Source organism: Aliivibrio sp. S4MY1 (genome assembly GCF_028765545.1).
Lineage (GTDB): Bacteria > Pseudomonadota > Gammaproteobacteria > Enterobacterales > Vibrionaceae > Aliivibrio.
Window position 1 is genome coordinate 1 of record NZ_JARACP010000018.1, and the last position, 57,671, is coordinate 57,671.

General features: G+C 39.0%; 46 protein-coding genes and 7 tRNA genes (1 of these 53 running past the window's edge). 17 read left to right on the forward strand and 36 right to left on the reverse strand.

The features are described from left to right. Nucleotides 1-356: 356 nt before the first annotated feature. The 3 genes from clpB to rluD all read right to left on the reverse strand — a co-directional run bounded on the left by clpB (nt 357) and on the right by rluD (nt 4,744). Nucleotides 357-2,942 (reverse strand): ATP-dependent chaperone ClpB, encoded by a 2,586-nt coding sequence (gene clpB, locus PVK71_RS16865; protein ID WP_130046819.1) that lies wholly within the window; start codon nt 2,940-2,942, stop codon nt 357-359. 95 nt (nt 2,943-3,037) lie between these two features. After that, nucleotides 3,038-3,769, reverse strand: coding sequence for a peptidoglycan editing factor PgeF (gene pgeF / locus PVK71_RS16870; RefSeq protein ID WP_274420808.1), 732 nt, complete (start codon nt 3,767-3,769; stop codon nt 3,038-3,040). Then, nucleotides 3,770-4,744, reverse strand: coding sequence for a 23S rRNA pseudouridine(1911/1915/1917) synthase RluD (gene rluD, locus PVK71_RS16875; RefSeq protein ID WP_130046820.1), 975 nt, complete (start codon nt 4,742-4,744; stop codon nt 3,770-3,772). 162 nt (nt 4,745-4,906) lie between these two features. Here rluD and bamD point away from each other — a divergent pair, with 162 nt between their 5' ends. The 4 genes from bamD to yjjX all read left to right on the forward strand — a co-directional run bounded on the left by bamD (nt 4,907) and on the right by yjjX (nt 8,197). Beyond that, the gene (gene bamD / locus PVK71_RS16880) at nt 4,907-5,632 is read left to right on the forward strand and encodes an outer membrane protein assembly factor BamD (protein ID WP_130044239.1); all 726 of its coding nucleotides are present in this window, start codon (nt 4,907-4,909) and stop codon (nt 5,630-5,632) included. Nucleotides 5,633-5,996: 364 nt separating this feature from the next. After that, nucleotides 5,997-6,359, forward strand: a complete 363-nt coding sequence (gene hpf, locus PVK71_RS16885; RefSeq protein WP_130044240.1) for a ribosome hibernation-promoting factor, HPF/YfiA family — start codon at nt 5,997-5,999, stop codon at nt 6,357-6,359. Between the two features lie 120 nt (nt 6,360-6,479). Next, nucleotides 6,480-7,655 (forward strand): prephenate dehydratase, encoded by a 1,176-nt coding sequence (gene pheA / locus PVK71_RS16890; RefSeq protein ID WP_130044241.1) that lies wholly within the window; start codon nt 6,480-6,482, stop codon nt 7,653-7,655. A gap of 14 nt (nt 7,656-7,669) precedes the next feature. Then, nucleotides 7,670-8,197 carry an inosine/xanthosine triphosphatase gene (yjjX, locus tag PVK71_RS16895; RefSeq protein ID WP_274420805.1) on the forward strand — a complete coding sequence of 176 codons (528 nt, stop codon included), beginning with the start codon at nt 7,670-7,672 and terminating at the stop codon, nt 8,195-8,197. Here the strand turns inward: yjjX and trpR are convergent. Both trpR and sltY read right to left on the reverse strand, forming a co-directional pair. Next, on the reverse strand, nt 8,151-8,468 hold the full coding sequence (trpR, locus tag PVK71_RS16900) for a trp operon repressor (RefSeq protein WP_130046822.1): 318 nt from the start codon (nt 8,466-8,468) through the stop codon (nt 8,151-8,153). The two genes, yjjX and trpR, sit on opposite strands and share 47 nt — an antisense overlap. Nucleotides 8,469-8,536: 68 nt before the next feature. Continuing rightward, nucleotides 8,537-10,486 (reverse strand): murein transglycosylase, encoded by a 1,950-nt coding sequence (gene sltY / locus PVK71_RS16905; protein ID WP_274420803.1) that lies wholly within the window; start codon nt 10,484-10,486, stop codon nt 8,537-8,539. Between the two features lie 166 nt (nt 10,487-10,652). Between sltY and ettA the strand changes: the two genes are divergently transcribed. The 3 genes from ettA (at nt 10,653) to PVK71_RS16920 (ending at nt 13,834) form a co-directional block, all read left to right on the forward strand. Next, on the forward strand, nt 10,653-12,320 hold the full coding sequence (gene ettA / locus PVK71_RS16910; RefSeq protein ID WP_274420802.1) for an energy-dependent translational throttle protein EttA: 1,668 nt from the start codon (nt 10,653-10,655) through the stop codon (nt 12,318-12,320). A gap of 118 nt (nt 12,321-12,438) precedes the next feature. Beyond that, the gene (locus PVK71_RS16915) at nt 12,439-12,801 is read left to right on the forward strand and encodes a PilZ domain-containing protein (protein WP_130044245.1); all 363 of its coding nucleotides are present in this window, start codon (nt 12,439-12,441) and stop codon (nt 12,799-12,801) included. Nucleotides 12,802-12,820: 19 nt separating this feature from the next. Then, nucleotides 12,821-13,834 carry a M23 family metallopeptidase gene (locus PVK71_RS16920; RefSeq protein ID WP_274420801.1) on the forward strand — a complete coding sequence of 338 codons (1,014 nt, stop codon included), beginning with the start codon at nt 12,821-12,823 and terminating at the stop codon, nt 13,832-13,834. 57 nt (nt 13,835-13,891) lie between these two features. On the opposite strand, the gene tyrA is transcribed toward PVK71_RS16920, so the two are convergent. The 7 genes from tyrA to ffh form a co-directional block, all read right to left on the reverse strand. Further along, nucleotides 13,892-15,025, reverse strand: a complete 1,134-nt coding sequence (gene tyrA, locus PVK71_RS16925) for a bifunctional chorismate mutase/prephenate dehydrogenase (RefSeq protein WP_274420800.1) — start codon at nt 15,023-15,025, stop codon at nt 13,892-13,894. A 6-nt stretch (nt 15,026-15,031) separates the two neighbouring features. After that, nucleotides 15,032-16,105, reverse strand: a complete 1,074-nt coding sequence (locus PVK71_RS16930) for a 3-deoxy-7-phosphoheptulonate synthase (protein WP_274420799.1) — start codon at nt 16,103-16,105, stop codon at nt 15,032-15,034. Between the two features lie 213 nt (nt 16,106-16,318). After that, entirely contained in the window at nt 16,319-16,672 is a 354-nt protein-coding gene (gene rplS / locus PVK71_RS16935; protein ID WP_130044249.1) for a 50S ribosomal protein L19, read from the reverse strand. Between the two features lie 41 nt (nt 16,673-16,713). Then, complete coding sequence (trmD, locus tag PVK71_RS16940) at nt 16,714-17,463, reverse strand: tRNA (guanosine(37)-N1)-methyltransferase TrmD (protein WP_130044250.1); 750 nt, start codon at nt 17,461-17,463, stop codon at nt 16,714-16,716. Between the two features lie 22 nt (nt 17,464-17,485). Next, nucleotides 17,486-18,013, reverse strand: coding sequence for a ribosome maturation factor RimM (gene rimM, locus PVK71_RS16945; RefSeq protein WP_130044251.1), 528 nt, complete (start codon nt 18,011-18,013; stop codon nt 17,486-17,488). A 27-nt stretch (nt 18,014-18,040) separates the two neighbouring features. Then, nucleotides 18,041-18,289, reverse strand: coding sequence for a 30S ribosomal protein S16 (gene rpsP / locus PVK71_RS16950; protein ID WP_130044252.1), 249 nt, complete (start codon nt 18,287-18,289; stop codon nt 18,041-18,043). A 255-nt stretch (nt 18,290-18,544) separates the two neighbouring features. Then, on the reverse strand, nt 18,545-19,918 hold the full coding sequence (ffh, locus tag PVK71_RS16955; RefSeq protein WP_130044253.1) for a signal recognition particle protein: 1,374 nt from the start codon (nt 19,916-19,918) through the stop codon (nt 18,545-18,547). A gap of 151 nt (nt 19,919-20,069) precedes the next feature. On the opposite strand from ffh, the gene PVK71_RS16960 reads away from it, so the two are divergent. Together PVK71_RS16960 and PVK71_RS16965 are read left to right on the forward strand one after the other, a co-directional pair. Beyond that, the gene (locus PVK71_RS16960) at nt 20,070-20,864 is read left to right on the forward strand and encodes a cytochrome C assembly family protein (protein ID WP_130044254.1); all 795 of its coding nucleotides are present in this window, start codon (nt 20,070-20,072) and stop codon (nt 20,862-20,864) included. A gap of 101 nt (nt 20,865-20,965) precedes the next feature. Further along, nucleotides 20,966-22,237 carry an HlyC/CorC family transporter gene (locus tag PVK71_RS16965; RefSeq protein WP_274420798.1) on the forward strand — a complete coding sequence of 424 codons (1,272 nt, stop codon included), beginning with the start codon at nt 20,966-20,968 and terminating at the stop codon, nt 22,235-22,237. Between the two features lie 63 nt (nt 22,238-22,300). Here the strand turns inward: PVK71_RS16965 and luxS are convergent, their stop codons facing one another. The 20 genes from luxS to PVK71_RS17065 form a co-directional block, all read right to left on the reverse strand. Beyond that, nucleotides 22,301-22,819: an S-ribosylhomocysteine lyase gene (gene luxS / locus PVK71_RS16970; RefSeq protein ID WP_274420797.1), complete on the reverse strand. Its 519-nt coding sequence runs from the start codon at nt 22,817-22,819 to the stop codon at nt 22,301-22,303. Between the two features lie 31 nt (nt 22,820-22,850). Further along, a complete protein-coding gene (locus tag PVK71_RS16975) occupies nt 22,851-23,450 on the reverse strand; it encodes a transglycosylase SLT domain-containing protein (protein ID WP_274420796.1) in 600 nt (199 codons plus the stop codon). A 65-nt stretch (nt 23,451-23,515) separates the two neighbouring features. Next, a complete protein-coding gene (gene gshA / locus PVK71_RS16980; RefSeq protein WP_274420795.1) occupies nt 23,516-25,081 on the reverse strand; it encodes a glutamate--cysteine ligase in 1,566 nt (521 codons plus the stop codon). Nucleotides 25,082-25,218: 137 nt separating this feature from the next. Continuing rightward, on the reverse strand, nt 25,219-28,071 hold the full coding sequence (locus tag PVK71_RS16985) for a M16 family metallopeptidase (protein ID WP_274420794.1): 2,853 nt from the start codon (nt 28,069-28,071) through the stop codon (nt 25,219-25,221). Nucleotides 28,072-28,079: 8 nt separating this feature from the next. Next, on the reverse strand, nt 28,080-28,511 hold the full coding sequence (locus tag PVK71_RS16990) for a YqaA family protein (RefSeq protein ID WP_274420793.1): 432 nt from the start codon (nt 28,509-28,511) through the stop codon (nt 28,080-28,082). A gap of 96 nt (nt 28,512-28,607) precedes the next feature. Next, complete coding sequence (locus tag PVK71_RS16995; RefSeq protein ID WP_274420792.1) at nt 28,608-29,738, reverse strand: sodium ion-translocating decarboxylase subunit beta; 1,131 nt, start codon at nt 29,736-29,738, stop codon at nt 28,608-28,610. A gap of 12 nt (nt 29,739-29,750) precedes the next feature. Then, nucleotides 29,751-31,538: a sodium-extruding oxaloacetate decarboxylase subunit alpha gene (gene oadA, locus PVK71_RS17000; RefSeq protein WP_274420791.1), complete on the reverse strand. Its 1,788-nt coding sequence runs from the start codon at nt 31,536-31,538 to the stop codon at nt 29,751-29,753. A 37-nt stretch (nt 31,539-31,575) separates the two neighbouring features. Next, nucleotides 31,576-31,827, reverse strand: coding sequence for an oxaloacetate decarboxylase subunit gamma (locus PVK71_RS17005; protein WP_130044270.1), 252 nt, complete (start codon nt 31,825-31,827; stop codon nt 31,576-31,578). A gap of 306 nt (nt 31,828-32,133) precedes the next feature. Further along, nucleotides 32,134-32,210, reverse strand: a tRNA-Arg gene (locus PVK71_RS17010). Nucleotides 32,211-32,275: 65 nt separating this feature from the next. Continuing rightward, nucleotides 32,276-32,352 (reverse strand) — tRNA-Arg (locus PVK71_RS17015). A 66-nt stretch (nt 32,353-32,418) separates the two neighbouring features. Further along, nucleotides 32,419-32,495 (reverse strand) — tRNA-Arg (locus tag PVK71_RS17020). A gap of 66 nt (nt 32,496-32,561) precedes the next feature. Next, nucleotides 32,562-32,638: transfer RNA gene (locus tag PVK71_RS17025), tRNA-Arg, on the reverse strand. A 53-nt stretch (nt 32,639-32,691) separates the two neighbouring features. Continuing rightward, nucleotides 32,692-32,784: transfer RNA gene (locus PVK71_RS17030), tRNA-Ser, on the reverse strand. A 67-nt stretch (nt 32,785-32,851) separates the two neighbouring features. Next, nucleotides 32,852-32,928: transfer RNA gene (locus tag PVK71_RS17035), tRNA-Arg, on the reverse strand. A 53-nt stretch (nt 32,929-32,981) separates the two neighbouring features. Continuing rightward, nucleotides 32,982-33,074, reverse strand: a tRNA-Ser gene (locus tag PVK71_RS17040). Between the two features lie 214 nt (nt 33,075-33,288). Further along, nucleotides 33,289-33,486: a carbon storage regulator CsrA gene (gene csrA, locus PVK71_RS17045; RefSeq protein ID WP_005417777.1), complete on the reverse strand. Its 198-nt coding sequence runs from the start codon at nt 33,484-33,486 to the stop codon at nt 33,289-33,291. An 81-nt stretch (nt 33,487-33,567) separates the two neighbouring features. Further along, nucleotides 33,568-34,737 (reverse strand): aspartate kinase, encoded by a 1,170-nt coding sequence (locus PVK71_RS17050; RefSeq protein ID WP_274420789.1) that lies wholly within the window; start codon nt 34,735-34,737, stop codon nt 33,568-33,570. A 12-nt stretch (nt 34,738-34,749) separates the two neighbouring features. Then, nucleotides 34,750-37,329 (reverse strand): alanine--tRNA ligase, encoded by a 2,580-nt coding sequence (alaS, locus tag PVK71_RS17055; protein WP_274420788.1) that lies wholly within the window; start codon nt 37,327-37,329, stop codon nt 34,750-34,752. A gap of 245 nt (nt 37,330-37,574) precedes the next feature. After that, nucleotides 37,575-38,624, reverse strand: a complete 1,050-nt coding sequence (gene recA, locus PVK71_RS17060; protein WP_274420787.1) for a recombinase RecA — start codon at nt 38,622-38,624, stop codon at nt 37,575-37,577. Between the two features lie 142 nt (nt 38,625-38,766). Next, nucleotides 38,767-39,264: a CinA family protein gene (locus tag PVK71_RS17065; protein ID WP_274420786.1), complete on the reverse strand. Its 498-nt coding sequence runs from the start codon at nt 39,262-39,264 to the stop codon at nt 38,767-38,769. Between the two features lie 140 nt (nt 39,265-39,404). Between PVK71_RS17065 and mutS the strand changes: the two genes are divergently transcribed. The 5 genes from mutS (at nt 39,405) to PVK71_RS17090 (ending at nt 47,130) form a co-directional block, all read left to right on the forward strand. Continuing rightward, the gene (mutS, locus tag PVK71_RS17070; protein WP_274420790.1) at nt 39,405-41,939 is read left to right on the forward strand and encodes a DNA mismatch repair protein MutS; all 2,535 of its coding nucleotides are present in this window, start codon (nt 39,405-39,407) and stop codon (nt 41,937-41,939) included. Between the two features lie 207 nt (nt 41,940-42,146). Beyond that, entirely contained in the window at nt 42,147-43,823 is a 1,677-nt protein-coding gene (locus tag PVK71_RS17075; RefSeq protein ID WP_274420784.1) for an AMP-binding protein, read from the forward strand. Between the two features lie 424 nt (nt 43,824-44,247). Next, nucleotides 44,248-45,489, forward strand: a complete 1,242-nt coding sequence (gene codB / locus PVK71_RS17080) for a cytosine permease (protein ID WP_274420782.1) — start codon at nt 44,248-44,250, stop codon at nt 45,487-45,489. A 10-nt stretch (nt 45,490-45,499) separates the two neighbouring features. Next, on the forward strand, nt 45,500-46,777 hold the full coding sequence (locus tag PVK71_RS17085; protein ID WP_274420781.1) for a cytosine deaminase: 1,278 nt from the start codon (nt 45,500-45,502) through the stop codon (nt 46,775-46,777). A 113-nt stretch (nt 46,778-46,890) separates the two neighbouring features. Then, complete coding sequence (locus PVK71_RS17090; RefSeq protein WP_045101298.1) at nt 46,891-47,130, forward strand: VF530 family DNA-binding protein; 240 nt, start codon at nt 46,891-46,893, stop codon at nt 47,128-47,130. A 304-nt stretch (nt 47,131-47,434) separates the two neighbouring features. Here PVK71_RS17090 and fusA read toward each other — a convergent pair whose 3' ends face one another. Both fusA and radA read right to left on the reverse strand, forming a co-directional pair. Beyond that, entirely contained in the window at nt 47,435-49,519 is a 2,085-nt protein-coding gene (gene fusA, locus PVK71_RS17095; RefSeq protein WP_274420779.1) for an elongation factor G, read from the reverse strand. A 194-nt stretch (nt 49,520-49,713) separates the two neighbouring features. After that, entirely contained in the window at nt 49,714-51,099 is a 1,386-nt protein-coding gene (radA, locus tag PVK71_RS17100) for a DNA repair protein RadA (protein ID WP_274420776.1), read from the reverse strand. 117 nt (nt 51,100-51,216) lie between these two features. Between radA and PVK71_RS17105 the strand changes: the two genes are divergently transcribed. From PVK71_RS17105 to PVK71_RS17115, 3 genes are all read left to right on the forward strand, one after another. Continuing rightward, nucleotides 51,217-53,562, forward strand: a complete 2,346-nt coding sequence (locus PVK71_RS17105; protein ID WP_274420774.1) for a PilZ domain-containing protein — start codon at nt 51,217-51,219, stop codon at nt 53,560-53,562. Nucleotides 53,563-53,675: 113 nt separating this feature from the next. Further along, a complete protein-coding gene (locus PVK71_RS17110) occupies nt 53,676-54,356 on the forward strand; it encodes a response regulator transcription factor (protein ID WP_274420773.1) in 681 nt (226 codons plus the stop codon). A gap of 2 nt (nt 54,357-54,358) precedes the next feature. Then, the gene (locus PVK71_RS17115; RefSeq protein ID WP_274420772.1) at nt 54,359-55,702 is read left to right on the forward strand and encodes an ATP-binding protein; all 1,344 of its coding nucleotides are present in this window, start codon (nt 54,359-54,361) and stop codon (nt 55,700-55,702) included. A 45-nt stretch (nt 55,703-55,747) separates the two neighbouring features. Here the strand turns inward: PVK71_RS17115 and PVK71_RS17120 are convergent, their stop codons facing one another. Both PVK71_RS17120 and PVK71_RS17125 read right to left on the reverse strand, forming a co-directional pair. Next, nucleotides 55,748-56,410 (reverse strand): OmpA family protein, encoded by a 663-nt coding sequence (locus PVK71_RS17120; protein ID WP_274420771.1) that lies wholly within the window; start codon nt 56,408-56,410, stop codon nt 55,748-55,750. A 15-nt stretch (nt 56,411-56,425) separates the two neighbouring features. Beyond that, on the reverse strand, nt 56,426-57,671 hold the 3' portion of the coding sequence (locus PVK71_RS17125; protein WP_274420770.1) for a TadE/TadG family type IV pilus assembly protein. The gene runs 134 nt beyond the window's last position; 1,246 of the gene's 1,380 nt are visible here — the last part of the coding sequence; its start codon lies beyond the right edge, outside the window; its stop codon occupies nt 56,426-56,428.

The following is a 57,671-nucleotide window of genomic DNA, read 5'->3' on the forward strand; positions in this document are numbered from 1 at the left end:
ATTTTGTTTATTATCACTTCGAAAAGTGAAAACAAACTAGTGATTATCAACTCACAAGTGCCCACACAGATTAATAGGTTTCAAATTTTTAAAGAGCAAACTTCAAACTTCAAGCCTTTCGACTTTCTCTTGAAGCGGACGGTTATAATAGTGATTTAAAATAATGTGTCAAGCACAAAATTAAACTAAATAACTAAGCTAACCTCACTAACTACTTATTGTTGATTTAACTCAACAACTCCGTGTCAGTGAGGCGGCATTATAGAGAGTCTTTCATTTCATGCAACTATTTTCGATAAAAAACATTAAAAACACGTTCAAGTGGTCACTTTTAATTCAGACTGCTTATTTACGCATCAAAAGTCGTCATTTTGAGTCGTAATCAATTGTCCATTCTTTACTTTAAGTTTAATCACTTCGCCTGTTCTTAGTTTTCCACTCAGTATATCCTGAGCTAGAGGGTTCTCTATATAAGTTTGAATTGCTCTTTTTAATGGCCTTGCTCCATAAACAGGATCAAATCCAGCTTCTGCAATTAAATTCAATGCATCGCTTGAAATCTCTAATTGGTAATCTTTTTCATTTAATCGTTTTTCCAAACGTTGTAGTTGTATAGAGGCAATATTCTTAATATGTTCTTGGCCTAACGGATGGAAAACAACGGTTTCATCAACTCGATTTAAAAACTCAGGTCTAAAGTGCTGGCCAACAACTTCCATTACCAACGCTTTAATTCCCTCATAATCTAGCTCTCCAAAATGTTGCTGGATTTTATCTGAGCCTAAATTAGAGGTCATAATGATCACGGTATTTTTAAAATCTACCGTTCGACCTTGACCATCAGTGAGTCGACCATCATCCAAGACTTGCAAAAGTATATTGAATACATCTGGATGTGCCTTCTCTACTTCATCAAGTAATAAGACCGAGTAAGGTTTACGTCTAACCGCTTCAGTTAAATACCCACCCTCTTCATATCCAACATATCCTGGAGGAGCGCCAACTAATCGAGCGACTGAATGTTTTTCCATAAACTCCGACATATCAATACGGACCATCGCATCTTCACTATCGAACATAAAGTTAGCTAATGATTTACAAAGTTCAGTTTTACCTACACCCGTTGGACCTAAAAATAAAAATGACCCTATTGGGCGGTTAGGATCAGAAAGCCCAGCTCGGCTGCGTCGAATGGCATTGGATACCGCTTCAACCGCTTCTCCTTGTCCTATAACTCGCTTATGTAGTTCACCTTCCATCTTTAATAGCTTATCTCTTTCCCCTTCAAGCATTTTATTAACAGGTATGCCCGTTTGACGAGAAAGAACCTCTGCGATTTCACTGTCTGTTACTTTATTCTTTAATAAGCTCATCTCTTGCATTTCAGCTTGAGCGGCTAGATCCAATTGCTTTTCTAACTCTGGAATACGCCCATATTGCAATTCAGACATACGATTCAAATCGCCCGCACGTCGAGCTATGTCCATATTGCTTCTTGCTGTATCTAACTCTGTTTTTATATGCTGAGTTCCAGAAAGTGCTGCTTTTTCTGCTTTCCAAACTTCTTCTAGTTCAGAGTAATCTCGCTCTTTCTCTCTTAATTCAAGATTTAATGAGTCTAAACGTTTTAAGCTAGCATCATCACTCTCTTTAACTAAGGCTTGTTGCTCTATTTTTAGTTGGATAATTTTACGATCAAGTTTATCTAGTGATTCAGGCTTAGAATCGATTTCCATTCGAATACTCGATGCAGCTTCATCGATCAAATCAATAGCCTTATCCGGTAATTGTCTGTCAGATATATAGCGATGAGACAATGTCGCTGCTGCCACAATTGCAGGATCGGTAATTTCAACGTGATGATGAATTTCATAACGCTCTTTCAATCCACGTAGGATAGCGATGGTATCTTCTACTGTAGGCTCATCCACTAATACCTTTTGGAATCTTCGCTCTAATGCTGGATCCTTCTCTATATATTGACGATATTCATCAAGAGTTGTTGCACCTACACAATGCAGATCACCACGAGCTAAAGCTGGTTTAAGCATATTTCCAGCATCCATTGAGCCTTCACCTTTACCAGCACCAACCATGGTATGAACTTCATCAATAAAGAGAATGATATTACCTTCTTCTTTTGCAAGCTCATTTAAAACCGCTTTTAATCGCTCTTCAAATTCACCGCGAAATTTAGCACCAGCGACTAGCGCGCCAATATCTAAAGACAATACTCTTTTATGCTTTAGCCCTTCAGGCACTTCACCATTAATAATGCGTTGGGCTAAACCTTCAACAATGGCTGTTTTACCAACACCTGGTTGACCAATAATGACAGGGTTGTTTTTAGTTCGTCTTTGAAGAACCTGAATTGTTCTACGTATTTCATCATCACGCCCAATAACAGGATCAAGCTTACCTTGCTCTGCTCGCTCAGTAAGGTCTACAGTAAATTTCTCTAATGCTTGGCGTTTTTCTTCTGCATTTTGATCATTAACTTTCTCACCACCACGGATCTCATCAATAGATTTTGAGATCTTCGCTTCAGTAAGCCCAAGTTCTTTAAATAAATTACCTAGTGGTCCTTTATCTTCAATAGCTGCAAGCATGAATATTTCAGATGAAATATAAGCATCTTTTCGTTGTTGAGCGATTTTGTCACACAGATTAAAAATAACACCCATGTTTGATGACAATTGTACGTCACCACCAATGCCTGTGACTTTTGGGGCTTTGTCTAGAATTTCAGATAGCTTAGAACGAAGTTGGGTTACATCAATATTAAGTAATGTCAGTAGTGGCCTAATTGTGCTGCCATCTTGATTTAAAAGAGCAACCATTAGATGAGTTGGCTCGATATATTGATGATCTTGACCCAATGCTAATGACTGAGCATCTGAAATGGCGATTTGAAATTTACTGGTAAATCGATCTAAACGCATAACCCTCTCCTAGAGAAGAAAAGTAAGTAACTATTACTTCTTAAATGGGGTTTAGTGCTGGAGAAATCAACTAATGGAAGAGGAAATAAAAAGGATTATTCAAACCAAATTAAGGTTGCTTGACGACCAGTTTTTCCCTCTTTTCGATAAGAGAAAAATTGTTCAGTATTTGAATAAGTGCAAAGGTTCGAGTAATGAACCTCTTTAACCCCAGCATTGTATAAACGCTGCGTAGCTAGTAATGCTAAATTCGCTAGCCATTTTTCTGAATGTTGGCTCGGTTTAAATGCCTTTAACGCTTCAGGATCTTTTTCACAAAATAAAGCTCTTACTTCCTCACCGACTTCAAATGCTTCAGGGCCAATGGCTGGTCCACACCATGCAACAAGTTCAGTAGAAGAAAAATGATTTACTGTATTTTCTAAAATACCATCAAGAAGGCCGCGCCATCCGGCATGAGCTGCCGCTACTTCTGTTCCTTCTTTATTGCAAATTACAACAGGCAAACAATCTGCTGTCATGACACAACATACTTGATTCGCTGTATTTGTATATGCCGCATCAACAGAAGGAGGGCTCACTGAATCTGAATTAGGAAGAGTAATGACTTTTGTCGAATGAATTTGATTTAACCACGTTGGTGCAGTCGGTAACTGCGCCAACGTAATCAGTTTTTCACGATTGAGCACAACATCATTGTGATTGTCACCAACATGGTCACCTAAATTTAAACTCGAAAATGGGGCTTTAGATACACCATTCAAACGAGTCGTACTAACTACGTTAATATTTTTAGGAGCAGACCATTTTGGTAACAATAACGACATTTAATACTCGTCCTCATGCAATAAACGCTCATCATCACGTAATGCTTGAGATAGAGCGATCATGTCATCAGGGATTGGCGCATGAAACTCCATAACCTCACCGGTCACTGGATGCTCAAAACGCAGCATTGCCGCATGAAGTGCTTGACGATCAAATCCACGGATCATGTCAATTAACTCCTGTGACGCACCTTTAGGGATACGAGCACGACCACCATAAGCAGTATCACCGACTAGTGGATGCTGTAGATAAGACATGTGCACACGAATTTGGTGAGTACGACCTGTTTCAAGACGTAAACGTAAACGAGTATGAATTCGGAAATGCTCAGCAACACGGTAATGTGTTACAGCATCTTTACCTAATTCATGAACTGCCATTAACGTACGCTTTTGAGGGTGACGTCCGATTGGTTTTTCAATCATACCGCCTGCCGTCATACGACCTAATACTACCGCCTCGTATTCACGAGTGATCTTACGTTTTTGTAGCGCACGAACCAAACGCGTTTGAGCTGGAACTGTTTTCGCAACAACCATTAATCCAGTCGTATCTTTATCTAAACGGTGAACAATACCTGCACGAGGTACCTCAGCAATGTTTGGATAATGGAATAATAACGCATTTAATACTGTACCATCTGGTGTACCAGCACCTGGATGAACCACAAAATCGCGAGGTTTATTGATAACTAATAAATCATCATCTTCATAAACAATATCAAGCGGAATGTCTTGAGCTAACCAACGCTCTTCATCTTCTAATTCTGCTTTAACTGTGATCTCTTCACCGCCCATCATTTTTAAACGAGCTTTAGTGATCACTTCACCATTAACGGTTATTTTACCCGCTAGTAGCCATTCTTTAATGCGTGAACGAGAAAAATCAGAAAACAACTCTGCTGCAGCTTGATCTAAACGCTGGCCTAATTGACTTTCTTTTACTGTACTTGTTAACTCTATTTGTTGTGCCATATCGAACTTTTTTTAAATTAGTGGTACTAATTACCAAACAAATACATCATATTTGGTATCATCAACACTGTAAGTGAAATAAACTATCGACCATTGTATCTGTTAACGACGCATTTCGTAATGGATAACTTCAGTTTTTTTAGTCAAGGATCATTTTCAAGCATGAAACGCTTAACACTTTCTTCATTATTAGCCGTCTCTTTACTGGTTGGTTGCTCAAGCAGTGATGATGTTATCCCTGATATCCCACCATCAGAATTATACGCTCAAGCCCAAGAGTCTCTACAAGCGGGTAATTGGACAAGCGCAACAGAACGTCTTGAAGCACTCGACTCTCGCTACCCTTTTGGTGCTTACTCCGAACAAGTTCAGCTCGACCTTATCTATGTATATTATAAAAATGATGATCTTGCATTAGGTTTAGCAACCATAGAACGCTTTAATCGTCTAAACCCAACGCACCCTAAAGCTGATTGGGTTTTATATATGCGCGGTCTAACGCATATGGCTCAAGACCGTAGCTTTATGCATGATTTATTTAGAGTCGATCGTTCAGATCGAGATCCAGAACCTGCTCGTGCGGCATTTAAAGATTTTAAACGCTTATTAGAACGCTACCCTGATAGTCTATATGCAGAAGATGCTCAGACTCGCATGTTTGCCTTGAAAAATCGCTTAGCTGATTATGAATTAGCAACCGCTGATTTTTATCTTCGCCGTGAGGCATGGATTTCAGCCATTAATCGTAGCCAAGAATTGCAACGAACCTACCCTGATACTGAAGCTGCGAGAAAGTCATTAACCATTATGTTAGCGGCTTATAAGGAATTAAAATTAGAAGATGCTATTGCTCGTACAGAAGAGCTTATTGCCTTGAATCCTCAGTAACTTATCAATTAGAAAACAAAAAACCGAACCTTAAAAGAAGGCTCGGTTTTTTTATGTCTGATATTTAACAAAGGATATGATCAAGTTCAAAAAACGGATGAGATTAAAAAATAACCATTAGAAACAAAAGGTTGAACTTAATCCCTAAAAACGAATGTTTTCAGCAATCAACCCTTTCAATCTACCTACTTTGGTCAATTCATCAAGTTTTTTTTCAATATAATTTCTCAGGCCTTGTTTGAGATCACATCAACATATCTAATTGGAAACACTATTAAGAATGGTGATCTAGATCACTTTATTTTTCACTCTGGATCCGTAATCTGAGTACATGCCAAACGGGGCAAGAGAGAGGAAAATCAATATGAAAGTAGAAATCACTGGTAACAACATCGACATCACTCCAGGCATCCGTGAACGTATTGAAGGGAAGTTTAAAAAACTAGAAGACAAAAGAAACCTAGACATTATTGGACGTCACGCTAGCGTTACAAAACGCGCAAATGGTAAACATAAGGTAGAAGCACAGGCGACTATCGCTGGTGGCAAAGTTGCCGCATCAGCCGAACAAGAAGATCTATTTGGTGCAATTAGAGAGATGTACCAAAAACTAGAACGCCAACTAGATAAGCTACAGCATAAAGGCGAAGCTCGTCGAGCAACACACGCTCAAGCTCCTGTAATTGAAGAGCCAGAAGTTGACTTAGAAGAGGAATACGAACAGTAATTAAATCGTCAACTCAAACGTTTTCTGAAACAGCGCTCATTTGAGCGCTGTTTTTTCTTGACGCAAACTTATCGATTCCTTATTGTGAATTAACTCTTAATTTACTAGGTTTGCATATTCATGACTGATACCCGTTATTCTCTGGATGAGATCCGTTTACGCCTTAATGAGCTTGATAATGAGCTATTAACTCTTTTTTCTGAGCGCCGTAAACTCAGTCTTGAAGTCGCTAAAAGTAAAGTTCAAACCTCAAAGCCTGTTCGTGATCCAAAGCGTGAACAACAATTATTGGTTAAGCTAATAGAGAATGGTAAGGCATTCGATCTTGATGCTTATTATATTACTCAGCTGTTTCACACCATTATTGAAGACTCCGTTCTACTTCAACAAGAGTACTTTCAAAATCTAGCAAACCCTGAATTAAGCAGAAAACCAATTGCACGAGTTGCCTACCTTGGCTCTAAAGGCTCTTACTCAAACTTAGCAAGTCGTCGTTACTTCAGTAAAAAGAACATTGAGCTTGCTGAATTAGGCTGTGAGAATTTTAGAGAAGTAATAAAAACAGTCGAATCAGGACATGCTGATTACGGCGTATTACCAATTGAAAACACAAGCTCAGGTTCAATAAACCAAGTTTATGATTTACTGCAACATACTAGCTTATATATTGTTGGTGAACTGACTCAACAGATAGATCATTGCTTATTAACCACCACAGAAACTTCTCTTGAATCGATTAAAACACTTTACTCTCATCCACAACCGCACGAACAATGCAGTGAGTTTTTAAATCGTTTAGATAATGTAGAGCTTATTTCATGCGCAAGTACTGCTGATGCAATGATTACAGTGAAAGAGTTAAATTCACCTGAAGTGGCTGCTATAGGTAACTCTGATAGTGGTAAACTTTATGGCCTTCAATCCTTAATCACCAACATATCAAACCAAACAGAAAATCAAACACGCTTTATTGTCGTAGCAAGAAAGCCAGTTGATGTGTCAGAACAGATCCCAGCAAAAACCACGCTTATTATGTCAACCTCTCAAGATGCAGGTTCGTTAGTAGAGTCTCTATTAGTTCTTCGTAAATATGGAATTAATATGACAAAATTAGAATCTCGCCCAATTATGGGAAATCCTTGGGAAGAGATGTTCTATATTGATTTACAAGCACACTTAAAATCAGATGCAATGAGTGCTGCTATCGAAGAACTGACCTCTATCACCCAATATCTAAAAGTTCTTGGTTGCTACCCTATTGAAAATGTAACGCCAACAACAATCCCTTTAACTTAATAATGAGGCATTGTATGGATGTTATTATTAGTTCATTAAATCCAGCAAAGATTAGTGCAGTAGAAGCAGCGTTCAATCAAGCGTTTCCAGATACTGTATTTAACTTTATTGGTGTATCCGTTGATAGTGGCGTACCAGATCAGCCGATGAGTTGCATAGATACGAAGCAAGGCGCTATAAATAGAGTTAATAATGCAAAAATACAACATCCTAATGCTGAGTATTATGTAGGCTTAGAAGCTGGTATAGAGGGAAATTCAACTTTTGCTTGGATGATTATTGATAATACTAAGCAAGTGGGAGAGTCTCGTTCATCAAGCTTACCTCTTCCTCCTGCTGTAATTACAGCAGTAAATCAAGGAAAGGAGCTTGGTGATGTAATGGATGAACAATTTAATACTGATAATATTAAACAAAAAGGAGGGGCTATTGGTCTATTAACCAATAACCTACTAACAAGAAGTTCAGTCTATCAACAAGCGCTGATTCTTGCTCTTATTCCTTTTCTTCATCCTGAGCGCTTTTTTGAAGTAACGTCATAAGCCATTCTTTTTCATCTTGAGTATGGCTTTTTAATTCATTTGAGCCTCGAGTGATCGTTGCTACTCCCACCCCTAATAACTGGCTAATTTGTCTTTGGCTTAACTCCCCTTGTAGCAACTCATGACATATATTCACTCGGGCAATTAATGCTTCACGTTCATCAGGCGTCATCAACATGGTTAATAAAGATTGATGCTTATCTTGCTCTGCAGCATTAGCTATCAATGTCATCACCTGTGACCAATCTGAATATTTTGCTGAACCTGACATAAATTCCTCATTACACTAATAAAAAAGGGGACACTTAGGCCCCCTACTTTATGATCATTCAGAAATAATTAATACTCTAAATTCAGTTCTTTCTCTGATAAGAAACTGCCTTTTTCGCCTAACAAACTGCGATAGTAGGTTTCAAACATCAAAATATTTTGTACATAACCACGGGTTTCTTTAAATGGAATCGCTTCTATAAAAGCATAAGCGTCTAATTTTTCATCCGATACCGCTCTCCATCGTTTCACTCGATGAGGCCCGGCGTTATAACCAGCTAATGCAAAAATACGGTTACCATCATAATCATCTAACAATCCTTTCAGGTAATTTGAACCTATATGAATGTTTACATCGACATCATTAAGGCTATCTACCCCTTCATATTTGTCATAATCAATCTTCTTCGCCGTATACTTTGCCGTTGCTGGCATAATTTGCATTAAACCACGTGCACCAACTGGAGACTGTGCTTCTGCATATAAACCGCTTTCTTGTCTAGAAAGAGACATTAACGTAATTTTGTCTAATCCAAGTTCTTTACTGTAATGCCCAAACCACCACTGATGCGCAATAGGGAAACGTAAACTTAAATATCCCCACATTCTGCCTTTAATGGTCGCAAGTACCGTGAAGTGATGCCAACGATGCTGAGCCGCATAACTCGCAAGCTCTTTCACTTCATTTTTAGATGCTCTATTAAGTAAATATTCCCACTCGCTTTTCGCTGTTGGGATCTCATCAATAGCTATCAGTTCTTTAATACGTGCAAGTTCAACCTTATATTTATCCTTTACTGGTTTAATATTTTTAGGTGCTACGTCCATCGGATACTGAATTGGCTCTCCTAAAATATTAGCAGCAGCGACACTATAAAAATTACGTTGTCCCAATAGCTTTCTTAATCGTTCATCAGCTTTAGTCTGCTCACCGTTTTCGCTGTCGATGCGAGCTATCCAGAATTGCCAACGTAATGACGCTTTACTTTCAGGACTTAAGTAACCAATCCATTTATCAACGTCATTCCAATCAGCGGCTCGAATAGCTACACGGATCCTACGTTCAATAAACGAATCTTCAGGATGGTTTTCAAGTTGGGCATCTCGCCATTGTGCTAATTCATCTGAATTTGTCGACATAATACTACTGACAATTCGATGTGTAATCTTCACTTGTTCGTCTTTAGAATATTTCTGCTTTTTTGCAATTTTAGGTAACATATCAATCGCTTTTTCTGGATTAATACGTCCTTCTCTTTCCATCGCGATCAGCGTTAATTTTTTAGTAAAATCAGACAGTTTATTCTTATTAGAAAAAGACAGTAATAAATCAGGATCATTAAATAACGTAACGATTTCTTTAGCTTGTGCTTTAGATTCATCTGACTTCAACATTTTTTCTAGGTATGGAAATAGCGTGTTATTACGAGCCTTATACACAAGAAGCATACGTTCAATGATCAAGTCATCCGTTAACTTTCCCGTATCAGACCACGCTTTAAATAAATCATCACACTCATAGGTAACAGAATTACCCGTAAGCCATAACTGTTCAGCTCCCTTCCAAGCTAGCGCTTTATCACCAATCTCATTTTTAGCTTGATAGTAATAACACTTCAAATTAGTGCTGCTTGGCTCTTGAGGAAAAAAATCCAAAAATTCAGACCAACGCTCATTCAAACCTAATACAACTAAATACTGATATGACAATGAATTTCCAATAGGAAGCGTTTGATTATTATGTATAAACAATCGAATATCATCAGGCGTCTTTGAGCTAAGATCCATTCGCAACTGACGATAATCTAAATATGGTGCAAGTGGGTAATCCTTTAAATTGGCTCTCACTACCTCATATTGATCAAATTTTTTATCCTTTAGCAACTCCTTTGCTTCTTGATATTCAATGCGTGATTCATCTATTGATAATGCTTCTACGGAGTGTACACTCAGCCCAATGCACAACGCAGCCATCATTCCTAACTTATGTTGTGTATATTTAATTGATTTTTTAAGCACCTAACCTTCCAACCTTTTTTACAGACGTACTGATATGAGCGTAAATAAGCGTCTCATTTCTTCCTTTCACTACTTATATTACCCTAGTAACTGCTAGAATGAGTGTTAAACTATGTATCATAAATAGTAAAATGATATTTCCGTTAACCTACTCTAATAAGTGATTATGGCTGAATACGTATATACAATGTCACGAGTGAGCAAAATTGTTCCTCCTAAAAGACAAATCCTGAAAGACATTTCTCTTAGCTTCTTCCCTGGTGCAAAAATTGGTGTTCTTGGCCTAAATGGTTCAGGTAAATCAACATTACTTCGCATCATGGCAGGTTTAGATACCGATATTGATGGTGAAGCGCGTCCACAAGCTGGATTGAATGTCGGCTACCTACCACAAGAGCCTGTACTTGATGAATCAAAAACAGTACGTGAAATCGTAGAAGAAGCGGTTTCTGATGTTGCAGGTGCACTAACTCGTTTAGATGCTGTTTATGCGGCTTACGCTGAAGAAGGTGCTGATTTTGATGCACTAGCGAAAGAGCAAGGTGAACTTGAAGCACTTATTCAAGCAAAAGATGGTCATAACCTTGAGAATGCATTAGAGCGTGCCGCGGATGCATTACGTCTTCCTGAATGGGATGCAAAAATTGAATTCCTATCAGGTGGTGAGCGTCGTCGTGTTGCTATCTGTCGTCTTCTTTTAGAAAAACCAGATATGTTGCTTCTTGATGAACCTACCAACCACCTTGATGCTGAATCTGTTGCTTGGCTTGAGCATTTCCTTGTTGATTATTCAGGAACCGTTGTAGCGATTACCCACGACCGTTATTTCCTTAATAATGCAGCAGGTTGGATCCTTGAACTTGACCGTGGTGAAGGCATCCCATGGGAAGGTAACTATACTTCTTGGCTTGAGCAAAAAGACGACCGTCTAAAACAAGAAGCATCAAAAGAGAACGCTCGTCAAAAAACGATTGAGAAAGAACTTGAATGGGTTCGTCAAAACCCTAAAGGTCGCCAAGCGAAATCTAAAGCGCGTATGGCTCGTTTTGAAGAACTACAAAATACAGATCACCAAAAACGTAATGAAACAAACGAACTGTTCATTCCGCCAGGTGAGCGTTTAGGTGACAAAGTTCTTGAAGTGAACAACCTAACTAAATCGTTTGGTGATCGTGTTCTGATTGATGATTTATCATTCAGTATGCCAAAAGGGGCTATCGTAGGTATTATCGGTGCCAATGGTGCAGGTAAATCAACACTGTTCAAAATGTTAAGTGGTGCTGAAACACCTGACTCAGGCACAATTGAGTTAGGTGAAACGGTTAAACTCGCATCTGTTGACCAGTTCCGTGATTCTATGGACGACACTAAAACGGTTTTCCAAGAGATCTCTGAAGGCGCTGATATCATCAAGATCAATAACTTTGAAATCCCAGCGCGTGCATACTGCTCTCGTTTTAACTTCAAAGGCAATGATCAACAAAAAATCATTGGCGATCTGTCTGGTGGTGAACGCAACCGTGTTCACTTAGCGAAGCTGCTTAAAACAGGCGGTAACGTATTACTACTCGATGAACCTACCAATGACTTGGATGTTGAAACACTACGAGCACTAGAAGAAGCTCTACTTGAGTTCCCTGGTTGTGCAATGGTTATCTCGCATGACCGTTGGTTCCTAGACCGTATTGCAACTCACATTCTAGATTATCGTGATGAAGGTCAAGTGAACTTCTTCGAAGGTAACTATACTGAGTACAGTGATTGGATTAAGAAAACATTAGGCGCGCAAGCGGCTGAACCTCATCGTATTAAATACAAGCGTATGACTAAATAAGTAATAACGATTATTTGATACTTATCATAAGGGCCGCATTAAAGCGGCCTTTTTATTAGACTTACAGAAAACCAGATATCATACTTAGGGATTAAACTTATAATATAAGGATCATATTATGATTGAACGACGTAAATTCTCACGTGTCGTGTACCAAGCAAACATCACTCTTCAACAAGATGATAAACAATGGAAAGGGACTTTAGTTGATTTATCCTTGCATGGATTACTTATCAATTTAGCAAATAGCGAAGAGATAAAAGAAAAAAACGAGATTAACGTACAATTCACACTAAATGAGAGTGATATTAATATTAGTGCTGAATGCAAACTAATAAATAAAACAGATAACACGCTAAGACTCTGTATAAGCCACATAGATATTGATAGTATTAGCCACCTTAAACGTCTAGTAGAACTCAATGTTGGAAATAGTGATTTATTATTACGCCAACTCTCTGAGTTAACCACCTTAACCTAAAGCAAATAAGTTTATTCCTATGCCTGATAAAATTCGAATTTCCGTTTCACATAATAAAGGAACGCGTTTTTTCGCTATTTCCCAAAAACGGAAAAAACTTGTTATTTTATCTTTGCTACTTGGGGTAGGTTCATTCTCTCTGAGTGGTTTTGGTCTTCACTATTTTTACCAAAAACAGCTAACTTCTGAATTGGCTATCGCTCAACTTCAAGTACAGAACAATGAACTTAATCAGTTAATTATTGAAAATAACAATAACAATCACGAATTAAATCAACAACTTGAAGCTAAAGAAAATGAGTTCTTAGTGATTAGTCAAAGAGTTGAGGATGTAGAATCCGTTCTTGGTCTTCAAGAGCAGTCAGAAGACGAAAATTTATTAGCCGAAAAAACATTAGAACAACGTTTAGATGTCGCAGCCATTGACTCTGCGGTTCGTGCCACGATGTTCCGTTTAATCCCCAATGACACACCACTTGATTTTATTCGTAACTCTTCTAGTTTTGGAAAAAGAACAAATCCAATATCAGGTAAAAGACAACGTCATTTAGGGTTAGATCTAACTTGCAAGCGCGGCACGGAAATTTATGCCCCTGCCGATGGTGTCGTTGAACTGGCTCGAGCAAGTAAAAAAGGCTACGGTAATTTATTAAAAGTTCAGCATTCTTTTGGCTTCATGACCATGTATGCTCATTTACAAAAATTTAAAGTTCGTTCAGGTCAGTTTGTTAAGAAAGGAGAATTGATTGCAACTTGTGGCAATTCAGGCAACTCAACCGGCCCTCACCTACATTATGAAGTACGCTTCCTTGGACGAGTTCTCAATCCACAATCATTTATTGATTGGACACCTGAAAAATTTGAAAGTCTATTTGAAAAAGAGCGCAGCGTTAAGTGGACACCGCTGGTTGAAATTATTAACAACGTTGTGAAATTACAACTAAAACTTACTCAAAAACCCACAATTGAGCAAGTTGAAGCAATTAACACCGTAAAAACAGAGTTACAAACAGTAAAACAGTTAACTCAATAAAATATTAATAGCATCAAATAAAAAAGGTGAGCAAGTGCTCACCTTTTTTATGGTTAATTAACTTCGTTCTCTATGAATAGAGTCATTCGCCTGTCTTAGTAAGCCTTTACTTTCAATTAAAAACTGCTCAGCATAATCACCAAACCAATGCTCAACTTCTTTAAAATTATCAATAAAGCCTTCACGATTATGATTTTCTAATAATGAGATTGCATCACCAAAACGCTGATGGAATCGTTTTATCATATCAATATTGTCTTCTGATGAAAGGATAATATCCGCGTATAAATTAGGATCTTGAGCAAACAAGCGGCCTACCATTAATAGCTCTAAACGATAGATTGGTGAACTTAAATTAAGTAGCTGTTCAATGTCTGGATTTTCTTTAGCAAGATGCTGCCCATAAGCAAAAGAAGTAAAGTGACGCAAAGCTTGAATTAACGTCATACCATGATCATGCTCAGAGGCTGAGATATCACGAACAATCGCTCCCCAAATTTCAAACTGCTGTTTAAGCCAGCTGTAATCTTCTTTATTACGCCCATCGCACATTACAATAACTTGTTTGGCTAAACTAGGGACATCAGGTCCAAACATTGGATGTAAACCAACAACAGGGCCTTTATGAATCTCCATCATTGCTTGCAGTGGTTTTTTCTTTACTGATGTCAAATCACATAAAATACAGTCTTCAGCCAATCCAGAGAGCTTATGGATAACATCAACGGTTAAGTTAATTGGAACAGTAACAACGACCATTCCTGCATCCTTTAAAATTAGCTCGGAGTTATCCCAATCTTTACTACCAAGAATACGAACCTCGTAACCAGACAAAGCAAACATTTTGGCAAATAAACCACCAAGTTGACCATGACCACCAACGATAACAATAGGTCTTAATTCTGGTCTTAAACATTTGAAACCTGAGTCATTTTCACTGCTATAAGATTCACGCATTGTGCGGCGTAAGATATCTTCAATTAAGGATGGCGGAACCCCTTTATTTTCAGCTTCTTGTCGTCTTGAAGCTAACATAGCTGCTTCTCGACTTGGATCGTAAATAGGCAATCCATGGGCACTTTTTACTTCACCGACCTGTTCAACCAAGTGCAGTCGCTGAGATAAAAGATCCAACATTTGTTTATCTACCGCATCAATTTGATCGCGTAAATGACTCAGTTCTACCGCCATCGCATTCTATCCTTTTAAACGCTCTTCCAACATTGGAGTTAAATCTTTGTGAGTATGGCGTAATAGTGCCTCAGTTGAATCCCAATTGATACAAGCATCGGTGATAGACACCCCATATTTCATCTCTGATAATGGAATATCTGAAGGTTGATTTCCTTCGTTTAAGTGGCTTTCAATCATTAAACCAATGATTGATTTATTGCCTTCTCGAATTTGATGGATCACATCTTCAGCAACCAATGGCTGACGACGATAATCCTTACGTGAATTTGCATGACTGCAGTCAATCATTAGTGCCGCATCAAGATTTGACTTAGCTAACTCTTCTTCACACTCTGTCACCGATACCGAGTCATAATTCGTTTGTTTACCACCGCGAAGAATCACATGGCCATTAGGATTACCTTGGGTTGTTAATAATGCAACTTGACCTTCACTATTAATCCCCATAAAACGATGACTAGAAGCCGCTGCCTGCATGGCATTAATTGATGTAGATAAACTACCATCCGTGCCATTTTTGAAACCAACAGGAACTGACAAACCACTTGCCATCTCACGGTGTGTCTGAGATTCAGTAGTACGAGCACCAATCGCAGCCCAACTAAATGTATCACCAATATATTGTGGACTAATTGGGTCAAGCGCTTCTGTTGCTAATGGAATTTCCATTTCAGCCAAATCAACCAGAAGCTGTCTTGCAGAATGTAAGCCATAATCAATATCAAAAGAACCATCTAAATGAGGATCATTAATCAAACCTTTCCAACCAACGGTTGTTCGTGGCTTTTCAAAGTAAACTCGCATAACAATATAAAGCTGATCTTTAAGATCTTCCGCGATCACCTTTAAACGTTTTGCATATTCTTTCGCGGCATCGATATCATGAATAGAGCAAGGACCACATACGATTAATAAACGGTGATCTTTTTTATGAATAATATTAGAAATGGTCTGACGAGACTGTTGAATAAATTGGCGAGCATTATCGCTTAATGGAATTTTATTTTTTAGTTCTTGTGGTGTGATAAGTACTTGCTCATCACTAATATTAATATTGCTTAATTCACTTTTTTTCATACTCTACACCTGTAAACTTTTATTTCCATTAATAGTCTTTTTAGACAAGTAGAAATAATTTAACATTTATAGAATAAAAATCAATTAGTGTAATAAAATAAATACAAAAAAACCATGATGTAAAGTATTGATTACACCCTAATGTAGGTATAAAAAAAGGTGCGCTGATAACAGCACACCTTCATAGCACATTTGAGAACGTTCTCGTGTGCGTTACTTTTTAGCCAGCTTCTCTTTGATACGAGCTGATTTACCAGAACGCTCACGTAGGTAGTACAACTTGGCACGACGTACTGCACCGCGACGTTTAACTTCGATGCTGTTTACAACTGGAGAGTGTGTTTGGAACGTACGCTCAACACCTTCACCGTTAGAAATCTTACGTACAGTGAACGCAGAGTGTAGACCACGGTTACGAATAGCGATTACAACGCCTTCGAATGCCTGTAGACGCTCACGGTCACCTTCTTTAACTTTAACCTGAACTACTACAGTGTCACCTGGAGAGAATTTAGGTAGGTCTTGTTTTAGTTGCTCATCTTCAAGAGCTTTAATGATGTTGCTCATTTTTGTATATCCTAGAATAAACTGATACTAAATTTACTTAATTACTTACTGTTCTGGCGTTCTTCACGAACAAACTCAGCCAGTAATAATTCCTGTTCGTCAGTCAGAGCTAGATTTCCCAGGAGCTCTGGTCTTCTTAGCCAAGTACGGCCTAACGATTGTTTCATTCGCCAACGAGCGATATCTTTATGGTTTCCAGATTTAAGTACACTAGGTACTTCCTTACCATCCAAAACCTCAGGTCTTGTATAGTGTGGACAATCTAACAAACCGTCTGCAAAAGAATCTTCTTCAGCGGACGCGAAATCACCTAATACACCCGGAACAAACCGAGATACAGAATCAATCAGCGTCATAGCAGGGAGTTCCCCACCTGTAAGCACAAAATCCCCAATTGACCATTCTTCGTCAACTTCAGATTGTATTATGCGCTCATCTACTCCTTCGTATCGGCCACAAATCAGAATTAAATTCTCATTTGTTGCCAACTCCTCAACGCCTGCTTGATTCAGCGTTCTGCCTTGAGGTGAAAGGTAAATCACTTTCGTTTTGCCTGGTGCTGCTTGTCTGGCTGCGGTAATGGCATCGCGCAAAGGCTGTACCATCATTAACATACCAGGGCCACCACCATAAGGTCGGTCATCAACAGTGCGATGTTTATCATGAGTGAAATCTCTAGGATTCCATGTCTCAATAGATAAAAGACCTTTTTTAATTGCTTGGCTAGTTACCCCAAAATCGGTAACCGAACGGAACATTTCAGGAAATAGGCTAATAACGCCAACCCACATGTGCCCTCGCTTTACCTAGGGATTAGAACCCAGGATCCCAGTCAACTTCGATCCGTTGAGCTTCACGATCAATTAATTTGATCACTTGCTCATCAATAAAAGGAATCAATCGTTCCTTTTTACCAAAAGCATCTTTCAGGTTTGCTTTGACTACAAGAACATCGTTTGATCCGGTTTCAAAAATGTCGTCAACAACACCAAGACCGTAGCCTTGCGTTGTAACCACTTCCATACCAAACAATTCACGCCAGTAGAACTCATCTTCTGACAGCTCAGGTAGTACATCTGCTTTAACTGCAATTTCTAGGTTAGTATAAGTTTGAGCTTCTTCTCGAACCTCTAACCCTTCCAGTTTGCACACCAAACCTTTATGACGTTTCCAGCTTTCGACTGAAAACTCGACCCACTCACCTTTAACTTGGATAAGCCAAGGCTTGTAATCGAAAATGCTTTCAGGTTGATCTGTAAAGGAAACTACTTTCAACCATCCACGAATACCATAGGAAGCACCAAACTTACCTATAACAATAACTTCGTCTTGCTTACTCATAAATTCTTTACCTTTAACCAACTAATATTAAGCCGCTTTTTTAGCGTCTTTAACTAGCTTAGCTACACGATCAGAAAGACCAGCGCCTTGCTCAACCCAGTGACCAACACGATCAAGATCTAGGCGTAGACCTTCTTCTTGACCTTGTGCTGTAGGGTTAAAGAAACCTACTTTCTCAATGTAACGACCAGTTGATTTAAAACGGCTGTCCGCTACTACGATTTGATAAAATGGACGCTTCTTAGCGCCGTGACGTGCCAAACGAATGGTAACCATATCGTCCTCTTTTGCTTTGTATAAAAATTAAATTGGCCCAAAAAGATGAATTTTTGAGCCCTCGTGCCAAATTAAAGCCCCGGAATTTTACTCTTATAGAGTTTCAATGCAAGGGATTTAGTTACTTTTTCACCAATTATTTTTGTAATTGATGAAAAAATTGGGAAAAAAAAGTGCGCTAGGTTATGTTTTTCACTAAATTAGCTTGTCGCACTTAATTATATAACTTTTAGGATATCATCAGTTTAATGAGCGTTAGCGACCAAGGCCACCCATCCCGCCCATTCCACCCATCATTCCTTGCATATTACGCATCATGCCTTTCATTCCACCCTTCTGCATTTTTTTCATCATTTTCTGCATTTGAGTAAATTGTTTTAGCATACGGTTCACATCTTGCACTTGAACACCAGAACCTGCTGCAATACGCTTTTTACGTGATCCTTTGATGATTTCTGGACGTTCACGTTCTTTCATTGTCATGGAATTAATAATCGCTTCCATTTGATTGAACATCTTGTCATCAACTTTATCTTTTACATCACTTGGTAGCTGAGACATGCCTGGGAGCTTATTCATCATTCCCATCATGCCGCCCATGTTTTTCATTTGACCAAGCTGTTCGCGGAAATCTTCTAAATCAAAGCCTTTTTTCTCTTTGAATTTTTTAGCTAATTTCTCTGCTTTCTCTTTATCAACGTTCTTTTCAAGATCTTCAATTAAAGAAAGAACATCGCCCATTCCCAAAATTCGAGAAGCAATTCGTTCTGGGTGGAACGCTTCAAGTGCATCGGTTTTTTCACCTACACCTAAAAACTTAACTGGCTTACCTGTGATATGACGAACAGATAAAGCGGCACCACCACGAGCATCACCATCTATTTTAGTTAAAATAACACCGGTTAATGGTAAAGCATCACCAAAGGCTTTAGCGGTATTCGCCGCATCTTGACCTGTCATTGCATCAACAACAAACAGGGTTTCAATCGGATTCACATGAGAATGAAGCTGTTTGATTTCATCCATCATTTCAGTATCAACAGCTAAACGACCGGCTGTATCCACGATAACAACATCAAAAAACTTCAATTTTGCATGCCCAATTGCAGCATCGACGATATCAATTGGCTTTTGATCTGCACTTGATGGGAAGAAGTCAACATCAACCTCTCCTGCTAACATTTCTAGCTGTTTGATCGCCGCTGGACGGTAAACATCGGCAGAAACAACAAGTACTTTTTTCTTATCACGCTCTTTTAATAATTTAGCAAGTTTACCTGTACTGGTTGTTTTACCTGCACCTTGTAAACCCGCCATTAAAATAACCGCTGGCGGCTGACATGCTAAATTTAAGGCTTCATTTGATGCCCCCATCACGGCTTCAAGTTCAGATTGAACAATCTTTATGAACTCTTGTCCTGGTGTTAAACTTTTTGAAACCTCAACACCAACCGCGCCTTCTTTTACACGCTTAATAAAATCACGAACTACAGGTAAAGCTACGTCGGCCTCTAATAGAGCCATGCGCACTTCACGCAGTGTTTCTTTTATATTGTCTTCTGTTAATCGACCTTTACCACTGATATTTTTCAGGGTTTTGGATAGTCTATCCGTTAAATTATCAAACATATTCCTGCGCCTACTTTGCGACCATTTCTCGATTATACCTAAATCTGAGACGTTATAATGAAAATTTTTTATCCTAACTGAATCACACCTACCGAGATTGCCCTCTAAAGGGTATAATCAAAATGTTGATAAACTAAATGATCAGTGAATTATGGATACGATTACAGCAATCAGTGCTGCACTTTTTTACTTTCTTGCTTTAGGGTTTGTGATCCCAGGCCTAGCTGGCCAAAATAAGATCCAAACAAATGTAGTACTGATTTGTGCTTCACTTGCTTTACTTCTGCACGCCTGGCAATTAAAAGAATTGATCCTAAATAGCTTTGGGCAAAATTTAAGTATTCTTAATGTGGCTTCTCTTATTAGCTTTATTATATCGCTAGTAATGAGTGTTTCTATGCTCAAGTTTAGAGTGTGGTTTATTTTGCCCGTCGTTTATAGTTTCTCTGCAATTAACTTAATCGCAGCGACTTTTTTACCAGGGGCTTTTATTACTCACTTAGAGTCTCATCCAAGTTTATTAATTCATATTTCTTTAGCACTGTTTGCCTATTCAACGTTAATGATCGCAACACTTTATGCCTTACAACTTGCTTGGCTCGATCATAAACTAAAAAGTAAAAAGTCATTAATGTTAAATCCAAACCTTCCACCATTAATGATGGTTGAACGTCAGCTTTTCAAGATTATTTTAGTGGGTTTATTACTACTGACACTTACATTAATGACAGGCTTCACATTTATTCAAGATATGTTCGCTCAAGGTAAGGCTCATAAAGCAATCCTTTCCTTCATTGCTTGGGTTATTTATGCTGTATTAACTTGGGGTCATTATCAACGAGGTTGGCGTGGTCAAAAAGTATTATGGTTCAGTTTATCTGGGGCATTTTTACTGACTCTGGCTTACTTTGGCAGTCGTTTTGTTCAAGAGGTTGTTTTAACTTAAATTGTAGTAATCGCTCACTTTTGGCATTCAAACTTGACAGACTGATTACCAGATTAGATAAATAACCTTTAGTTACCCTTTAAAATCGAGGATCAAGACACTTGGACGACATATCAACCGGCGCCCTATTTACTTTATTAGCTATACTTATTGTTATCTCTGGTTACTTCTCAAGCTCTGAAACGGGCATGATGTCGTTAAACCGCTATCGTCTAAAGCACCTATCCAATCAAGGCCACAAGGGTGCAAAGCGCGTTGAAAAGTTACTGAGTCGTCCTGACCGCCTTATTGGCTTAATTCTTATCGGTAATAACCTTGTTAATATCCTCGCTTCTGCAATCGCTACAATTCTTGGTATGCGCCTTTATGGTGATTATGGTGTGGCTATTGCCACTGGTGTGCTAACTCTTATCATCCTTGTTTTTGCTGAAGTCACACCTAAAACCCTTGCGGCAATGTATCCTGAGCGAGTCTCTTACAGCAGCAGTATCGTATTAAATGTTTTAATGAAGATACTTTCTCCTCTCGTTATTTTAGTTAATATTATCACCAATGGTTTTCTTAAACTGTTAGGCCTTGGGGCTGACCATAATGATAAAGACAATCTGAGTTCAGAGGAGCTTAGAACTGTTGTGCATGAAGCTGGAGGGTTAATCCCGCGTCGTCACCAAGATATGTTAATTTCCATTCTGGATTTAGAGCACGTAACCGTAAATGATATTATGGTGCCGCGCAGTGAGATTACGGGGATTGATATTAATGATGATTGGAAATCTATCTCACGTCAATTGGCTCATTCTCCTCATGGCCGTATTGTCCTATACCGTGATCAAATCGACGAAGTCGTTGGCATGTTACGCTTACGAGAATCTTATCGATTAATGCTTGAGAAAAATGAATTTACCAAGGAAACCTTATTGCGAGCAGCTGATGAGATATATTTCATCCCAGAAGCAACGCCATTAAATACACAATTATTAAAATTCCAACGCAATAAAGAACGTATCGGCTTAATTGTTGATGAATATGGTGATATCCAAGGCCTAATCACATTAGAAGATATTTTGGAAGAGATCGTGGGTGAGTTCACTACCTCAATGGCACCAAGCCTAGCTGAAGAAATTACACCTCAGCCCGATGGTAGCTTTATGATAGAAGGCAGCGCCAATATCAGAGATATTAATAAAGGGTTAAAGTGGGATTTACCTACCGATGGACCAAGAACGTTAAATGGCTTAATTCTTGAACACCTAGAAGAAATACCTGAAGCTGAAATTAATCTTGAAATTGACCAACACAATATGGAAATCGTAGCAGTAGAAGAAAATAAAATTAATTTAGTGAAAGTATTTCCAAGCCCTGAAGACAAATAATACATAAAAAAAAGCCCGTATTAGATAACACTAATGCGGGCTTTTTAGTTGTTAATTTTAAAATTAATCAACCGATAACTCTTTCAACATTGAATCTGGTAATGCTAATTCATCGTTTTTATTTACTCGAATACCTGATGCTAAAATAGTGCTCGCAATCACTTTTGCTTCTTCTAATGAATGCATAGTGTAAGTACCACATTGGTATTCATTAAGTTCTGGTATCTTATTTTGTGCTTCTACTTTTAAAACATCTTCCATTGATGCAATCCACGCATTAGCAACGGTTTGCTCTGCTGGCGTACCAATCAAGCTCATGTAAAAACCAGTACGACACCCCATTGGCGAAATATCTATAATTTCAACCTCTGAACCATTTAGATGATTACGCATAAAGCCTGCGTATAAATGCTCTAAAGTATGAATGCCTTTTTCAGATAATATATCTTTGTTTGGTGCTGTAAAGCGTAAATCAAACACAGTAATCGTATCACCTTTTGGGGTTTGCATTGTTTTTGCAACACGAACCGCTGGTGCTTCCATACGAGTATGATCTACAGTAAAACTATCTAATAGTGGCATATTCTAATCCTTTAATTTATGAAATGATGGCTTACCACCACCAACTACTTTGTCGTTCAAGTTCGGCTTTACATTGTTTTAATTGCCAGCCATACGTTTTTGCTTGAGATTCGACCTTACGAGCTATCTTAATCAATTGTGGTTTTCTTTGATAGCTTTTACGCTTATAACCACCACGACCTTCATGATAAGCAAGATATTGGTTATACGGGTCCCACTTTGAGATCCCTAATTGTTTTTGCGTACCATCAGTATACCAACCTATAAACATGATGGCGTCATCAAAACTACTGCGAGATCCTCCACCGGTTGCTTCTTCATACTCTCCCCATACTGGGTCTTGAGCTTGTGCATAACCATAAGCTGAACTTGGACGACTCCATGGGATAAACCCTAGTAATTGAGTTCTTGGTGGCCTTACCGTTGCTCTGAAGCTACTTTCTTGTTTCATAATAGCCATGGCTACATTTATTGGGGTTCCATATTCTTCAGTCATGTCTTTGGCATCATCATACCAACCACTTTTCTCTCGAAAAATATCACATAAGTTGTCTTGTTTTGTTGGGGGAGTTGTCGCACATCCCGTTAATACTGAAAAAGTAACAGCAACAATGACTAATTTGTAATTCATAAATTCACTCAAAAAAAAGCACCGCTATTCATAGAATAACAGTGCTATAAGTTTCTTATTAATAATTACTTTAAATAACTAAAGTAATTACTTAAATATTCAGAAAAAGAGAGCGTATCTTTCGCTTCAATATCTTTCTGTGCTTGAATAGAACGCTCAACCTCAGCATCTAACTCTTCTTTAGTATAATAGCCATATTGATGATTAAGATGAGTTTCGCGGTGTTGAACCGCAAGGTCACACCCTATTTTACCAATACCACCACCTTTTTTAGTCTCTGCAAGTAAACGACCTGAGATGGTTAACTCTGGATCTTCAATCATTGCTATTAAACGTTGGTGAGTTTGTTGGTATTCATCATCTCCATTTGCAGCGTCCATTTTTTTAGCGATAACCAGTAAATCATCAAATACTCGCTCAGCCCATGCTTTTTGAGTTAATCGTTCACCTTGGCAACCAATCTTCAGTTCTAAGCCTGGTTTACGACCTTTTTCAATGATCTTATTCCAATTATCTTTCCAACATGCCATTTCACTGTCATTCATTGGGGCTGAATCAGTCAACACTGCCCATGTTAAAAATAAGTCTAAGAAACGGACTTGGTCTTTATCAACCCCTACAGAGCTGAATGGGTTTACATCTAATGAGCGAACTTCTATGTATTCTACGCCATCTCTTTCTAGTGCTTCTGATGGCCTTTCGCCATTTTTAGCAACACGCTTAGGGCGGATTGGGGCATACAGCTCATTTTCGATTTGCAGTACATTTGCATTTAATTGAACGTGCTTATCACCTTCTTTTAAACCAATTTTTGCAAATTCTTCTGATGGTGTCCGTATTGCTTTATTTAAACCATCAACGTACTCACTGACGCTGTTTAAACTGATTTTCAAATCACTTTGTGAATCATTGGTATAACCAAGATCACTTAATCGTAAAGACGTTGCATAAGGAAGATAAAGCGTATTCCCTAATGTTTCAAACTCCATTGCCGTTTCACGGCCTTGAATAAATGAACTACACAGTGCTGGAGACGCACCAAAGAAATACGGAATTAACCAGCCAAAACGATAATAGTTACGGATCAAACCAAAGTAAGCATCTGATACTGACTCTTTTCTTTCATTTTCAGATTGCTTACCAAACAATTCATCCCAAAACTCTGTTGAAAATGAAAAGTTAAAATGCACGCCCGAGATCACCTGCATCACACTACCATATCGGCGTTTTAGTCCTTCACGGTATGTCGTTTTAAGCTGCCCTACATTTGATGAGCCATACTGCGCAAGCGTAATATCGTCGTCATGAGTAACAAAACATGGCATAGATAGTGGCCAAAGCTTTTCTTCACCCATATGTGAAACCGTATAATGGTGCACATCTTCAAGTTGTTGGATTACCGTATCTACGTCATTCGATACAGGTGTAATAAACTCTAGTAAAGACTCTGCAAAATCAGTGGTTATGTATTTATGCGTTAATGCTGAACCGACACCTACAGGATGTGGCTTCGACGAAAGTGAAGCGCCTAAAGTAAATCGTAGGGTCTCTCTTTCAATTCCTCGACCCGCTTTCTTAAAGGCCTTAGGATTGGAAGCGACTTTCTGTAATCGGTTGATAAATTCGGTCAAAATACAATCTCGCTATTGAGGTAAGTTCAACATCATAATGTTGATTTATATCCTGAGATACTAACAAATTTTAATGAGACTTGGATACGAAAAAAAACGGCGATATTTTTTATATATTGCCGTCTTTCTAACAATCATTACTTATTAGGTGTTAGTAACTCTATTGGTAAACCTAATGTTTTCAGTTTTGGCATTAATGACTTTTCATCACCAACCACAATAATTTGATATTCCGTTGGATCAAACCATTTTGTAGCTAATGCATTCAGTTCATTACGCCCTAATGTCGCTATTAACTCATTCTGTTCATCAATGAAATCTTCATCCAAAGAATAGGTGAGAATTTTACCAAGTAAATTTGCTTTTTGACTTGGGGTTTCATACTTCAGTGCATCTTGTTGGCCAACAGCTAAGCGCATAAAGTTCAACTCATCCATTGTCATGCCATCCGTTTCAAATTTTTTCATTTCAGTAATGAATTCTTTGATCGATTCTAGCGTTACATCAGCTCGAACTTGGGCATAAAAAATCGACATTCCAATTTCTTTATTTCCCATTAAATAGCCACCAGCACCGTAGGTATACCCTTTATCTTCACGAAGGTTCTGATTAATTCGACTGTTAAAATTACCACCTAAGTTAAAGTTTGCTAATTGTGTCTGATATAACTCCCCTGTCGCATCATATGGCATACCTTGGCGGACAAAGCGAATCACACTTTGAGGCGCGTTCGGTTTATCGATAACATAAATCTTTTGTTTGCCTAATTTAGGTAATTTTTGTGGCGCTAATAGTTGAGGCGCCTTACCTTGCCAATTTGCTAAAAAAGAAAGTTTTGATACAAGATCTGATTTAGTTATATCACCAACAGAAACGACTTGAGTCCCAACTGGGGTGTAATTATTTTTATAGAACTGTTTTACATCTTCAATGGTTAAACCCTTAACTGAGTCTAGCGTGCCATCTGGAGAGCGTTCAAAAATAGTCCCGCCAAACAAGATTTCGCGAGTCGCCTGAGAAGCTAACCATGATGGTTTTTGATGATCGTAAACAAGCCCTTCCATTGCTTGCTTTTTCAATCGCTCAAAATCAGCCTCTTTGAAGGCTGGAGCAAATAACATGTCATTTACTATGGCTAATGTTTGATCAATATTTTTAGTCAGTGATGCTATTGAAATGGTTGTCGTATAACTGCCAGTATTAAAAGAGACTGAGCTGCCTAATTTATCCAATTCTTTTTGAATATCTTCAGCGGAACGCTCGATGGTTCCTTCTTCCATCATGGCAGCGGTTAACTCAGCTAACCCTTCCTTGCCTCTTACCACATAGCGATTTCCAGCAGGTATTGCTATCTGTAATTGAATCGTTGGTGTCTCAATAGCTTCAGTGCCTAATATTTCAATATCGTTCTGTAATTTCGCACGATAAATATCCGGTGTTTTTGCCGTCACAGCTTTTGATGGTTGAGGCATAATAGTGCGATCAAAATCATCTACTGCTTTACGTACTTCTAAATCATCCTCACCAATTTTTTGATACTCAGGTAGCTCTCTTTTTGGCGTAATAAAGTTTGGTTCTTTAACTTGAAGTTGTGTTTTTCCTTTTGGTACAACACTTAACGTCACCTTATATTTATCAGCAATATAATTATCAAAGGCTTGGGATACTTTCTCTGGCGTTACTGCTTTTAGTTCCGTTAACTGTTTTTCAAGTTGGTTAGGTTGACCATAGAATGTCTCATTTGAAGCAAGTTGAGATACTTTTCCTGATACCGATTGCAATCCAAATATCGCTCCAGCTTCGGCACTGCCTTGAACTTCAGCAAGATCTTCTTTTGATACGCCCTCTTTATCAAATTTTTCAAGCACATCCATCACTTCAGTATAAGCTGTGGCTAAACTGTTATTGTCACCAGAGTCTGTCATCGCGTACACATACAGGGTACATGATAACTCTGCACAATCATGAAAAGCGCCAGCATCAACGACTTTACCTGTCTTCACTAACTCTTGATAAAGTAAGCTTGTTTTACCATTACCAAGTAAAGTCGCTAACATATCCAAGCTGGCTTCTGTAGCTTCACCACGATACGTCGTTGGCCAACCAATCATAACCATTGGTTGCTGAATGCGATCTTCTAGTGTGATGTAACGGTTTTCTGTTAGCGTTACTGGTTGTTTAGGGGCATTTTGAACTTCAGGACCACGAGGGATTGAACCAAAGTATTTACTTACCCATTCTAATGTTTGCTTGCTATCTAAATCACCACCGATAGTAATAACGGCATTGTTAGGGCCATACCAACGTAAAAAGAATGCCTTTAAGTCGTTAACATCAACACGATCTAAATCTTCAACATAGCCAATTGTCTGCCATGAATAAGGATGGCCTTGTGGAAATAAAGCTTCTCCCATACGTTCATAAATCAGTCCGTATGGACGGTTATCATAGTTCTGTCCACGTTCATTTTTCACCGTACTACGTTGGATCTCAAATTTCTTTTGAGAAACAGCGTCAATCAAGAATCCCATACGATCTGATTCTAGCCAGAGCATTTTTTCTAATTGATTAGCAGGCACGGTTTCAAAGTAATTAGTTCTGTCACGATTCGTGGTGCCATTCAGCGTACCACCCGCTTCTGTGATAATTTTAAAGTGTTGTTGATCACCAATATTTTCAGAGCCTTGGAACATCATGTGCTCAAAGAAGTGTGCAAATCCTGATTTACCGATCTCTTCTCGTGCTGAGCCTACATGATAAGTCACATCAACATGTACGAGAGGATCTGAATGATCAGGGCTAAGAATGACAGTTAGCCCGTTTTCTAATGTGTATTTCTGATAAGGAATTACTGTAGTGCCTTCTTTTGGTAGCACTTGCTCAACCAAAGTAACACCTTCTGGTAGGTCTGATGTTTTTGGGGCTTCAAACTCAGAGTTACTGCATCCTGAGAGTGCTAAAATAATCGAGAGGCCTAATAATTTTTTCATCTTAAATCCTATAATATTCCATTTACTGCAAACGATAGAAGAACGTATCGAGCAGCCTTGCCAATCCCTATTAAAATCACACATGGCCAGAACTTCATTCTTAACCATCCGGCAGCTAAACAAAGGGGATCACCAATAACAGGTAACCAACTGAACAATAACGTCCAATAGCCGTATTTTTTTATCCATTGAATGGCTTTATGACCATTTTTTTGTGAAGAAGTTTTATCAGGGAGTAACAAACCAAGCCAATAATTTGTTATGCCTCCGAGCGTATTTCCCAATGTTGCTATAGCAATAACTGTCCACATAGAAAAACTGTCTAATTTTAATGTTGCAATTAAACTCGCCTCAGAGGCTCCTGGTAATAATGTGGCACTTAAAAATCCAGAGCTAAATAATACCCATAATGCAGAATCCGCATTAAACCAATCGAACATGGTGAAGAAATCCCGATAACCCAGTAAATATAGTTAATAAGCATAAAATAAAAAAGGGTGCTACTGCACCCTTTTATTGTTAAGTTTTACTCAATATTAACCAACAAGTGCTAATAAGATACCAGCAGCAACCGCAGAGCCGAGTACACCAGCAACATTAGGTCCCATTGCATGCATTAATAAGAAGTTTTGAGGGTTTGCCTCCAGTCCTACTTTATTCACAACACGAGCAGCCATTGGTACTGCAGATACCCCAGCAGCACCAATTAATGGGTTAATATCTTCTTTCGAATATTTGTTTAAGATCTTAGCCATAATTAAACCACCAGCAGTGCCTACACTAAAGGCAACCGCGCCTAGCAGTAGAATGCCTAAGGTTTCAACATTCAAAAATGTTTCAGCTTCTAGTTTTGATCCAACTCCTAGCCCTAAGAAAATAGTCACGACATTGATCAATTCATTTTGAGCAGTATTCGATAAACGATCAACCACACCTGATTCTTTCATCAAATTACCTAAACAGAACATGCCAACTAACGGCGTTGCTGATGGTAAAAATAGAATCGTCATCAATAAAACTGCAAGAGGGAAAATGATCTTCTCCGCCTTACCAACATGACGCAGTTGAGCCATCTTAATTTGACGCTCTTCTGGTGTTGTTAGTGCCTTCATGATCGGCGGCTGAATGATTGGAACTAATGCCATATAGCTGTATGCAGCAACAGCAACAGCACCCAATAAATCAGGAGATAATTTACTTGCTAAGAAGATAGCTGTTGGGCCATCAGCACCACCAATAATAGCAATTGATGAAGCATCAGCTAATGTAAACTCCATGCCCGGCACAAAGTTAAGTAAGATTGCACCAAATAACGTAGCAAAAATACCCACTTGCGCCGCCGCACCAAGCCATAACGTTTTGGGATTCGCTATTAACGCTCCAAAATCGGTCATTGCCCCTACCCCCATAAAGATCAAGAGTGGGAAGATTCCGGTTTCAATCCCAACGTAATAGACGTAGTAAAGTAAACCACCTGGCTCTGTAAAGCCTGCGTTTGGGATGTTTGCCAATATTGCACCAAAACCAATTGGTAGCAGTAGTAATGGCTCAAATCCTTTTTTAATCGCTAAGAATAAAAGACCGCAACCCACTAAAATCATAATAAGTTGTTCAAACTTAAAATTAGCGATTGAGGTTTCATTCCATAATATTAATAAACCATCCATGTTTAACTTACCTTACGCTAGAGAAAGCAACGGTGTGCCAACAGCTACCGCATCGCCTTCCTTAGTTAAAATATCCTGCACTGTACCATTACGTGACGCTTTGATCTCAGTTTCCATTTTCATGGCTTCAAGAATGAGTAAAACCTCACCTTCCGCAACTTCTGTTCCAGGCTGAACGAGCACTTTAAAAATATTTCCAGCTAATGGGGCATCTACTGATTCAGCATCCACTGCTGACAACTGAGGTGATTGAACTGGAATTGGTTGAGCGGATACCGGAGCTACCGAAGAAATAACACCTTGAGGGCCAACTTCAACATTGTAAATTTGACCATCAACTTTAACGCTATATGCTTCAACTTTACCTTTTGCCGGCGTTACTTTCACTCCCTCTTCCATTCCTTCTTTTTCTGAACCTGGAGCTGGTTCAAAAGCATCTGGATTGTTGCGGTTATTTAAGAATTTAAGCCCAACTTGAGGGAATAAAGCATAAGTAAGAACATCATCAACTTGTTGCTCTGCAAGTTCGATATTCTCTTCTTTTGCTTTCGCTAGCAATTCATCTGTTAGTATATGAAGTTCCGATTTCAATAGATCCGCTGGGCGACAAGTAATAGCTTCAGCACCGTCTAATACACGAGCTTGCAGTTCAGCATCGACAGCAGCAGGAGCTGAGCCATATTCACCTTTAAGAACCCCTGCTGTTTCTTTTGTAATGCTCTTATAGCGCTCACCCGTAAGCACATTTATCACGGCTTGAGTGCCTACAATTTGTGATGTTGGTGTCACTAAAGGAATGTAGCCAAGATCTTTACGCACTTTCGGGATCTCTAATAAAACTTCATCCATCTTATCAGCAGCACCCTGCTCTTTAAGTTGGCTTTCCATATTCGTTAGCATTCCACCAGGCACTTGTGCAATAAGGATACGAGAATCGACTCCTTTTAGTTGCCCTTCAAACTTGGCGTACTTTTTACGTACTTCTCGGAAGTAAGAAGCTATCGGTTCTAGTTGATCGAGTTTTAAATTCGTATCTCGCTCAGTGCCTTCTAACATAGCCACAACCGTTTCCGTTGGTGTATGCCCGTAAGTCTGGCTCATTGACGAAATTGCCGTATCGAGGATATCAATACCCGCTTCAACGGCTTTTACTGCTGTTGCTGCTGACAAACCGGTTGTTGCATGGCTATGTAATGCCAATGGCACATCACATGACGCTTTAATTCGTGTAATTAATTCTTCTGCTTCATAAGGTTTAAGTAAACCAGACATGTCTTTAATACAAAGAGAATGACACCCAAGATCTTCAAGACGTTTTGCAAGATCGACCCAAGTATCTGAATTATGTACAGGGCTGGTCGTGTAAGAAAGTGTGCCTTGTGCATGAGCACCGACATCAATTGTCGCTTTAACGGCTGTTTGAAAGTTTCTCACATCATTCATTGCATCAAAAATACGGAATACATCCATACCATTACTATGAGCCCGCTCAACAAACTTTTCTACCACATCATCGGCATAGTGGCGATAACCCAATAGGTTTTGACCACGTAATAGCATTTGCATTGGCGTATTTGGCATTGCTGCTTTTAATAAGCGTAAACGCTCCCACGGATCTTCACCTAAGTAACGAATACAAGCATCAAATGTTGCTCCACCCCAGGTTTCTAATGACCAATAGCCAATTTTATCGAGCTGCTCAGCAATAGGCAGCATATCTTCAACACGCATACGCGTTGCGAAGAGTGATTGATGGGCGTCACGAAGTACCACATCAGTGATAGAAAGTGGTTTAGACATACTTACAAACTCCTTGTAATAATTTTCCTAAAACAGATTATTTATGCTTTTGACGGTGTAACTTAACCGCAGCAGAAATTGCAGCAATCACTTGAGGCTGCACTGTTGTTTGATCGGGATCTGAATTTTTCTGGACAGCGAGTACCTGTTTAGGCGCTAGCTCCACAGGCAACAGCTTAGACATGAGTTGAACTAGATAAACTAGAATAGTAAGGAATATAAATACAACCCCCATGCCTGTAAGCATTAAGGTTGCCGCTTCCAATAGTAGACTTCCAATGTCTGTCATCTTTTATTCCTTTTTGATGATAGTGACAATGTTAAATGTGCTCTTTTATTCTAAAAAGAGTAAGTGATTATCTCGACCTCAACGAAATTGTCAAATCAGAAACAATCTAAATAAGTTCCAAAAAGAATAAAATGACAAGATATATCCATACACTGCCACCATTTCCCAAAACTTAAACTGATTACAATCAAATTACCTAACAATAACCTTTAAATCAATATATTTAATAAAGCCATCAATTGCTTAACTTGATTTCCTTCAGACATAAAAAAACCCGATCATTAAGATCGGGTTCTTTTAAAAGAATGGTGCGCCAGGGAGGATTCGAACCTCCGACCGCCTGGTTCGTAGCCAGGTACTCTATCCAGCTGAGCTACTAGCGCACAGTAATTCTAATTGTCTTTGTAACTAAATATTGTAACCAATAAACAGTTACAAAAAGAAATAATGGTGCGCCAGGGAGGATTCGAACCTCCGACCGCCTGGTTCGTAGCCAGGTACTCTATCCAGCTGAGCTACTAGCGCACAGTTAATTCTGATTGTCTTTGCAACTAAATACCGTAACCGATAAACAGTTACAAAAAGAAATAATGGTGCGCCAGGGAGGATTCGAACCTCCGACCGCCTGGTTCGTAGCCAGGTACTCTATCCAGCTGAGCTACTAGCGCACAGTTAATTCTGATTGTTTTTGCAACTAAATATCGTAATCGATAGACAGTTACAAAAAGAAATAATGGTGCGCCAGGGAGGATTCGAACCTCCGACCGCCTGGTTCGTAGCCAGGTACTCTATCCAGCTGAGCTACTAGCGCACAATAATTCTTTTTTATTCTTGCTGACCATAAAGATCAACATGAATCAATAATGGCGGTGAAGGAGGGATTCGAACCCTCGATGCGGCTATAAACCGCATACTCCCTTAGCAGGGGAGCGCCTTCAGCCTCTCGGCCACCTCACCGTGTAAATTTGCTTATAGTTACCTACTAAATAACTATATTATTGATAATCACTTACCAATGAAAGAATGGTGCGCCAGGGAGGATTCGAACCTCCGACCGCCTGGTTCGTAGCCAGGTACTCTATCCAGCTGAGCTACTAGCGCACAATAATTCTTTTTTATTCTTGCTGACCATAAAGATCAACATGAATCAATAATGGCGGTGAAGGAGGGATTCGAACCCTCGATGCGGCTATAAACCGCATACTCCCTTAGCAGGGGAGCGCCTTCAGCCTCTCGGCCACCTCACCGTCTTGAGGAGGCACATATTACGGCTTACCAAAAATATGTCAATGACTTTCTTAGTAAAAAATAACGTTTTTTGTTTAACAGCCTATGAAACGACCAAAGTGAACAAAAATAAAACGTTATCCCTAGTTTGTGCCTTTTGTTTTGTTTGTTTTTACTCATCAATGCTAAATAAAAACAAACAAGGTCAACACTGTTGACCCTATTCATACGAAATTAAAAGTTACCTTGCGATGCTGCAGGTGTACCTTTTTCCGCTTGAATGCGCATATAAATTTCTTCACGGTGTACAGATACTTCTTTAGGTGCATTAACACCAATACGTACTTGGTTACCTTTAACGCCTAGTACAGTAACTGTTACTTCGTCACCAATCATAAGAGTTTCACCTACACGGCGAGTCAAAATTAGCATTCGAATGCTCCTTGAGTTATCTCAGTTTTATAATAAATGTATGTTTTGTCCGTTATCGCTTATTTTCATAAACGTCTTTGCTCAAGAAACAGCGATCATAAGGTTATTATCTTGTGATTGCTCTGTAATAACAAACGTTTTATGTAAAATATCGGCCGCTCGTTCTAAATCAGCTTGATTCACGATAACCGAAAAACTTTTAGGCTCTATACTATGCTGATAAATATCAACACAATTAACCATTAGTTGATTGCAAGCAGAGTCTGCCATCCCTTCAACCTTATCTCCGACTAACGTCAGAATTGATAAGCTACTAATATTGCGTATTTTTGTACCAAATGCCAGTTTCAATTGTAAAAAAGCTGCTTTTGGCACAACAATTTGAAAACAATCACATCTTTCAATTAAAACCCTGTACTGTTTACGTAATTCAGTCAACTCTTCTTCTAAAAAGCCATTACACTCAATTAGGAGTAAATCCTGCTTAAGCGCTAAACCGATTACCCCTTTACCCTCTACTGGTTGTTCACAAATCAGAGTCCCTTCACCATCGTCAAATGATGATAATACACGTAAGGTAACCGATGAATTCCAGGCGTGAGCGACAGAATGTTCTTGTAATACTTTGGCTCCAGACTTTGCTAATAAATGCATATCTGAAAAAGAGATTTCTTTTAAACGACGTGTATTAGGTACAAATCGAGGATCTGAAGAATACACACCATCAACATCAGTAAATATTTGGCACTCATCTGCATTTAATGCAGCAGCTAAAGCAACCGCCGTGGTATCTGAGCCGCCTCTTCCTAATGTCGTAATGTTGCCATTCTTATCTCGCCCCTGAAAACCAGCAACAATAACAATATAACCTTTATCTACCCACTGAGTTATTAAATCGGTTTCAATATGCTCAATAGTTGCATCATTAAATCTATTGTTAGTGTAGATTCCAGCCTGATCAGCCGTTAAAGAAATAGCTTTAATGCCCTTTTGATTTAAAGATAGGGCTAATAACGCGATAGAAACTTGCTCGCCAGCAGAAAGCAACATATCTAATTCACGTGGTTCTGGAACCTCGCTCATTTGATTTGCCAAATTCATTAAACGATTGGTTTCACCCGCCATAGCAGAAACAGCAACAACAACATCATGTCCTTGCTGCTGGGTTGAAATGATGCGTTCAGAAACAGATTGGATCCGCTCAACGGATCCAACTGATGTACCACCATACTTTTGCACGATTAATGCCACCGATACGACCTATTACAGACGCTCAGTTAGCCAAGCTTCAACAGAAGCTAGTGCTGCAGGTAATGCATTCGCATCAGTACCGCCAGCTTGAGCCATATCAGGACGACCGCCGCCTTTACCACCAACTTGTTGTGCAACCATATTCACTAATTCGCCCGCTTTCACTTGGCCAATAAGATCTTTAGTTACGCCAGCAATTAAACCTACTTTACCGTCATTCACATTACCTAACATGATAACGCAGCTGCCGATTTGATTTTTAAGCTCATCTACCATGCCACGAAGCGCTTTACTCTCTACACCATCTAGTTGAGCAATAAGTACTTTTGTTCCTGCAATATCTTGAACTTGATTGATCAGACTTGCACCTTCTTGAGACGCTAGCTTATCTTTAAGCTGTTGGATCTCTTTCTCAAGTTGTTTTGCTTTTGATGCAGCTTCATTCAGCTTTTTATCTGCTGATTTTTGTTGTGCTTCAATCGCATCTAATGCTGCTTCACCAGTAACTGCTTCAATACGGCGGATACCAGCGGCAATGCCACTTTCTGACGTAATTTTAAATAAACCAATATCACCAGTGCTTGATGCGTGAATACCACCACACAATTCAGTTGAGAACTCACCCATAGAAAGAACACGAACTTCATCGTCGTATTTCTCACCAAATAAAGCCATTGCGCCTTTTTCTTTAGCAGCATCAATGTCCATTAGGTTTGTTTCAATCTCATGGTTTAAACGTACTTGTTGGTTAACAATACGCTCAACTTTACGTAATTCTTCAGCTTTTACGCCTTCAAGATTAGAGAAGTCAAAACGTAAACCTTCCGCTTTAACTAATGAGCCTTTTTGAGTTACGTGCTCACCAAGTACTTCACGAAGGGCTGCGTGTAATAAGTGGGTTGCTGAGTGATTTAAAGTAATAGCAGTACGACGCTCTTCATCAACTTGAGCCATTGCACTATCAGCCGTTGATAATACACCTTCAACTAACTTACCGTGATGACCAATCGCGTTACCTACCTTTTGAGTGTCAGTAACAACAAACTTACCTGCTTCAACAGTAATAATACCCGCATCACCAGATTGACCGCCTGACTCAGCATAGAATGGCGTAACATCTAAAATTAGAATCGCGTCATCACCAGCAGAAAGAGTTTCAACGGCTTCACCTTCACGGAAAATTTCTAATACTGTTGCTTTAGCTTCAGTAGAGTCATAACCGTGGAATACTGTTTCAGATTCAACCTTAATGATTGCGTTATAATCAGTTCCAAATTGGCCAGCTTCACGAGCACGTTGACGTTGTTCTTCCATCGCTTTTTCAAAACCATCTTCATCGATAGTTAATTCACGCTCACGAGCAACGTCATTAGTTAAATCAGCAGGAAAACCGTAAGTATCATAAAGTTTAAATACAGTTTCACCGTCAAGAACTGTGCCTTCAAGGTTATCTAATGCTTCGTTTAGAATTACCATTCCACGCTCTAACGTGCGACCGAAGTTTTCTTCTTCAATCTTAAGAACTTTTTCAACTAGCGCTTGCTGTTTTTTTAGTTCCTCTCCAGCGGTTCCCATGATCTCAGCCAATGGACCAACTAATTTATAGAAGTAAGAACCTTTAGCTCCTAACTTGTTACCGTGACGTACCGCACGACGAATAATACGACGCAATACGTAACCACGACCTTCGTTTGATGGCATAACACCATCAACAATTAAGTAAGAACAAGAACGGATGTGATCAGCAACAACACGTAAAGATTGGTTTGAAAGATCATCGTAACCAATCACTTTTGCTGTTTCTTTAATAAGTGTTTGGAAGATATCGATTTCGTAGTTTGAGTGAACGCCTTGCATGATTGCAGCAATGCGCTCAATCCCCATACCTGTATCTACTGATGGCTTAGGAAGCAGTTCCATTGTACCGTCTGCTTGACGGTTGAATTGCATAAATACGTTGTTCCAAATTTCAATGAAACGGTCGCCATCTTCTTCAGGAGAACCTGGACGGCCACCCCAAATGTGCTCACCGTGATCGTAGAAAATCTCAGTACAAGGACCACAAGGACCAGTATCACCCATCTGCCAGAAGTTATCTGATGCGTAAGGTGCACCTTTATTGTCACCTATGCGTACGATACGATCTGCTGGAATACCCATTTCTTTATTCCAGATTTCGAAAGCTTCGTCATCAGTTTCATAAATAGTGACTAATAAACGGTCAGCTGGCAGTTCTAGACGCTCTGTTAGAAATTCCCAAGCATACTTGATTGCATCTTGCTTGAAGTAATCACCAAAGCTGAAGTTACCTAGCATTTCAAAGAAAGTATGGTGACGAGCAGTAAAGCCTACGTTTTCTAAATCGTTATGCTTACCACCAGCACGAACACAACGTTGAGCCGTTGTTGCACGAGTATAGTTACGTTTTTCTGAACCTAGGAAACAATCCTTAAATTGGTTCATACCTGCGTTGGTAAATAAAAGAGTTGGGTCATTTGCTGGAACTAGAGAAGAACTCTCAACAATTTGGTGTCCTTTGCTTTCAAAAAAAGCAAGAAACGCACGGCGGATCTCGTCAGTGCTCATATACATGTAGGTATTCCTGATTGAATCGTAGGTTAACTCACTCTTGTACTCAGTTAAGACAAGCAGTGTTTTTTAGACAGAATTTCGAACATTGTATACGCAAATGCAAGCGAAATATAGATAAGTAAAGTGATCAAATGAGGAATAAGGAGGGTTTTAGAATATCACTGATAGATTCTCAATAAATAGAAACAAAAAAGCCAAACACTGTGGTTTGGCTTTTGTCTGCATTTACTTTCAAAGAAAGCGATTTAGAACTCTTCGTTTTCTTCTACTTCAGAAGTCACATCTGGTGTTTCTGGCTGATCTTCTGCTGGAGTTAGTAGCAGCTCACGTAATTTAGCGTCTAGCTCCGAAGCAATGGCTACGTTATCACGCATAAACTTAGAAGCGTTTGCTTTACCTTGACCAATCTTGTCGCCGTTATAGCTGTACCAAGCACCCGCCTTATCAACTAATTTATGCTTAACACCTAAATCAATTAATTCACCTTCGCGGTTAAACCCTTTTCCGTATAAGATTTGAGTTTCAGCTTGCTTAAATGGTGCTGCAATTTTATTTTTAACAACTTTAATGCGTGTTTCGTTACCAATCACTTCGTCGCCATCTTTTACTGCGCCTGTACGACGAATATCAAGACGAACTGATGCATAAAACTTAAGTGCATTACCACCTGTTGTGGTCTCTGGGTTACCAAACATCACACCAATTTTCATACGAATTTGGTTGATGAAGATACACATACAATTTGATTGCTTTAGGTTACCTGTTAACTTACGCATCGCTTGAGAAAGCATACGAGCCTGGAGGCCCATGTGGCTATCACCCATCTCACCTTCAATTTCAGCTTTCGGTGTTAATGCAGCAACGGAGTCAATAACCATTACATCAACAGCACCAGAGCGCGCTAACGCATCACAGATCTCTAGAGCTTGCTCACCCGTATCAGGTTGAGAAACTAATAATTCATCAATGTTTACGCCAAGTTTTTTAGCATAAACAGGATCTAGAGCATGCTCAGCATCGATAAAGGCACATGTTTTACCTTCACGCTGCGCTGCAGCAATTAATTCAAGAGTTAATGTTGTTTTACCTGAACTCTCAGGACCGAAAATCTCAACGATTCGCCCCATTGGTAAACCACCAGCACCAAGTGCAATATCAAGAGATAAAGAACCAGTAGACACAGTCTCAACATCCATAGTGCGGTTATCGCCCAACTTCATGATTGAACCTTTACCAAATTGTTTTTCAATTTGACCTAATGCGGCGGCCAGTGCTTTTTTCTTGTTATCGTCCATCTTGATTCTCCAGTTACTCTAGATCACGTAATCAGTTAATAACCAGTAGTATACTGTCTATTCATACAGTGTCTATAGGCTTGTATCATTTTTTCTTTAACTTTCGATATAATTTCGACTAAATAACACTTAACCATATGAATTAGTTAAGTTCTAACAAGCGATTCTTTAATGTGATAAATGCATATTTGATCGCACTTTTTCTAATATCACAGCGATCACCAGTAAAATATACAGTAGTTTCATAATGCCAGTCATGTTTATCAGCAAAGCCAAAACAAACGGTCCCTACTGGTTTTTCATCACTCCCTCCACCAGGGCCAGCAATACCACTAATTGAAACCGTAATATCAGCGTTACTGTGTGCCAAAGTACCTTTAGCCATCTCTTTTACTACGGACTCACTCACAGCCCCAAAACGCTGCAATGTCTCTAAACTAACGCCAAGTGATTCGTTTTTTGATTCATTACTGTAAGTAACGAAACCACGCTCAAACCAAGCGGAACTTCCTGCATTTTCTGTCGCGCAGAAAGCCACACCGCCACCAGTACAAGACTCTGCACATGCCATAGTCTTACCTTGTTGCATTAATAACTCACCCACTTTTTGGGCAAGTTGCGTATTTTTCACCATATCCATTAGATTCTTTCCATCTTGATTCGAATTTTATCCATTCTATCTTTGATTGCTGCTTTGATTCACGTATTCTTAGCAACAAATATTTTCAACACTCATTAGGTCTCGTTGTGGCAACAAAATCAACTGAAAAACACACCCCAATGATGCAACAGTACTTGCGTTTAAAATCTGAAAACCCGGATATTTTACTGTTCTATCGTATGGGAGATTTTTATGAGCTTTTCTATGATGATGCGAAACGAGCCTCTCAACTGCTTGAGATCTCTTTAACCAAGCGAGGCTCTTCTGCAGGCGAACCTATCCCAATGGCAGGCCTTCCTTACCATGCTGTTGAGGGCTATTTAGCCAAATTAGTTCAGCAAGGTGAATCGGTTGCAATTTGTGAGCAAGTGGGTGACCCAGCGACGAGTAAAGGTCCTGTTGAGCGTAAAGTTGTTCGTATCATTACCCCTGGTACCGTAACTGATGAAGCGCTTCTTCCTGAACGTTTTGATAACTTAATTGCTGCTATTTATCATCATAAAGGCCATTTTGGTTACGCTACATTAGACATCACCTCTGGTCGTTTTAAACTATCAGAGCCAAATACTGAAGAAGCGATGCTTGCCGAGCTGCAACGTACAGCCCCAACTGAGCTGTTATTCAGTGAAGATTTTGAACCAGTTCATTTATTAGAAAAAAGAAATGGTAATCGTCGTCGCCCTGTATGGGAATTTGAGCTTGATACAGCAAAACAACAGTTGAACCAACAATTTGGTACTCGTGACTTGGTTGGCTTTGGTGTTGAAAAAGCAGAATTTGGTTTATGTGCTGCTGGCTGTCTTATTCAATATGTAAAAGACACTCAACGTACTACTCTGCCTCATATTCGATCCATCGTAATGGATCATCAAGATGACTCAGTGATCCTAGATGCCGCGACACGCCGAAATCTTGAAATTACCCAAAATTTAGCTGGTGGATTCAACCATACGTTATCAGAAGTACTTGACCACACAGCAACCGCAATGGGTAGCCGTCTTTTAAAACGCTGGTTACATCAACCCGTTAGAACACATGATGTATTAAACCAACGTCTTGACGCTATTGGGGAATTAAAAGATGAAGGGTTATTTAACGAACTGTCTCCACAGTTAAGAAACATTGGTGATGTAGAACGTATTCTCGCTCGACTTGCATTACGCTCAGCTCGGCCACGAGATCTTGCTCGCTTACGTAATGCACTGCAACAGTTACCAGAGTTAGCTCAAACCGCACAAGAATTTAAGCAGGCTCATTTACAAAACTTAGCCCAGCTAGCACAACCAATCGATTCTATTTGTGAGCTTTTAGAGCGTGCAATAAAAGACAATCCTCCAGTGATCATTCGTGATGGTGGTGTTTTAGCTGATGGTTATAACGAAGAGCTAGATCAATGGCGAGATCTGGCCAATGGTGCAACTCAATATTTAGATAAGTTAGAACAAGAAGAACGTGAACGTCACGACATTGATACATTAAAGGTCGGTTATAACAACGTACATGGCTTTTATATTCAAATCAGTAAAGGGCAAAGTCATAAAGCACCTGCACATTATGTTCGCCGTCAAACATTGAAAAATGCTGAACGCTATATCATTCCTGAATTAAAAGAGCATGAAGATAAAGTCCTAAGTTCAAAATCTAAAGCACTAGCAATTGAGAAAAAGTTATGGGAAGAACTATTTGATCAACTTCTTCCGCACTTAGAGCAACTTCAATTAATGGCTAATGCAATTTCAGAGTTAGATGTACTAAGTAACTTGGCAGAACGCGCGGACACCTTAAATTATTGTCGCCCTACGCTATCTTCAAGTATTGGTATGGAAATAAAAGGAGGTCGTCATCCTGTTGTTGAGCAAGTAATGACAGCCCCATTTATTGCTAACCCAATAAATTTAAATAATGATCGTAAGATGTTGATCATTACCGGGCCTAACATGGGTGGTAAATCGACCTATATGCGTCAAACAGCACTCATTGCATTAATGGCTCATGTTGGCTGTTATGTCCCTGCTGATTCAGCAAAAATAGGCCTGCTCGATCGTATCTTTACACGTATTGGTGCCTCGGACGACCTAGCGTCTGGACGCTCAACTTTCATGGTTGAGATGACAGAAACTGCGAATATCCTTCATAATGCCACCAAGTATAGTCTGGTACTTATGGATGAGATTGGTCGTGGCACAAGTACTTATGATGGTTTATCGCTAGCGTGGGCAAGCGCAGAATGGCTAGCAACAAAGATTAACGCCATGACTTTATTTGCCACGCATTATTTTGAGTTAACTGAATTACCTAATTTATTTAATGGCTTAGCAAATGTACACCTTGATGCTGTAGAGCATGGCGATGAAATTGCCTTTATGCACGCAGTTCAAGATGGTGCCGCAAATAAATCTTATGGTCTTGCTGTCGCTTCTTTAGCGGGCGTTCCAAAAACCGTTATAAAGAAAGCAAAACTAAAACTTCAGCAACTTGAAAGCGGTAAAAATACGTCAGTATTACCACCAAGCGCGCAAGTAAAAGAAGAACATCAACTCTCTTTGATCCCAGAAGCGAGTGAAGTTGAAGAAGCGCTATCTAATGTAAATCCGGATGACTTAACACCACGCCAAGCACTAGAAGAGCTATACCGCTTAAAAGCCCTTCTGTAACCAAGAAACAGTACTAAAATCCAAAGCCTGCTTATGAACTATGATAAGCGGGCTTTTTTATATTATTTTTAAATCCTCTCAACTAGTGCAAATACTCACTTATAAAGTTCTCATTATTTTGATTAAAATTTGACTGGATCATTAAAAGGATATTTACTTAACATAAAATTAACAACAAATAATAACGATAAACCGCAGGATGCCGCTATGAGCCAACCAGTATTAGATCACAATACAAACCCGCAACTCCCTCACCAGGCAATGCTTGAATGGGCAGAAAAAAAGCCTGATGACGTTTTCCTTCGTCAAATTAAAAATAGGCAATTTGTGGATTACACCTTTTCTGAAGTGGTTGATAAAGCACTCCGTCTAGTGACATCCTTGCAAGAGTTAGGAATTAAACCAAAAGACAGGGTTGCCTTAATTTCAAAAAATTGCGCTGAATGGTTTATTACTGATCTCGCTTTAATGTTCGGTGATTTTGTCAGTGTTCCTATTTTCCCAACAGCTGGCCTTGAAACAATTGAACACTGTTTAACTCACAGCGAAAGTAAAGTCCTTATCGTAGGAAAACTTGATGATGTTAACGCCACTCAAAAAGCGATGGAAAATCTTCCGGAGATAAGCACCATTGCTTTTAATTATGACTCTGCCGCAAAATGCCAATATCAATTTGATGACCTTATTCAACAATGCCAACCATCCGAGTTTAGGCCCGAGCATAATGACAACACCCTAATGTCTATTGTTTATACCTCTGGAACATCCGGATTACCAAAAGGGGCAATGCTCACCTTTGGTGGATTTAGTCATTCATCAAAACACCTTATTAATCATATCGGTATACAAGCAGGCGACCGTCTATTTTCTTACCTGCCTCTTGCTCACATTACTGAACGTGTATACATCCTAGGTTCTGCATTTTTTGGTGGTATCCAAACCGCTTTTCCAGAGTCACTCGATACCTTCATTGATGATGTAAAAATGCATCGCCCTACTCTATTTATCTCAGTACCAAGGTTATGGACCGTATTCCAACAACGAATTCAAGATAAGCTACCGCAGAAGAAGCTAAACATTTTACTGAAGATCCCTTTTGTTAACGGGTTAATTAAACGCAAACTGGCAGATGGTTTAGGGTTAGACCAAGCTCGTGTACTAGGGTGTGGCTCTGCACCAGTCTCCGCAGGATTATTAAAATGGTATGAAAGTATTGGATTAAACATCACTGAAGCATGGGGAATGACTGAAACCTTTGCCTATAGCACACTGAATTATCCTTATCGCTCCGATAAAGTCGGCAGCGTTGGATCTGCAGGCCCAGGCGTTGAACTCAAAATTGCTAACGATGAAGAAATATTAGTAAGAGGCGATGGGCTTTTTGTTGGTTACTATAAAAATGATGAAGCAACAGCAGAAACGTTTAATCAAGAAGGTTGGCTACATACCGGAGATATTGGCTCTATTGATGCTGAAGGTTATTTAACTATCCAAGGTCGTAAAAAGGATACCTTTAAAACTGCAAAAGGAAAGTTTGTTGCTCCTGTACCTATTGAGAAACGCATTTTCGATCTTAGCAATTTAGAAATGATGTGTCTTATTGGTTCAGGCCTACCAGGACCAATCTTACTCGCGATTCCACACGCTTACCCTAATTTTGATCAAGCACGTTATGAGCGAACAGCCCTTAGAAATTTAGAGACAATTAACAGTGGATTAGAGTCTCATGAAAAACTAAAAGGGATATTAATGATTAAAGAACCGTGGTCAATTGAGAATGGTATTTTAACCCCAACATTAAAAATAAAACGCCATATTTTAGAAAAGAAATACCATGAATTCGCATCATCATGGCCTAAGGATAAAAAAATAATATGGGAATAACCCATAAAAAAACCTTAGTTAACAAAAACAAATAAAGCCCTAAGCAAACTATCAACCTCAAGCATGAAAAATTATATGTTTGAGGTTTTTTTTTGCTCGAAAAATTTCAACTTCACCCAACTCAGATAAATAATGAGATAAAAAACCTTATTTACAGATTCAAATTAGAAGTTTATTTAAATTAAATGCATTTAAGTCCGATTATCTACCAAAAAAGACTTTTTCATACCCATTCTATAAAAACAATCGTTTGCAATGAAGATAATTGTAATCAATAAAACTCACAAGCATCTATAATTCAAAAACTTAAATCACAAACCAAATAAAACACCAACTTCGTTATTGACATTATTGTTATTCCATTTAGACTCCTGTCCGTTTATCAAAAAACTGACCAGAAATTCAAGACAGATGAGGAACGGATATGTCGAATGACAATGATTACAGCTTGAGTGCTGTACCTAAAACCGCAAGAAAAGGTGCGGTTTCCCTGACATTAGTAATGCTAGGGTTAACCTTCTTTTCTGCAAGTATGTGGACAGGAGGCTCTCTTGGTACTGGGCTTTCTTTTGATGACTTCTTCCTCGCTGTTCTTATTGGTAATTTAATCCTCGGTATTTACACTTCTTTTCTTGGCTACATCGGCGCTTCAACTGGTCTCTCCACTCATCTTCTCGCTCGTTTCTCTTTCGGTTCTAAAGGCTCATGGATCCCATCTCTTTTACTTGGCGGTACTCAAGTTGGCTGGTTTGGGGTTGGTGTCGCCATGTTTGCAATTCCAGTTCAAAAAGCCACAGGCATTGACACCAATGCCTTAATCGTAATTTCTGGTCTATTAATGACCGTCACCGTTTATTTTGGAATTTCAGCATTAATGGTTCTCTCCATGATTGCGGTTCCAGCTATCGCAGTACTTGGTGGTTATTCAGTATTGACTGCCGTTGACAGTATTGGTGGTGTAGCTGAACTACAAAAAATCCAACCGACTGAACCAATGGATTTCTCAATTGCACTTGCGATGGTTGTAGGTTCTTTTGTAAGCGCTGGTACATTGACTGCTGATTTTGTGCGATTTGGTAAAAAGCCAATGGGAGCCGTAGCCATTACTATGATTGCTTTCTTTATTGGTAACTCACTGATGTTTATCTTTGGTGCAGCAGGCGCTTCTGTGACTGGCCAGTCTGATATTTCAGAAGTAATGATAGCTCAAGGTTTATTGATTCCTGCAATCATTGTGCTCGGGCTAAACATTTGGACAACTAACGATAATGCACTATATGCCTCAGGTCTCGGGTTCTCGAATATCACTGGTCTACCAAGTAAATACATTTCAATGTTAAATGGCTTAATTGGTACTGTGTGTGCCCTATGGTTGTATAATAACTTTGTTGGATGGTTAACTTTCTTATCTATCGCTATTCCGCCAATTGGTGGCGTTATCATCGCTGATTTTTTTATGAACCGTAAACGCTATATGGATTTCGAAAACGCCAAATTCAAAACGATTAATTGGGCAGCCATTATTGCGGTTATTATTGGTGTTACTGCTGGTAATTTCCTACCAGGTGTTGTACCTGTAAATGCTGTGTTTGGTGGCGCACTAAGTTACCTACTACTGAACCCTCTTTTAAACAAAGAAAAAGCCTCTGAAACAGAAGCTGCATAGAAGAATTCTTATGACTGATTTATTAATTAAAAACGTAACATTACGAGATCAAGAAGGGTTATTCCAAATCTTAATCCAAGATGGTCAATTCAATAAAATCGCTTCAAATGAAGAACAACTTTCATATTCAGGCAAGGTACTAGATGCTGAGGGCGGTCTTGCTAATGCACCATTTTGTGAACCTCATGTTCACTTAGATACGACTCAAACTGCAGGTGAACCAAGCTGGAATATCTCAGGAACACTTTTTGAAGGGATTGAACGTTGGTCTGAGCGTAAAAAGCTTCTAACTATTGAAGATGTTAAGAGTCGTGCTAAGCAGACACTTAAATGGCAAATCGCTAACGGCATTCAACATGTTCGTACCCATGTAGACGTATCTGATCCAACATTAATTGCATTAAAGGCAATGCTTGAAGTAAAAGAAGAGATGAAAGAGTGGGTTGATATCCAAATCGTCGCTTTTCCTCAAGAAGGCATTCTTTCTTACCCAAATGGTAAAGAGTTATTAGAAGAAGCGGTTCAACTTGGTGCTGATGTTATTGGTGCAATTCCTCATTTTGAATTTACTCGTGAATACGGCGTTGAATCTTTACATTACGTTTTTGAATTAGCACAAAAGTACGACCGCTTGATCGATGTACATTGTGATGAAATTGACGATGAACAATCACGCTTTGTAGAAACACTTGCCGCTCTAGCTCATAAATTTAATATGGGTGAAAAAGTCACAGCAAGCCATACGACAGCGATGCACTCTTATAATGGCGCTTATGCTTCTCGTCTCTTCCGCTTATTGAAAATGTCAGGTATCAACTTTGTTGCCAATCCATTAGTGAATATTCACTTACAAGGCCGCTTTGATGATTACCCTAAACGTCGCGGTATTACCCGTGTGAAAGAGATGCTTGCAAGCGATATCAACGTCTGTTTTGGTCATGATGATGTATTTGACCCATGGTATCCACTAGGTACAGCCAATATGCTACAAGTTCTGCATATGGGGCTACATGTTTGCCAAATTATGGGGTATGACCAAATCAACCAAGGGCTTGATTTAATCAGCTACAAGTCAGCACGAACCTTGAATATTCAAGATAATTATGGGATTGAGGAAGGCAAGCCAGGTAACTTAATTATTTTACCGGCTGAAAATGGTTTTGATGCACTACGTCGCCAAGTACCTGTACGTTACTCGATTCGCCAAGGTAACGTAATTTCAGAAACTCAACCAGCAACAACGACCATTACTTTAGATAAACCAGAGGTGGTTTCATTTAAGCGTTAATTGGAAGTTCAATAATCAGATATCAATGGGAGCCTTTGTGCTCCCATTTTTTTATGAATATTCTTTAAGGGTGAATGCTATACTTACCCTAATTCAAGATAAATGGCGATATTATGACACAGCAAAATAACCCGCTTCACGGTTTGACCCTGCAAGCAATCTTAACAGAATTAGTTGAACATTACGGTTGGGAAGAATTAAGCTACATGGTTAATATCAATTGTTTTAAATCTGATCCAACCATTAAATCAAGTTTGAAATTTTTGCGAAAAACCGAGTGGGCGCGAGTTCGAGTAGAAAATATCTATTTGAAACTTCAACGTCATAAGGAAAAAGCAGAAAAATTAAATTAATCTTAATAATACCATTCTGGATAAGTAGTTGTTCAGATAATTGCGTAGGAAAAATCGATTAGAGCAAGACATAAATTACAGTAACTAGTGGATCTAATTACAAAATTTATAACGCAGATGTAATCGATTTTAACAAGCAAGAATGATCAAATACTTATGCAGATTGGTATAATGCAAATTCCAGTAATTATCTAATCGTTATTACTGGTTTAAACCGCAATCGAAATATTCAATCGATTAAAAACAAAAAGCCCCGTAAGTTTGCACTTACGGGGCTTTTTTAATTAAAGAGCGTTAGCCAGAATTACTTCTTAGCGTTAGCTTCTTTAACATCAGCAATTACTTGCTCTGCTACGTTCATTGGACAAGGTGCGTAGTGAGAGAACTCCATAGAGAACTGACCACGACCAGAAGTCATTGTACGTAGTGAACCGATGTAACCAAACATTTCTGAAAGAGGGATGTCAGCTTTAACACGAACACCAGTTACGCCAGCCATTTGGTCTTTGATCATGCCACGACGACGGTTAAGGTCACCGATTACATCACCAACGTGGTCATCTGGAGTGAACACATCTACAGCCATGATTGGTTCTAGAAGTTGAGCACCAGCTTTTGGCATAGATTGACGGAATGCGCCTTTCGCTGCAATTTCAAATGCTACTGCAGATGAATCGACTGCGTGGAAACCACCATCTAGAAGTTCGATTTCAACATCAAGAACAGGGAAACCAGCAAGAACACCAGTATCCATCATGCCTTTGAAGCCTTTCTCGATTGCAGGCCAGAATTCTTTAGGAACGTTACCGCCCACAACAGAAGACTTGAATAAGAAGCCTGAACCAACTTCACCTGGTTTCATGATGTAGTCGATCTTACCGAACTGACCAGAACCACCTGATTGTTTCTTATGCGTGTAGCTATCTTCAACAGGTTGAGTAATAGTTTCACGGTAAGCAACTTGTGGTTGACCAACAGTAAGGTCTACGCCGTATGTACGACGAAGGATATCAACTTTAATGTCTAGGTGAAGCTCACCCATACCTTTAAGAATTGTTTCGCCAGTTTCTTCGTCAGTTTCAACTTGGAAAGATGGATCTTCTGCAACCATTTTACCGATAGCGATACCCATTTTCTCAGTACTGCCTTTATCTTTAGGCGTTACAGAGATTGAGATTACTGGTACAGGGAAAACCATTGGCTCAAGCGTTACTGGGTGCTTAGGATCACATAGTGTGTGACCAGTTTGCACGTTTTTCATACCCACGATAGCGATGATATCACCAGCTTGTGCGTAAGTTAATTCATTACGGTCATTCGCTTGCATCTCAACCATACGGCCAACACGCTCAGTTTTACCAGTGAACGAGTTAAGGATAGTGTCACCCTTGCTTAGTTTACCAGAGTAAATACGTACGAATGTTAGTGCACCAAAACGGTCATCCATGATTTTGAATGCTAGCGCTTTGAATGTTTCGTCTACAGAAACGATAGCGTGTTCGCCAGTCTCTTCGCCTTCTTCGTTCATTAGTGGTTGAGGATCTACTTCTGTTGGAGAAGGTAGGTAATCAACTACAGCATCAAGAACAAGTTGCATACCTTTGTTCTTAAATGCAGAACCACAGAATGCTGGGAAGAAGTCCATTGTGCGCGTACCTTTACGGATACATGCTTTTAGTTGCTCGATAGATGGCTCTTCGCCTTCCATGTAAGCTTCCATTAGATCGTCGTCTTGCTCTACAGCAGTCTCAACTAGCATCTCACGGTATTCTTCTACTTGGTCAACCATGTCCGCAGGAACATCTGTGATTTCGAAGTTTTCTGGAAGGCCAGAATCATCCCAAATGTGTGCTTTACGAGTTAGAAGGTCAACAACACCAACGAAATCTTCTTCGATACCAATTGGTAGAACCATAACTAGTGGGTTAGCACCTAGTACGTCTTCAGTTTGCTTAACAACACGGAAGAAGTCAGCACCCATACGGTCTAGTTTGTTAACGAAGATAATACGTGCAACTTCTGATTCGTTCGCGTAACGCCAGTTAGTTTCTGATTGAGGTTCAACACCACCAGAACCACAGAATACACCGATACCACCGTCAAGTACTTTAAGAGAACGGTAAACTTCTACTGTGAAGTCAACGTGTCCCGGAGTATCGATAACGTTAAAACGGTGATCTTTCCAGAAACAACTTACAGCTGCTGATTGGATAGTAATTCCGCGCTCAGCTTCCTGTTCCATGAAGTCAGTCGTAGATTCGCCATCATGTACTTCACCAGTTTTGTGGATCTGACCAGTAAGTTTTAGGATACGCTCAGTTGTGGTAGTTTTACCCGCATCAACGTGCGCGAAAATACCAATATTTCTGTATTTAGATAAATCAGTCATTGTTTTACTCTATTAATAGGATAGAAAATGCGCGCAGAGTATAACACAAACTGCCAATTGGTATATGCTTTGTTCTATTTTTGGATAGAATTTAGCCCAAATAAGCTCTGCGTACGTTCTGCTTGCGCAAATTATAGATGAATTTACACGATTTCAAATAAAAAATCGGAAAAAATTAGTAATAAATTCTGTCTTTATAACTCATCAAAAGCATCAATTGCCTCTGATAGTTTTTTTACACCATGTATTTGCATACCTTCAATACCGCCTTTTGGCATATTAGCCGCTGGGACAATCGCTTTTTTAAAACCATGCTTATAAGCTTCCATTAAACGTTCTTGTCCACTTGGTACTGGACGGATCTCGCCGGCAAGACCTATTTCACCAAATACGACAACGTCCTTTGGTAAAGGACGATCTTTAAAACTAGATAGTAGTGCAATAATTAACGCCAAATCCGCACTCGTTTCAGCCACTTTAACACCACCGACTACGTTAACAAAAACATCTTGATCTGCCATTTGCAAACCTCCATGCTTATGCAATACCGCAAGCAACATCGACAATCGATTTTGATCTAAACCTACCGATACTCGTCTCGGATTTGAAAGTTGAGAATAATCAACCAGCGCTTGTATTTCGACAAGCAATGGACGAGTCCCCTCCCATACCACCATCACTGAACTACCAGAGGTTTCTTCTTCACCACGAGATAAGAAAATCGCGGATGGATTACTCACCTCTTTTAACCCTTGTCCAGTCATAGCAAAAACCCCGAGTTCATTAACTGCACCAAAACGGTTTTTATGGCTGCGAAGCGTTCTAAAACGGCTATCAGCGCTACCATCAAGTAATACGGAACAATCAATAATATGCTCCAACACTTTAGGCCCTGCTAAAGTGCCATCTTTGGTTACATGACCGACTAAGAAAATAGCCACATTATTTTGTTTTGCATATCGAGTTAAAGCGGTTGCTGACTCACGAACTTGTGCGACACTGCCGGGTGATGATTGAACATCCGCTACGTGCATGACCTGAATCGAATCAATAACCATGATTTTAGGTTGCTCTTTTTCAGCGACCTGACAAATCTTCTCAATATTGGTTTCAGACAACATTTTTAAGTTATCTTTTGGTAACCCAAGACGTGATGCACGCATCGCAACTTGCTGTAACGATTCTTCACCTGTGACATATAACGTCGGCATTTCAGCGGCTAATCGACACATTGTTTGCAAAAGTAGTGTGGATTTTCCTGCCCCTGGATTACCACCAATTAAAATTGCAGCACCAGGAACAATCCCACCACCTAAAACACGATCGAACTCTTTAAATGAGCTACTAAATCGAGGGACTTCTTGTAGATCAATACTCGATAACGTTTGTACTTCAGAGTCTATCGCAGATCCAGCATAGCCTCCTCCTGACAGGCGTTCATTTCGAGCGACCTGTGGAAAAGCGGCCAGTCTAACCTCTGTAATCGTGTTCCATGCCCCACAAGCATTACATTGACCTTGCCAACGAGGAAAGTCTGCTCCACAATCATTACAAACATAGGCGCGTTTTGCTTTTGCCATATATCACCGACATATAAATAGTTAAAGTGATGGGTATTACTATTTAACATATAGTGTTAAATATTTTAGCAACTCTGCCGATAACCCCATTAGATTGTTATTACTGTACCAGAAATCATGCAGCAAGAAGAATATCAAAGCTACGTTGAACAACTTATCCCTGTATTTGGCGAACCAGATTTTGAATTGGTTTGTAACCAAATCATGGCTCATGAACACGCATCAATTCATTTAATCGTCAAAATTGAGTTGAAGCGTATCATGACGCCTTGTAAAAAAAGCATTGATTTACGAGGGAGAGTAAAAGGACAATGCCACCAATACGAACTTGATGGCTATACCCATTGGTTAGATGATGTCGCCATAAATACCTACCATAAAAGTATTGAACGTTATGGCAGCTATACCGAAGGTGTATGGGAAGCATTAACCAATACACGTAATAATTTTCGAGTTTTACATAAAAATAAAGAACTGATTTCAGCATCTGAAGATAAAAACGATGACGGTTTATTTAAAACCAAACTAATTCGTTTTGGTCATTATCTAACACGAAGCGAAAACCGTTTACGCATGTCAACGCAAGTTACTGTACTTCTACCAAATGGCAACCTAATTCATGGTACGAGTAGCGATCTTTCCTCTTCCGGTGCCAGAATCAAAGTTCCTGCCGCTTTCGAATATGGTTTAGGTCAAATTATTCAAGTTAGCTTTCCTACTCTTGCAAAAGAAACAGGCATTAAAGATCTTAATGGTGATTTTCCATATCGAATTCTTGGTATTCATGACAGTGAAGAAAGTGACAGTTATCGTTGGTTGCGCCTTAAAATGGAAGCTAACCACGATATTATCGCTATCGCCATTGATGAAAAACTGAATAAAAATAAACGTCGAACTCTGCACGATCAAAAAGATCAAGTTGTCCGTGCACGAACGCAAGGGTACGAGCACTGTTTTTTACGTCATACCACTAACATCCCGTTATTCTTCTCTGGTGATATCTTAAAATATGCCATCCTTACTGATCATAATGAATCCCTTTGGAAGCACTGGCATGACGAAAAGAATCAACCAGTAATCAATCACCTATTTAAAGCTGAACGTATGCAGTTTTTAACCAAACCAGGGTTAAAAGCCAGTCGCACACATTTTTACAGTTTTAAACATGATCATGAAGATCGAGAACTTTTCTATTCAATGATGTCTTCAGAAGGGACTCAGCAGGAACGCCAACTATTCTGGCATATTGGTGCTAAGCGAAAGAGCTGGAAGGTGATCCGCCTTTCTCTTTTTGAACTAGAAAAAGGAGATAAAGAACGTCTGCTTACCGTTGCCCCTGAGATGGAAGGCGTACTTTCAACTCTAACGCACATGGGGATCTTAACAGAGATCAGCTTGCCAGAAACACAGAAGGATTATCTCTTAACAGATAAACCAGCGCTTGCGCCTAAAGAATTAAATCCATATCGTCATGCCACGGCACCAATCAGCCAAGCGCATTCACTTTATTTTGATTCAGCACCTCGTCGAACAGAGCCTAGGTTTAACTATCAAACTCTCGTGACCTTACATCACCCTCTGCTTGGGGATGTGACAGGAAGAACATTAGATATATCAATAAATGGACTCTCAATTCAATTAGATAAAGCGGTACAACTGACAAAAAAATCAGACGTAAAAGTAACATTTAATGATTTGCAGAGTTTAGATAAAAATACGCCATTAAGTCGTATTGGATACCATGTATTAAAAGTCGCTTCTAATGGTATTAATATTCAGCTCCATATTGAAGACAGCTTAAAAACCCAAAAAAGCAAAGCATTTTTAAGCCGCTTAATCGAGCATAATATTGAAAGATTACCTATGGATTATGAGCAACTTCCATCCATGGAGATGCTGAAAATCATGCATCAATTATTGCTTAACAAACTAACGACAACACCTTTTTTTATCGAAAAAGATAACCATAAAATTAAGACTCGTTGTATTGGGGTTAACTTCCCTCTCAATCGCCTAAATAAGATTTGGCAGCATTTAGGGGATGAAAACACCCTCAATTTAGAACCTATTTTTAAAACAAGGGTGCGTCAGTTGCTGATAGAACCATTAAAAACACCCGCAAATAAACGTTCGCATCATCACGAAATCTACCTTGCGGTTGTTATTAAAAATGGGAAGATAAAATCTGTTTTCACTCGCATGCTGCAGGAATTCAGTTCATATAACGATCGTTTAACTTTTATAAAAAAAGCAAAAGAGCATGGCGAATTTTTAGCAATCAGAGTGACCACTACAGCGGTTAAAAATCCATTATCAACCACATCAGAGAGTGAGTTAAGCCAACTTGCACAGCATGCGATTCACTATGCTAGAGCACTTGAAAATGAATTATCAAGTATTGTCGGTTGTGGTGAAATCGCAGATATTACTGATGAAGTATTAATTCGACTTGAATTAGGGTAGCTAATGTGAATTAATTTTAATAAAGCCCATTAATTCATGGGTTTTATTATTTAAAAACAAAATGATAAGTGTTATTAATGACTATATAAACCTAAGGAATCAACTGGTATATTATGCAAATAGCTCTTGTTGAAGATAATGAAATCTTAAACCACCACCTGTCTAGTCAATTAAAAGATCAGGGACACGTTGTTTATTCTGATAGAACCGCCTCTTCTTTTTTACAAACGGTACAGAAAAAAGAACATATTGATGTCATGATTGTTGATTTAGGTTTACCTGATTTCGACGGTATCACTCTCATCAAGCAAATTCGCCGCAAAGAAATTAATAGCCCTATTCTAATACTTACCGCTCGTGGAAACTGGCAAGATAAAGTCGAAGGGCTTGAGGCTGGAGCTGATGATTACCTAGTAAAACCTTTCCAATCTGAAGAATTAATAGCAAGGCTTTATGCTCTAGCAAGACGAGCGGCCGGATTTACACAATCAAAAGTAACCGCTGAAAATATTGAATTAGATATAAAAGCAAAAACCATCCATGTAGACGGTCAATTTCTACAATTAACTTCATTTGAATATGATATTGCTGCTTATTTAATTAAAAATAGCCAGAAGATCATATCAAAACAGCAATTTGTCGATGCTTTATATCAACGAGATTCAGAAGTTCAATTAAATAATATTGAAGTCATTATTTCGCGATTAAGAAAGAAGTTTGCAGCGGTTGATCATAAAGATCTTATTAGTACAGTAAGAGGTCAAGGTTATCAGTTTCAAATAAAGGCTAAATAATAATGAGACGCTTAGTAAAAAATCAATTTCGACGACGAATATTATTCAGCTTTTTAGGTGTGGTAGTTGGTTTTTTAATACTAAATGGTTACCTTCGCTATCAAACAGCACGTTCTGATTTAATCACTGAATACACCCTTGATATAGCTTATCACTTCCCGTCTATTTTTAATGAAATGGTATCATCGAATTTTATCATGCCATTACAAGAAGGGAATAAATCTCAGTATTACAATTCATCGTCTAAAGATATAACCATTGTTATTTGTGACAACAATGATAATTTGCTATGGGATAGCATGCAAAAAGGCCCACCCTCCCATATAGAGAATATCTGTACTGATTTACCTAAAAATGAGAATAAACCTATTCTTATTGAAAAGCCAAGTGGTGCAGTTTTTATTTCCCATTCAATGAGCATTGAAAGTAACAATGATCTCCCATCCAGACGAGTGATATTACTCAGTCGCATGGAAGGTAAAATATCTCGACTACACACTCTAAAAATCCAATTAGCTATTTCTTATACTGTTCTTATTTTAATTGCCATCTTTGGGGTTTTATGGGGTTACAATCGCTCATTTCATCCTTTAAATAAGCTTCACAATGAATTAAAGAACATCAAAGATAACGAACAAAAAAAACTTATCTATCACTATCCTGAAGAGCTAGATCCTATAGCCCAAACAATTAATCGCTTACTTGAACAACAAGATGAGCAATCAAGTAAATATAAAAAAGCGATGGATGATTTAGCACACAGTCTTAAAACTCGAATCGCGACCTGTGATGCATTGTTGTATCAGAAAAAGCCACCCATAGCCGATATTATGGAACAACTAAATGACATGGACTCGGTGATTCAGCATCAGTTAAAGCGAGCATTAATGGGCTCAAGGGGGATCAGCAAACACCATACTTTAGTCGAGCCTATAATAGAAAAGCTAACGAAAATGTTTAATAAAATCCACCAAGAAAAGGGAATTAAATTTATTCATAACTACACAAAAGATCAAACTCTTCCTATAAATTATGATGACCTTATGGAAGTGTTAGGTAATATTTTTGAAAATAGTTACCGCTTTGCGGATAGCTCTATTATTTTATCTATCATTGAGCGTAGTGAAGGGGTCAATATCCATATTGAAAATGATGGTGAAGCGTTACCTCATGACAAAATCAAATCTGTATTTCAACGAGGGGTACGAGCAGATGAAAAAAATCCAGGGACAGGGATTGGACTCGCTGTATGTGAAGAGATTATATCTAGTTATAACGGACAAATCTGTTTTCATGCGCAAGATACTGGCACAAGGTTAGAAATGTTTTTACCACACCAGAATTAAAAAAGGAGAACAACTTCTGTTATTCTCCTTTTTCAACAACTCTGTTTATTCTTCAGATCCATCTACGTTTGTTATATCAACTCGGCGATTATGATGACGACCAGAAACGGTATCATTATTTTCAATCGCATTCGCCTCCCCCGATGAACCAACCTCAAGCAGTGCTTCATCAACTCCCAACTCAACTAAATACGCTTTAACACTTTCAGAACGAGCCAATCCAAGCGCCATATTATAACTTTTTTTACCTATATTATCGGTATTACCATCCAAGAGAATCACATCATCTTGCTGATCTATTTGTTGTGATATTTGATTTAAAATATACTTTGAACGCTCAGTTAACGAGTATTTATCGAAATTAAACAACACTCTTGCTAAGTACTTCTGGTTCACCTTTTCGTCTTGAACTTCAGCATACGTGAGTAAGTATTCACTGCATTGAGTATCAATGGTTGTGTTTTTAAACTCTTCACTTAACGCGCTTTTTATACTTTCAGAATCCAGTCTTGCGCTTACTTGCATGAAAGGTCCTTGGTGAAATAGAATCTGCTCACCTTCACCTACGACAACTTGCTCTTGAAATTCAGAGTGTTCTGTAGCGCAATAATAGTTTAACGCTTGATTGATATCCGCAGTATTTACCGTCTCTTGCCCAGCGATACTAAACGTCGACACTAGCGCCAACAATAAACTTATTTTTTTCATTATTTTCTCTCGACGTTATTGAGCTAAGTGCCCGACTTCTTCTGATACCAACGACATGATTAAATTTAAAATGTCCTCTTTATCCGTTGCATTAAATGCATTCTCTTCACCGACACAGTTTAATAAACCTGTATTGTCATGAATATCATACCCATCACCAAAACCAATCATCGCAATTCTTGCACTCGGGTCTTCTCCAGTGTTAGTCGGTAATCCTATGCTATACCCTCCAGAAAAATCGACCTTATCTGCATTATTATCATCAGCGGTTATCGGCCCACCTTCTACGGCATTAATAAGGTTTTCACACATCCCTAAATCAACTAGTTTCTGCATTTGAGTTAAATAGTGCAAAACATCTTCCCCATCAGATAAAATAATAATCAGTTGTTTAGGGTTTGCTTCCTCTTCATCATCAGTTATGTGATAAGTAAGCAGTTGACTTGCACGTATAATCCCTTGAAGAGAGGCAGTGCCACCGCCAGCCTTAAACTCACTTATATCGTGATTAAATGAAGAAAAATCAGATGTATACATAATGTCAAAAAATTCTGCTTCTTCATCACCATTAGGAACTCGTGATGCTTTTCCTTTAGTAAAAAACTGCTTATTTATTGTTTTTTGCGCATGGAATATATCTCCTGCATCATACCCCTCTGGTTTATAAGTCGTGATACGCTGATCTCGGATAATAAGTTTATTATTCCCTTTATTCACCGTTCTACGATTATAACCTGTCATCGCCACACGATGTTTAGGGCCAGCGGTTGTGTCGTTATAAATTTGCAATTCATCTGTCACCATTCGAACCACATCTTTTAATTCATTAAGACGTGAAGGACCTACCATAGGCCCATCAATGCTAGGGTTTGAGCCTGTCGGACCATGCCCCTCCCAATCCCAATTCATTGAGTTTGAAAAATCGATAACAAACGTGATATCCATCGGCTGACTGTTTTGAAATTTTCTCGCTTTTGAAGAACCCGTGACATCAAATGACTCTCCAAATCCAATGGTCACGTCATTCCCCGGAAACCAAGATAAATGCTGCGTTCGTCCTGCGACTCGATATTCTACAAAAGGACGTTTATTATCGTCTGCGGTACATTCTGCTATTTCTGAGCACTCTAACTTTTCTACTTTGATATCAACTAAGTTATCCATGTCATAAAGATAATGACCGATGTAATCTTTACCTGTTTGTGTCGATGTTACGTCTTCTTCACCATAAGCAGATACCGCTAACACAGCGGCTTCGGCT

Bases quoted from the DNA above. Each gene is read 5' to 3' on its own strand.
- PVK71_RS17105 (WP_274420774.1), top strand. From the start codon at position 51,217: ATGCAGCAAGAAGAATATCAAAGCTACGTTGAACAACTTATCCCTGTA.
- PVK71_RS16920 (WP_274420801.1), top strand. From the start codon at position 12,821: ATGCCTGATAAAATTCGAATTTCCGTTTCACATAATAAAGGAACGCGT.
- bamD (WP_130044239.1), top strand. From the start codon at position 4,907: ATGAAACGCTTAACACTTTCTTCATTATTAGCCGTCTCTTTACTGGTT.
- csrA (WP_005417777.1), bottom strand. From the start codon at position 33,486: ATGCTAATTTTGACTCGCCGTGTAGGTGAAACTCTTATGATTGGTGAC.
- PVK71_RS17005 (WP_130044270.1), bottom strand. From the start codon at position 31,827: ATGACAGACATTGGAAGTCTACTATTGGAAGCGGCAACCTTAATGCTT.
- PVK71_RS17085 (WP_274420781.1), top strand. From the start codon at position 45,500: ATGACTGATTTATTAATTAAAAACGTAACATTACGAGATCAAGAAGGG.
- PVK71_RS16930 (WP_274420799.1), bottom strand. From the start codon at position 16,105: ATGAAAAAAAGTGAATTAAGCAATATTAATATTAGTGATGAGCAAGTA.
- PVK71_RS16975 (WP_274420796.1), bottom strand. From the start codon at position 23,450: ATGAATTACAAATTAGTCATTGTTGCTGTTACTTTTTCAGTATTAACG.
- PVK71_RS16995 (WP_274420792.1), bottom strand. From the start codon at position 29,738: ATGGATGGTTTATTAATATTATGGAATGAAACCTCAATCGCTAATTTT.
- ffh (WP_130044253.1), bottom strand. From the start codon at position 19,918: ATGTTTGATAATTTAACGGATAGACTATCCAAAACCCTGAAAAATATC.
- PVK71_RS17110 (WP_274420773.1), top strand. From the start codon at position 53,676: ATGCAAATAGCTCTTGTTGAAGATAATGAAATCTTAAACCACCACCTG.
- PVK71_RS17075 (WP_274420784.1), top strand. From the start codon at position 42,147: ATGAGCCAACCAGTATTAGATCACAATACAAACCCGCAACTCCCTCAC.
- oadA (WP_274420791.1), bottom strand. From the start codon at position 31,538: ATGTCTAAACCACTTTCTATCACTGATGTGGTACTTCGTGACGCCCAT.
- pheA (WP_130044241.1), top strand. From the start codon at position 6,480: ATGACTGATACCCGTTATTCTCTGGATGAGATCCGTTTACGCCTTAAT.
- PVK71_RS17065 (WP_274420786.1), bottom strand. From the start codon at position 39,264: ATGGATATGGTGAAAAATACGCAACTTGCCCAAAAAGTGGGTGAGTTA.
- ettA (WP_274420802.1), top strand. From the start codon at position 10,653: ATGGCTGAATACGTATATACAATGTCACGAGTGAGCAAAATTGTTCCT.
- rluD (WP_130046820.1), bottom strand. From the start codon at position 4,744: ATGGCACAACAAATAGAGTTAACAAGTACAGTAAAAGAAAGTCAATTA.
- codB (WP_274420782.1), top strand. From the start codon at position 44,248: ATGTCGAATGACAATGATTACAGCTTGAGTGCTGTACCTAAAACCGCA.
- trpR (WP_130046822.1), bottom strand. From the start codon at position 8,468: ATGTCAGGTTCAGCAAAATATTCAGATTGGTCACAGGTGATGACATTG.
- PVK71_RS16985 (WP_274420794.1), bottom strand. From the start codon at position 28,071: ATGAAAAAATTATTAGGCCTCTCGATTATTTTAGCACTCTCAGGATGC.
- clpB (WP_130046819.1), bottom strand. From the start codon at position 2,942: ATGCGTTTAGATCGATTTACCAGTAAATTTCAAATCGCCATTTCAGAT.
- PVK71_RS17090 (WP_045101298.1), top strand. From the start codon at position 46,891: ATGACACAGCAAAATAACCCGCTTCACGGTTTGACCCTGCAAGCAATC.
- fusA (WP_274420779.1), bottom strand. From the start codon at position 49,519: ATGACTGATTTATCTAAATACAGAAATATTGGTATTTTCGCGCACGTT.
- hpf (WP_130044240.1), top strand. From the start codon at position 5,997: ATGAAAGTAGAAATCACTGGTAACAACATCGACATCACTCCAGGCATC.
- PVK71_RS16915 (WP_130044245.1), top strand. From the start codon at position 12,439: ATGATTGAACGACGTAAATTCTCACGTGTCGTGTACCAAGCAAACATC.
- pgeF (WP_274420808.1), bottom strand. From the start codon at position 3,769: ATGTCGTTATTGTTACCAAAATGGTCTGCTCCTAAAAATATTAACGTA.
- PVK71_RS16990 (WP_274420793.1), bottom strand. From the start codon at position 28,511: ATGTTCGATTGGTTTAATGCGGATTCTGCATTATGGGTATTATTTAGC.
- rpsP (WP_130044252.1), bottom strand. From the start codon at position 18,289: ATGGTTACCATTCGTTTGGCACGTCACGGCGCTAAGAAGCGTCCATTT.
- rplS (WP_130044249.1), bottom strand. From the start codon at position 16,672: ATGAGCAACATCATTAAAGCTCTTGAAGATGAGCAACTAAAACAAGAC.
- rimM (WP_130044251.1), bottom strand. From the start codon at position 18,013: ATGAGTAAGCAAGACGAAGTTATTGTTATAGGTAAGTTTGGTGCTTCC.
- PVK71_RS16960 (WP_130044254.1), top strand. From the start codon at position 20,070: ATGGATACGATTACAGCAATCAGTGCTGCACTTTTTTACTTTCTTGCT.
- PVK71_RS17120 (WP_274420771.1), bottom strand. From the start codon at position 56,410: ATGAAAAAAATAAGTTTATTGTTGGCGCTAGTGTCGACGTTTAGTATC.
- PVK71_RS17115 (WP_274420772.1), top strand. From the start codon at position 54,359: ATGAGACGCTTAGTAAAAAATCAATTTCGACGACGAATATTATTCAGC.
- tyrA (WP_274420800.1), bottom strand. From the start codon at position 15,025: ATGGCGGTAGAACTGAGTCATTTACGCGATCAAATTGATGCGGTAGAT.
- radA (WP_274420776.1), bottom strand. From the start codon at position 51,099: ATGGCAAAAGCAAAACGCGCCTATGTTTGTAATGATTGTGGAGCAGAC.
- trmD (WP_130044250.1), bottom strand. From the start codon at position 17,463: ATGTGGGTTGGCGTTATTAGCCTATTTCCTGAAATGTTCCGTTCGGTT.
- mutS (WP_274420790.1), top strand. From the start codon at position 39,405: ATGATGCAACAGTACTTGCGTTTAAAATCTGAAAACCCGGATATTTTA.
- recA (WP_274420787.1), bottom strand. From the start codon at position 38,624: ATGGACGATAACAAGAAAAAAGCACTGGCCGCCGCATTAGGTCAAATT.
- yjjX (WP_274420805.1), top strand. From the start codon at position 7,670: ATGGATGTTATTATTAGTTCATTAAATCCAGCAAAGATTAGTGCAGTA.
- alaS (WP_274420788.1), bottom strand. From the start codon at position 37,329: ATGTATATGAGCACTGACGAGATCCGCCGTGCGTTTCTTGCTTTTTTT.
- luxS (WP_274420797.1), bottom strand. From the start codon at position 22,819: ATGCCACTATTAGATAGTTTTACTGTAGATCATACTCGTATGGAAGCA.